Annotated in this window: 44 protein-coding genes, 4 tRNA genes, 2 pseudogenes and 1 riboswitch; of the genes and pseudogenes, 13 read left to right on the forward strand and 37 right to left on the reverse strand. The window is 59.3% G+C overall.

Annotated elements, in window-relative coordinates:
- From FW764_RS26420 to uvrB, 11 genes are all read right to left on the reverse strand, one after another.
- A partial coding sequence (locus tag FW764_RS26420; protein WP_446436457.1) for a hypothetical protein occupies positions 1 to 847 on the reverse strand: 847 nt, incomplete at its 3' end.
- 358 nt (positions 848 to 1,205) lie between these two features.
- On the reverse strand, positions 1,206 to 2,165 hold the full coding sequence (locus tag FW764_RS26425; RefSeq protein ID WP_446436458.1) for a tRNA dihydrouridine synthase: 960 nt from the start codon (positions 2,163 to 2,165) through the stop codon (positions 1,206 to 1,208).
- A gap of 55 nt (positions 2,166 to 2,220) precedes the next feature.
- Positions 2,221 to 2,655 carry an acyl-CoA thioesterase gene (locus FW764_RS26430; RefSeq protein ID WP_446436459.1) on the reverse strand — a complete coding sequence of 145 codons (435 nt, stop codon included), beginning with the start codon at positions 2,653 to 2,655 and terminating at the stop codon, positions 2,221 to 2,223.
- Between the two features lie 37 nt (positions 2,656 to 2,692).
- A complete protein-coding gene (locus FW764_RS26435; protein WP_446436460.1) occupies positions 2,693 to 3,526 on the reverse strand; it encodes an alpha/beta hydrolase in 834 nt (277 codons plus the stop codon).
- 15 nt (positions 3,527 to 3,541) lie between these two features.
- Positions 3,542 to 4,081, reverse strand: a complete 540-nt coding sequence (locus FW764_RS26440) for a TetR/AcrR family transcriptional regulator (RefSeq protein ID WP_083357717.1) — start codon at positions 4,079 to 4,081, stop codon at positions 3,542 to 3,544.
- A 183-nt stretch (positions 4,082 to 4,264) separates the two neighbouring features.
- Positions 4,265 to 4,340, reverse strand: a tRNA-Glu gene (locus FW764_RS26445).
- A gap of 78 nt (positions 4,341 to 4,418) precedes the next feature.
- A tRNA-Ala gene (locus FW764_RS26450) sits at positions 4,419 to 4,494 on the reverse strand.
- Between the two features lie 50 nt (positions 4,495 to 4,544).
- Positions 4,545 to 4,620 (reverse strand) — tRNA-Glu (locus FW764_RS26455).
- A 78-nt stretch (positions 4,621 to 4,698) separates the two neighbouring features.
- A tRNA-Ala gene (locus tag FW764_RS26460) sits at positions 4,699 to 4,774 on the reverse strand.
- 147 nt (positions 4,775 to 4,921) lie between these two features.
- Positions 4,922 to 6,403: a glutamate--tRNA ligase gene (gene gltX, locus FW764_RS26465; protein ID WP_446436461.1), complete on the reverse strand. Its 1,482-nt coding sequence runs from the start codon at positions 6,401 to 6,403 to the stop codon at positions 4,922 to 4,924.
- Positions 6,404 to 6,541: 138 nt separating this feature from the next.
- Complete coding sequence (gene uvrB / locus FW764_RS26470) at positions 6,542 to 8,557, reverse strand: excinuclease ABC subunit UvrB (protein ID WP_446436462.1); 2,016 nt, start codon at positions 8,555 to 8,557, stop codon at positions 6,542 to 6,544.
- 343 nt (positions 8,558 to 8,900) lie between these two features.
- Here uvrB and FW764_RS26475 point away from each other — a divergent pair, with 343 nt between their 5' ends.
- Positions 8,901 to 10,097: an amino acid aminotransferase gene (locus tag FW764_RS26475; RefSeq protein ID WP_446436463.1), complete on the forward strand. Its 1,197-nt coding sequence runs from the start codon at positions 8,901 to 8,903 to the stop codon at positions 10,095 to 10,097.
- Between the two features lie 99 nt (positions 10,098 to 10,196).
- Positions 10,197 to 10,406 (forward strand): hypothetical protein, encoded by a 210-nt coding sequence (locus tag FW764_RS26480; RefSeq protein ID WP_446436464.1) that lies wholly within the window; start codon positions 10,197 to 10,199, stop codon positions 10,404 to 10,406.
- Positions 10,407 to 10,445: 39 nt separating this feature from the next.
- On the opposite strand, the gene ptrR is transcribed toward FW764_RS26480, so the two are convergent.
- Entirely contained in the window at positions 10,446 to 11,324 is an 879-nt protein-coding gene (ptrR, locus tag FW764_RS26485) for a putrescine utilization regulator PtrR (protein WP_446436465.1), read from the reverse strand.
- Positions 11,325 to 11,427: 103 nt separating this feature from the next.
- Between ptrR and FW764_RS26490 the strand changes: the two genes are divergently transcribed.
- Positions 11,428 to 12,819, forward strand: coding sequence for an aldehyde dehydrogenase family protein (locus tag FW764_RS26490; RefSeq protein ID WP_446436466.1), 1,392 nt, complete (start codon positions 11,428 to 11,430; stop codon positions 12,817 to 12,819).
- A 65-nt stretch (positions 12,820 to 12,884) separates the two neighbouring features.
- Here FW764_RS26490 and FW764_RS26495 read toward each other — a convergent pair whose 3' ends face one another.
- From FW764_RS26495 to FW764_RS26505, 3 genes are read right to left on the reverse strand one after another with little or no spacing between them, the layout of a single operon-like run.
- Entirely contained in the window at positions 12,885 to 13,904 is a 1,020-nt protein-coding gene (locus tag FW764_RS26495; protein ID WP_446436467.1) for an ATP-binding protein, read from the reverse strand.
- Positions 13,905 to 13,913: 9 nt separating this feature from the next.
- Positions 13,914 to 15,380: an RAD55 family ATPase gene (locus FW764_RS26500; RefSeq protein ID WP_446436468.1), complete on the reverse strand. Its 1,467-nt coding sequence runs from the start codon at positions 15,378 to 15,380 to the stop codon at positions 13,914 to 13,916.
- Entirely contained in the window at positions 15,377 to 15,811 is a 435-nt protein-coding gene (locus FW764_RS26505; protein ID WP_446436469.1) for a hypothetical protein, read from the reverse strand. Before FW764_RS26505 ends, FW764_RS26500 begins: the two co-directional genes overlap by 4 nt.
- 117 nt (positions 15,812 to 15,928) lie before the next feature.
- Positions 15,929 to 16,122, forward strand: a riboswitch (cobalamin riboswitch).
- 117 nt (positions 16,123 to 16,239) lie between these two features.
- On the opposite strand from FW764_RS26505, the gene FW764_RS26510 reads away from it, so the two are divergent.
- Genes FW764_RS26510 through FW764_RS26520 form a run of 3 tightly spaced genes read left to right on the forward strand, consistent with a single transcriptional unit; the run spans position 16,240 to position 19,012 of the window.
- Entirely contained in the window at positions 16,240 to 17,250 is a 1,011-nt protein-coding gene (locus FW764_RS26510) for an ABC transporter substrate-binding protein (RefSeq protein WP_446436470.1), read from the forward strand.
- Complete coding sequence (locus tag FW764_RS26515) at positions 17,247 to 18,251, forward strand: FecCD family ABC transporter permease (RefSeq protein ID WP_446436471.1); 1,005 nt, start codon at positions 17,247 to 17,249, stop codon at positions 18,249 to 18,251. Before FW764_RS26510 ends, FW764_RS26515 begins: the two co-directional genes overlap by 4 nt.
- The gene (locus tag FW764_RS26520; protein WP_446436472.1) at positions 18,248 to 19,012 is read left to right on the forward strand and encodes an ABC transporter ATP-binding protein; all 765 of its coding nucleotides are present in this window, start codon (positions 18,248 to 18,250) and stop codon (positions 19,010 to 19,012) included. The genes FW764_RS26515 and FW764_RS26520 overlap by 4 nt, the downstream gene beginning before the upstream one ends.
- A 69-nt stretch (positions 19,013 to 19,081) precedes the next feature.
- Here FW764_RS26520 and FW764_RS26525 read toward each other — a convergent pair whose 3' ends face one another.
- The 3 genes from FW764_RS26525 to tspO are packed head-to-tail and all read right to left on the reverse strand — an operon-like array spanning position 19,082 to position 20,939.
- A complete protein-coding gene (locus FW764_RS26525) occupies positions 19,082 to 19,579 on the reverse strand; it encodes a GNAT family N-acetyltransferase (protein ID WP_446436473.1) in 498 nt (165 codons plus the stop codon).
- A complete protein-coding gene (locus FW764_RS26530) occupies positions 19,576 to 20,499 on the reverse strand; it encodes an alpha/beta hydrolase (protein ID WP_446436474.1) in 924 nt (307 codons plus the stop codon). The genes FW764_RS26525 and FW764_RS26530 overlap by 4 nt, the downstream gene beginning before the upstream one ends.
- Positions 20,499 to 20,939 (reverse strand): tryptophan-rich sensory protein TspO, encoded by a 441-nt coding sequence (gene tspO / locus FW764_RS26535; protein WP_446436475.1) that lies wholly within the window; start codon positions 20,937 to 20,939, stop codon positions 20,499 to 20,501. The genes FW764_RS26530 and tspO overlap by 1 nt, the downstream gene beginning before the upstream one ends.
- Positions 20,940 to 21,136: 197 nt before the next feature.
- On the opposite strand from tspO, the gene chrA reads away from it, so the two are divergent.
- A complete protein-coding gene (chrA, locus tag FW764_RS26540; RefSeq protein ID WP_446436476.1) occupies positions 21,137 to 22,348 on the forward strand; it encodes a chromate efflux transporter in 1,212 nt (403 codons plus the stop codon).
- Here chrA and FW764_RS26545 read toward each other — a convergent pair.
- From FW764_RS26545 to FW764_RS26570, 6 genes are all read right to left on the reverse strand, one after another.
- Positions 22,335 to 22,910, reverse strand: coding sequence for a nucleotidyltransferase family protein (locus FW764_RS26545; RefSeq protein WP_446436477.1), 576 nt, complete (start codon positions 22,908 to 22,910; stop codon positions 22,335 to 22,337). The two genes, chrA and FW764_RS26545, sit on opposite strands and share 14 nt — an antisense overlap.
- A gap of 178 nt (positions 22,911 to 23,088) precedes the next feature.
- Entirely contained in the window at positions 23,089 to 23,322 is a 234-nt protein-coding gene (locus FW764_RS26550) for a hypothetical protein (protein ID WP_017136893.1), read from the reverse strand.
- Between the two features lie 133 nt (positions 23,323 to 23,455).
- Entirely contained in the window at positions 23,456 to 23,971 is a 516-nt protein-coding gene (locus FW764_RS26555) for a hypothetical protein (protein ID WP_446436478.1), read from the reverse strand.
- Between the two features lie 114 nt (positions 23,972 to 24,085).
- Positions 24,086 to 24,565 carry a YbaK/prolyl-tRNA synthetase associated domain-containing protein gene (locus FW764_RS26560; RefSeq protein ID WP_446436479.1) on the reverse strand — a complete coding sequence of 160 codons (480 nt, stop codon included), beginning with the start codon at positions 24,563 to 24,565 and terminating at the stop codon, positions 24,086 to 24,088.
- Positions 24,566 to 24,581: 16 nt separating this feature from the next.
- Positions 24,582 to 25,340, reverse strand: a complete 759-nt coding sequence (locus FW764_RS26565; protein WP_446436480.1) for a sulfite exporter TauE/SafE family protein — start codon at positions 25,338 to 25,340, stop codon at positions 24,582 to 24,584.
- Positions 25,341 to 25,344: 4 nt separating this feature from the next.
- Positions 25,345 to 26,430: a TauD/TfdA family dioxygenase gene (locus tag FW764_RS26570; protein ID WP_446436481.1), complete on the reverse strand. Its 1,086-nt coding sequence runs from the start codon at positions 26,428 to 26,430 to the stop codon at positions 25,345 to 25,347.
- 110 nt (positions 26,431 to 26,540) lie between these two features.
- Here FW764_RS26570 and FW764_RS26575 point away from each other — a divergent pair, with 110 nt between their 5' ends.
- Positions 26,541 to 27,473 (forward strand): LysR substrate-binding domain-containing protein, encoded by a 933-nt coding sequence (locus tag FW764_RS26575; protein WP_446436482.1) that lies wholly within the window; start codon positions 26,541 to 26,543, stop codon positions 27,471 to 27,473.
- 100 nt (positions 27,474 to 27,573) lie between these two features.
- Positions 27,574 to 27,675: pseudogene (locus FW764_RS26580) on the forward strand (VOC family protein); the annotation flags it as partial.
- Between the two features lie 61 nt (positions 27,676 to 27,736).
- Here the strand turns inward: FW764_RS26580 and FW764_RS26585 are convergent.
- Positions 27,737 to 33,697, reverse strand: a complete 5,961-nt coding sequence (locus tag FW764_RS26585) for a membrane-targeted effector domain-containing toxin (RefSeq protein ID WP_446436483.1) — start codon at positions 33,695 to 33,697, stop codon at positions 27,737 to 27,739.
- A 276-nt stretch (positions 33,698 to 33,973) separates the two neighbouring features.
- Here FW764_RS26585 and FW764_RS26590 point away from each other — a divergent pair, with 276 nt between their 5' ends.
- Positions 33,974 to 35,224 (forward strand): hypothetical protein, encoded by a 1,251-nt coding sequence (locus FW764_RS26590; RefSeq protein ID WP_446436484.1) that lies wholly within the window; start codon positions 33,974 to 33,976, stop codon positions 35,222 to 35,224.
- 59 nt (positions 35,225 to 35,283) lie between these two features.
- Here FW764_RS26590 and FW764_RS26595 read toward each other — a convergent pair whose 3' ends face one another.
- From FW764_RS26595 to FW764_RS26635, 9 genes are all read right to left on the reverse strand, one after another.
- A complete protein-coding gene (locus tag FW764_RS26595; protein ID WP_446436485.1) occupies positions 35,284 to 35,910 on the reverse strand; it encodes a glutathione S-transferase family protein in 627 nt (208 codons plus the stop codon).
- A 68-nt stretch (positions 35,911 to 35,978) separates the two neighbouring features.
- Positions 35,979 to 37,718, reverse strand: coding sequence for an OPT family oligopeptide transporter (locus FW764_RS26600; RefSeq protein WP_446436486.1), 1,740 nt, complete (start codon positions 37,716 to 37,718; stop codon positions 35,979 to 35,981).
- A 210-nt stretch (positions 37,719 to 37,928) separates the two neighbouring features.
- A complete protein-coding gene (locus FW764_RS26605) occupies positions 37,929 to 39,986 on the reverse strand; it encodes a methyl-accepting chemotaxis protein (protein ID WP_446436487.1) in 2,058 nt (685 codons plus the stop codon).
- Positions 39,987 to 40,272: 286 nt separating this feature from the next.
- Positions 40,273 to 41,268: a hypothetical protein gene (locus FW764_RS26610; protein WP_446436488.1), complete on the reverse strand. Its 996-nt coding sequence runs from the start codon at positions 41,266 to 41,268 to the stop codon at positions 40,273 to 40,275.
- Between the two features lie 212 nt (positions 41,269 to 41,480).
- Entirely contained in the window at positions 41,481 to 41,780 is a 300-nt protein-coding gene (locus FW764_RS26615; RefSeq protein ID WP_446436489.1) for a DUF3144 domain-containing protein, read from the reverse strand.
- Between the two features lie 92 nt (positions 41,781 to 41,872).
- Entirely contained in the window at positions 41,873 to 42,418 is a 546-nt protein-coding gene (locus FW764_RS26620) for an ATP phosphoribosyltransferase regulatory subunit (protein ID WP_446436498.1), read from the reverse strand.
- Positions 42,419 to 42,712: 294 nt separating this feature from the next.
- On the reverse strand, positions 42,713 to 43,936 hold the full coding sequence (locus FW764_RS26625) for a DUF1444 family protein (protein WP_446436490.1): 1,224 nt from the start codon (positions 43,934 to 43,936) through the stop codon (positions 42,713 to 42,715).
- Positions 43,937 to 44,037: 101 nt separating this feature from the next.
- A complete protein-coding gene (locus tag FW764_RS26630) occupies positions 44,038 to 44,733 on the reverse strand; it encodes a tRNA (adenine(22)-N(1))-methyltransferase (RefSeq protein WP_446436491.1) in 696 nt (231 codons plus the stop codon).
- Positions 44,734 to 44,757: 24 nt separating this feature from the next.
- The gene (locus FW764_RS26635; RefSeq protein ID WP_446436492.1) at positions 44,758 to 45,468 is read right to left on the reverse strand and encodes a FadR/GntR family transcriptional regulator; all 711 of its coding nucleotides are present in this window, start codon (positions 45,466 to 45,468) and stop codon (positions 44,758 to 44,760) included.
- Between the two features lie 349 nt (positions 45,469 to 45,817).
- Here FW764_RS26635 and FW764_RS26640 point away from each other — a divergent pair, with 349 nt between their 5' ends.
- Both FW764_RS26640 and gudD read left to right on the forward strand, forming a co-directional pair.
- Positions 45,818 to 47,179 (forward strand): MFS transporter, encoded by a 1,362-nt coding sequence (locus FW764_RS26640; RefSeq protein ID WP_446436493.1) that lies wholly within the window; start codon positions 45,818 to 45,820, stop codon positions 47,177 to 47,179.
- Between the two features lie 19 nt (positions 47,180 to 47,198).
- Complete coding sequence (gudD, locus tag FW764_RS26645) at positions 47,199 to 48,524, forward strand: glucarate dehydratase (RefSeq protein ID WP_446436494.1); 1,326 nt, start codon at positions 47,199 to 47,201, stop codon at positions 48,522 to 48,524.
- A gap of 49 nt (positions 48,525 to 48,573) precedes the next feature.
- On the opposite strand, the gene FW764_RS26650 is transcribed toward gudD, so the two are convergent.
- Positions 48,574 to 48,954, reverse strand: coding sequence for an addiction module antidote protein (locus FW764_RS26650; RefSeq protein ID WP_446436495.1), 381 nt, complete (start codon positions 48,952 to 48,954; stop codon positions 48,574 to 48,576).
- 1 nt (position 48,955) lies between these two features.
- Positions 48,956 to 49,258, reverse strand: a complete 303-nt coding sequence (locus FW764_RS26655; protein ID WP_446436496.1) for a type II toxin-antitoxin system RelE/ParE family toxin — start codon at positions 49,256 to 49,258, stop codon at positions 48,956 to 48,958.
- 327 nt (positions 49,259 to 49,585) lie between these two features.
- Here FW764_RS26655 and FW764_RS26660 point away from each other — a divergent pair.
- Positions 49,586 to 49,903 (forward strand): annotated as a pseudogene (locus tag FW764_RS26660) (acyl-CoA dehydrogenase family protein); the annotation flags it as partial.
- A 238-nt stretch (positions 49,904 to 50,141) separates the two neighbouring features.
- On the opposite strand, the gene FW764_RS26665 reads toward FW764_RS26660, so the two are convergent.
- Positions 50,142 to 50,555 carry a hypothetical protein gene (locus FW764_RS26665; protein WP_446436497.1) on the reverse strand — a complete coding sequence of 138 codons (414 nt, stop codon included), beginning with the start codon at positions 50,553 to 50,555 and terminating at the stop codon, positions 50,142 to 50,144.
- Positions 50,556 to 51,410: the final 855 nt, after the last annotated feature.

Raw genomic sequence — 51,410 nt, forward strand, 5'->3', positions numbered from 1 at the left:
CCACCTCATGCTGATGATCTGCCTTGGCCTCATCTTTGACTTTGGGGGTGACGTCAATCTTGGCATCTGGCTGTGGAAGCGCATCGGGAATGGACACAAAGTCCGTCGCCAGCCTCGGCCTTAACCCGCTCTGCGCAGAAACCCTCGAATCCGGACAGTGACAATTGACGCTAACGTGCACATTGATGTTTGCCTTGGCGTCGCTGATCACGGTGCCATCAGCTTTAGTCGTTGTGGGGTATGACACCGTCAAGCTCTGCTGACGGGCATCATGGCTCACTACCGGAAGATCACTTGGTTGCGGTTTCACCGGCGGCTGAGGCACATCCCGTACTGCCGGCAGTTTGCCTGAATCTGGAAAATCCAACTGTTCGCCTGCGTCAGTTTTAACCTGCAAACCTTCTGTGCCCGGCGAATTCACGGGGTGACCTGCGTCAGGTTTCCCCAGCAACTTACTACCCAGATCCCGCAGTTGCGTACCGGCGTCAGCGTCCGCGGGCAAATTGCGCACCTGCGGTACACCTTCCGGTGATTTGCCTAAGTCAGGTAATGCCGCTGGCATTAAATCTTTGCCGGCAACCATTTCACGTATGGTTTTGAAGATTTGCTCAAGCATGTCAAATAACTTAGCGAGCGCAGCACCAGGAATCATGACCTCATTAGGCGAGAACCGGGCGTTGTCAATGCGCAGTGGCGTATTGCTGACACTTGTACCTGGGGCATGCGCATTCGTGCTTTCACTGGAGTTAGATGACGAACCCGCATTTCGATCAAAGGCGGACGCATCAGCTTTCACGAATGATGGGTGATTAACCGATAGAGACATTAGCAGTTCCTTATTCAACATAGCCTGAACCCGTTAATAGGTGAGGGCATTGATAGTTTTATTCGCTGGAAACAACAGCGCTGCTTCACAGTCCCTACTTTCGTGGAAAGTTAAGCTAATGAGTTCCGAAATTCGGCCTTCATATAAGGAAACCAATGGGCGTTATCAGACTTTGCCGCCTAGACTTTTCCGACGAGGCCTTAAATCAAGCCGCTGTGGACTCCAAACAATCGTCACACCCGTTAATACACTGCGCAAAGGCAATTAACCGACAATATAAAAACACCTATTGGCCGTTTTTTTGTGCTAACCCGCGAGCGCAAAAAAGGGCGCCCATGGCGCCCTTTTCAGGTGAACTGTAAAAACCGACTTAAACGTCTCAGGCGGCGATGGGGTGTGACATGCCCAGCAGACGGCTGACTTGATGCAGATCGGTCTCGCGGCGCAAGGCTGTAAACAGCACCACCGCCTCGGGGTAGTTGCGGGTCAGCATCGCCAGCCACTGCTTCAAACGGCCCGGTGCCTGCTTTTCAGTCAGTTGTGCCACCGACTGAGTCCAGAACGCCTGAAGCATCGGCTGCATTTGCGCCCAGGTCATTTCAACCACGTCTTCTCCTGCCTTCGCGGCCACAATCTGCCGCGCCAGGTCGGGACGCGCCACCAAGCCACGGCCAAGCATGATGTCTTCAGCGCCGCTGATTTCGCGGCAACGTCTCCAGTCTTCGACACTCCAGATATCGCCATTGGCGAACACCGGCACCTTGACCACATCCTGCACCCGTGGGATCCACTCCCAGTGGGCCGGCGGCTTGTAGCCATCGGTTTTGGTGCGCGCATGCACGACGATGTGCGCAGCGCCACCCTCGGCCAACGCTGTAGCGCACACCAGCGCACCATCCGGGCTATCGAAGCCCAGGCGCATCTTGGCGGTGACCGGGATATGTGCCGGGACAGCACGTCGCACATGCTCGACGATCTGATTAAGCAGCTCCGGCTCCTTGAGCAATACCGCGCCACCTCGGGACTTGTTGACCGTCTTGGCCGGGCAGCCGAAGTTGAGGTCAATCACTTGCGAGCCCAATTCGCAGGCCAGCGCGGCATTTTCCGCCAGGCACACCGGGTCGGAGCCCAGCAATTGCACGCGCAGCGGCACGCCCGCGGCGGTGTGGGCGCCGTGCAGCAGCTCCGGGGCGAGCTTGTGGAAATAGGCAGGGGTGAGCAGGCGGTCGTTGACGCGGATGAACTCGGTCACGCACCAGTCAATACCGCCCACGCGGGTCAGCACATCGCGCAGGATGTTATCGACCAACCCCTCCATGGGCGCCAAAGCAATTTGCATGGAAAACACTCAACAAAAATCGTGGCGCAGTTTACTGGGTTTCCCACCCTAAACGTTAACCCCCTGTCAGCGCAGGACCATAACCATCAAGAAATTCGGCCGGCATGCGCTTGGGCTTGCCGCTGGACAGCTCGATACACACAAAGGTGGTCTGCGCACGCAGCAATATCGCGCCGTCACAGGGGCGTACCAGTTGGAAGCGACGCGTCATCTTCAAGCGCTGGTCCCAGTCGATGATCCAAGTGGCCAGTTGCAGCTCATCGCCCTCATAACCTGCCGTCAGGTAGTCGATCTCATGGCGCACCACCGCCATGGCGCGGTCAAGACGGCGGTACTCAGTGAGGTCCAGCCCCAGGCGCTGGGAATGGCGCCAGGCGCAACGCTCCAGCCAGGACACGTACACCGCGTTATTGGCGTGCCCCAGGCCGTCGATGTCTTCAGCGCCGACCTGCAGATCGATGATAAACGGCGATGCCAAATCCCAGTCCATGCCTTACTCCCGTCGCTTAATGTCGACGGGAAGTGTATCAGGCGGTCTGCCGCGCCTGTAAAGGGCGGCCTGCCAGCAGCGCCAACACGGCATCGATCACCCGAGGGTCAGCCAGGACCTTTTGGTGGCCGCCCTGCTCCAAGCGCAGCAGGCGGCTGTCGAACCAGGCGTCATGGATGGCTTGCGAGGCCTTGACCGGAACGAAGGGATCGTCTTCGGCATGCACAATCAGGCCGGGAATATTCATCTGGTAGTGCGCCACATCCAAGTGCCTAAGCGGCATACCAAGGGTCAACTCGACCTCCTGGATGAACGCCGAGCGCGCCCGTGGCGGCAAACCGACCATACCAGCAAAACCGCGCAGCACATCGAGCAAGCGCGACGGCGCAGCAATACTCACCAAGGCCTCGGTACGCAGCCCCAACTGCACCGCCAGCATCGCACTGGCGCCGCCCATGGAATGCCCCACCACCGCGTGCAACGGCGGCAGCTCAGCGGCGGCGTCAAGCATAGCGCGTGCGAACAGCAGCACATGCGCTTCACGCCCCGGCGAGCGACCATGAGCCGGGCCATCTAAGGCAATCACCGAATAACCGTTATCCACCAACGCTATAATCAGGCTGGCGAACTGCGTGGGGCGCCCTTCCCAACCGTGCATCAGCAGCACCGCCGGCCCTTGCCCCCAACACAATGCCGACAACCCAAAGCGCAGGGTGATGCGCTCCGATTGCGCCAGCGACGACAGCTCCCACTCACGCGGCGGCAGGTTACGAGGCGTCATGAAGGTACGGCGCAACTTGCTGGCCACCGTGCGCGGTGCCAAGCGGCCGACGGTGCCATTAAAGCCACGGATCCAGGTTAGTGCGCCCATCATGCGACTCCTTTTTCAGCGCACCGCCGACTTGGCTGCACGCAATACACGGTCGGACAACTCACCGGGACCAAGGGCGCGGGCCAATGCCAGGCCACCGATCATCAACGCCATGTCGGCCAGAGCCTTGTCGGTGTCTTCGGGGCTGGCGGCCAGTTGGGCGGCCATTAACTCCGTATGTTCGTTGAGCGCCTGGCGAAACTCATCCGGCAGGCGGCTCATCTCACCCACAGTGGCCGGTATCGGGCAGGCTTGGTCGGTTGAGTCACGATGCTTGCGCGACAGGTAAAACGCCGCCACCAAGCCTCTGCGCTCCTCACCGGTGAGTTGCGCGTCCATGTCGTCGATCGACGCGCGACGCCGGGCCAGCAGTTGCGTGAAGGCCTCCAGCATCAACGCATCCTTGCTTTCAAAGTGCGCGTAGAAACCACCGACCGTAAGCCCCGCCGCGCCCATGACTTCGCCAACACTCGGCTCTGCCGGGCCACGCTGGATCAACGCCGCGCTGGCGGCCTGCAAAATGCGTTCGCGGGTTTGCGCTTTTTTATCGCTCATCGTTGCCTCCGTCTCTCGTGAGTCTAATATTATTACCATAATAATATTTAGCAAGCGACAAGCATCACCGCTGATCAGGACATAAAGATGGGAATTGATGAGAGGATTGGCCAAACGCCAGACAAACAAAAGGGCCATTCAATAATTGAATGACCCTTAAAAATCCCGCAGAGCGGGTAATCGTGGCGTCCCCTAGGGGACTCGAACCCCTGTTACCGCCGTGAAAGGGCGGTGTCCTAGGCCACTAGACGAAGGGGACACAAACCTTCTATACACTGACCAGGCTGAGACTGGTCGACCCAAGGACGGTGTGGCCGGAACCTTGAACCTGTAAAATTGGTGGAGCTAAACGGGATCGAACCGTTGACCTCTTGCATGCCATGCAAGCGCTCTCCCAGCTGAGCTATAGCCCCGGATTTTTCGTCTCGCGACGCAGCAGACCTTTCGAGCTGCTTGTTGAAACTGGCGTCCCCTAGGGGACTCGAACCCCTGTTACCGCCGTGAAAGGGCGGTGTCCTAGGCCACTAGACGAAGGGGACAAAACCTTCTGTACATCTGATCAGGGCTGAGACCTGATCAATTCAAGGCCGGTGTGGCCAGACCTTGAACCTGTAAATTGGTGGAGCTAAACGGGATCGAACCGTTGACCTCTTGCATGCCATGCAAGCGCTCTCCCAGCTGAGCTATAGCCCCTCATCGGTGAGGACGGGGCGAATCTTAATGGCGGTTTGATAGGCTGTCAAATTTATTTTCAACAATTTTCAAAATTTTTTGCCGGGATAACAATCACTTACCGTTAAAACCCCGGAAAGCCGGGGTTTTATCGTTACCGCAGGTTGCTTAGGCGATAGCGCCCAGCAGCTTTTCCCACTCTTTGTTTTCTTTCTTCGACACACCACCAAGCAAATCAAGGGCTTGGCGCAGACGGAAACGCGTCAGGTCCGGGCCGAGAATTTCCATCGCATCGAGTACCGACACGGAACTGGCCTGCCCGGTGATCGCAGCAAACATCAGCGGCATGGCATCGCGCAATTTCAGCTCCAGGGACTCGACCACCGCCTGAATCGTCGCGGTGATGGCGTCCTTCTCCCACTGACGCAGGCTTTCGAGCTTCCACAGGATCAACTGCATCAACTGGCGAACCTGATCGCCCGAGAGCTTCTTGGATTCAAACAGCTTGACGTCCGGGTTCACGCCACCGGCAAAAAAGAAGCTGGCCAACGGTGCGACCTGGCTGAATGTCTCCACCCTGCCCTGCACCAGCGGCGCGATCTTCATCATGTACTCGGGGTTCAATGCCCACTGCTGCACGCGGCTGGCGAATTCTTCAACCGGCAGGTCACGCAACCATTGGCCGTTGAGCCACGACAGCTTCTCTATATCAAAGATCGGCCCGCCAAGGGACACGCGGGACAGGTCAAAGTTATCGACCATTTCCTGCAACGAGAACTTCTCGCGCTCGTCCGGCATCGACCAGCCCATGCGGCCCAGATAGTTGAGCATCGCTTCGGGCATGAAGCCCATGCGCTCGTAGAACGTCACCGAAGTCGGGTTCTTGCGCTTGGACAGCTTGCTCTTGTCCGGGTTACGCAGCAGCGGCATGTAGCACAGCTGCGGTTGCTCCCAGCCGAAGTATTCGTAGAGCAGGATCAATTTAGGCGCTGACGGCAGCCACTCTTCGCCGCGCAGCACGTGAGTGATGCCCATCAGGTGGTCGTCGACCACGTTGGCCAGGAAGTACGTCGGCAGGCCGTCGGTCTTCATCAGCACCTGCATGTCCATGCGGTCCCACGGGATCTCGACGTCACCGCGCAGCATATCCGGCACCACACACACGCCTTCGCTCGGCACTTTCATGCGGATAACGTGAGGCTCGCCAGCCGCCAGACGCTGGGCCACTTCTTCTTTGGACAGCAGCAGCGCGCGTCCATCGTAGCGCGGAGTTTCGCCACGCGCCTGTTGCTCGGCGCGCATCTGGTCGAGTTCTTCTGCGGTGCAAAAGCACGGGAAGGCATGGCCCATGTCGACCAGTTGCTGGGTGTACTGCTTATAGATGTCGCTGCGCTCGCTCTGGCGATACGGGCCATGCGGGCCACCGACGTCCGGGCCTTCCGCCCAAGTAATGCCTAACCAGCGCAACGCATCGAAAATCTGCTGTTCCGACTCACGGGTCGAACGCAGTTGATCGGTGTCTTCGATCCGCAGGATGAATTCACCGCCATGCTGCTTGGCAAAGCAGTAGTTGAACAAGGCGATGTAGGCAGTGCCGACGTGGGGATCGCCAGTAGGCGATGGCGCAATGCGCGTGCGGACGGTGGTCATGGCAGGTCTCGAATGGGCGATATAGCTGAAAATTGAAACAAGGGGCGAATGGTAACAGCCTGGGGCGGTTGGGCTCCAGCGTGGGTGATTCTGGTAGACCGCGGTGCCTGCGATGAGGCCACCACCGTCAGCGCAAAATCAAACAGCCAGCAGCCGCTCCCGCAGCTTGCCGATCTCATCGCGCGTCTGCGCGGCTGCTTCAAACTCAAGATCCCGAGCCAGCTGGTACATCTTCTCTTCCAGCTGCCGAATACGCTTGGTGATCTCACTCGGCGAGCGCAATTCGTTCTCGTACTTGGCGCTTTCTTCGGCCGCCTTGGCCATGCCCTTGCGTTTCTTGCTGCGCGAACCGGGCACGGTGGCGCCTTCCATGATGTCGGCGACGTCCTTAAACACGCCTTTGGGGATGATGCCGTTCTCCAGATTAAAGGCAATCTGCTTGTCACGGCGGCGCTCAGTCTCGCCAATCGCCCGTTCCATGGAGCCGGTGATGCGGTCCGCGTAGAGAATCGCACGGCCATTGAGGTTACGCGCCGCTCGGCCGATGGTCTGGATCAGCGAGCGCTCGGAACGCAAGAAGCCTTCCTTGTCGGCATCGAGGATCGCCACCAGCGAGACTTCCGGCATGTCCAGGCCTTCGCGCAGCAGGTTGATGCCCACCAGCACGTCAAAGGTGCCCAGGCGCAGGTCGCGAATAATCTCGACGCGCTCCACGGTGTCGATGTCCGAGTGCAAATAGCGCACGCGCACACCGTGGTCGGCCAGGTAGTCAGTCAAGTCTTCGGACATGCGCTTGGTCAGCGTGGTCACCAGCACCCGCTCTTCCAGGGCCACGCGCTTGGTGATTTCCGAGAGCAGGTCATCCACCTGAGTCAGCGCCGGGCGGATCTCGATTTGCGGATCCACCAGGCCGGTCGGGCGCACCAGTTGCTCAATCACGCGCCCCGCATGTTCAGCCTCGTAGTTACCCGGCGTGGCCGAGACAAAGATCGTCTGCGGGCTGATGCTTTCAAACTCGTCGAAGCGCATCGGTCGGTTATCCAGCGCCGAAGGCAGGCGGAAGCCATACTCCACCAAGGTTTCTTTACGCGAACGGTCACCTTTGTACATCGCGCCCACCTGCGGCACGCTGACGTGGGACTCGTCGATCACCAGCAAGGCGTCGTCCGGCAGGTAATCAAACAGGGTCGGCGGCGCCTGCCCGGAGTCGCGCCCCGAGAGGTAGCGCGAGTAGTTTTCGATACCGTTGCAGTAACCCAGCTCCAGGATCATCTCCAGGTCGAAGCGAGTACGCTGCTCCAGGCGCTGAGCTTCCACCAGCTTGTTGTTGGCGCGCAGGTATTCCAGGCGCTCGGCCAACTCGACCTTGATGCCCTCGATGGCGCCCATCAGGGTTTCGCGCGGGGTCACGTAGTGGCTTTTCGGGTAGAAGGTGAAGCGCGGCAACTTGCGGATCACCTCGCCGGTCAACGGGTCGAAGGCCGACAGACTCTCGACTTCATCGTCAAACAGCTCGATGCGGATCGCTTCCAAGTCGGATTCCGCTGGGTAGATGTCGATTACATCGCCGCGCACACGGAAGGTGGCGCGGGCGAAGTCCATGTCGTTGCGGGTGTACTGCAAACTCGTCAGGCGACGCAGCAGCTCGCGCTGGTCGAGTTTGTCGCCGCGATCAACGTGCAACACCATCTTCAAATAGGCTTCGGGGCTACCCAGGCCGTAGATGCACGACACCGTAGTGACGATGATCGCGTCCTTACGCTCCAGCAGCGCTTTGGTCGCTGACAGCCGCATCTGCTCGATATGGTCGTTGATCGACGCATCCTTCTCGATGAAGGTATCGGACGACGGCACGTAGGCTTCGGGCTGGTAGTAGTCGTAGTAAGAAACGAAGTATTCCACCGCGTTGTTCGGGAAGAACGCCTTGAACTCGCCGTACAGCTGCGCGGCCAGGGTCTTGTTCGGCGCCAGCACCAAGGTCGGGCGATTGATCTGCGCAATCACGTTGGCGATGCTGAAGGTCTTGCCTGAACCGGTCACCCCGAGCAGCGTCTGGTGCGCCAGCCCGGCTTCGATGCCCTCGACCATCTGGCGAATGGCTTCGGGTTGATCGCCGGCGGGTTCAAAGCGGGTGACGAGCTGGAAATCCGACATAACGTACCTCGTGAAGTCACCCCAGACTGCAAACCGCCAGGGACGAAATAGCTCAGCAACCCGCGAATAATCATCGCAGGTTGCAGGAAAAAACCATGATAGCTGTAGAAGTGGTGCCGAATGTGACGGGTTTCAAGGCAATCGTCCTACTTGCCGTCGTGGCCCCATGCTGCAATAAGACTGACGGTCAGTAAATAAACCGAAAAACTTGGCTTAAAAGCCGTTTCGGCTGTCGCCCTCAGCCGGGATGGGCTCTATACTAGCTCCCCGTTTGTGCACCGCTCTAGTGCATTCGGCTGGAGCGCGACACGTCCCTCCATTCCCCCATAGAGCTGCCGCAAAAATGAGCCTGTTCTCCGCTGTCGAAATGGCACCACGCGATCCAATCCTGGGCCTCAACGAAGCATTCAACGCCGACACCCGAACCACCAAGGTCAACCTTGGCGTGGGCGTTTATTGCAACGAGGAGGGGAAGATTCCACTCTTGCGTGCCGTTGCCGAAGCGGAAGCCATTCGCGTGGCGCAACACGCCGCCCGTGGCTACTTGCCGATCGACGGCATCGTCGCTTACGACCAGGCCGTGCAAAAACTGCTGTTCGGCGCTGACTCGCCGCTGCTGAGCGCCGGCCGTGTCATCACCGCACAAGCGGTCGGCGGCACCGGCGCGCTGAAAATCGGCGCGGACTTCCTCAAGCAACTGCTGCCCAACGCCGTCGTCGCCATCAGCGACCCGAGCTGGGAAAACCACCAGGCGCTGTTCGAAAAAGCCGGCTTCCCGGTGCAGACCTACCGCTACTACGACGCCGCCACCCACGACGTGAACCGTGCCGGTCTGCTCGAAGACCTCAACGCCCTGCCGCCACAGTCCATCGTGGTGCTGCACGCTTGCTGCCATAACCCGACCGGCGTCGACCTGAGCCCGGCTGACTGGCAACAAGTACTGGACGTGGTCAAGGCGAAAAACCTCGTACCGTTTCTCGACATGGCCTACCAGGGCTTTGGCGACGGCATCCACGAAGACGCCGCCGCGGTACGCCTGTTCGCTGAGTCGGGCTTGACCTTCTTTGTGTCCAGCTCGTTCTCCAAGTCGTTCTCACTGTACGGCGAACGTGTGGGCGCGCTGTCGATCGTCAGCGAGTCCAAGGAAGAAAGCGCGCGCATCCTGTCCCAGGTCAAACGCGTGATCCGCACCAACTACTCCAACCCGCCAACCCACGGCGCGGCGATCGTGGCTGCCGTGCTGAACAACCCTGAGCTGCGCGCCCAGTGGGAAGCCGAACTGGCCGAAATGCGCCTGCGCATCCGTGGCATGCGTGAGCAGATGGTCGCCGAACTGGCCAAGGCAGCGCCAGGCCAGGACTTCAGCTTCGTCGGCCGCCAGCGTGGGATGTTCTCCTACTCCGGCCTGACCGTTGAGCAAGTCACCCGTTTGCGCACCGAGTTTGGCATCTACGCGCTCGACACTGGCCGCATCTGTGTGGCGGCGCTGAACCAGTCGAACATAGGTGCGGTGACAAAGGCGATTGTTCAGGTTCTATAAACCTGCCAGCGTCCTGTGAAGGGGAAGCCAGTGGCTTCCCCTTTTTATTGGCGAACACACTAGACTGAACCCCGACTGCCCCTTTGCTGTGAGAGCCTTATGAGAAACGACGACCTGGACCTGCGCGCCGACCGCGACGAATTGCATGACTACACCCCGCGCGCGCCGCAAGCCAAGCGCCAGAAAAGCCTAGTATTGCAAGTGGCGCTCGGTGTGTTCCTTGGAGGCTTGGCGCTCTGGTTGGTGCAGTTAGGCGCAACAGCGATCATAGCCAAATTGGCCATGGGCACCTTCCAATTCGGCGGTTGATAAAGATCAACACGTGGGAGGGCTTTGCTCCCTCCCACATTAGACCCGAGGTGCTTCCAGGACGTGCTCTTCCAACAGTTTCACAAAACTGTTCAAACTCTGCGACACCGTGCCCCGGCGCCAGATCAGCCAGGTGTTCAGAATGCGGAATGCGTCGCTCAACGGCCACACACTCACCGCCGTAAACCCTGGCATGCTCTCCAGCATGCTGCGCGGCATCAATGCCAGGCCGGCCCCGGCGCTGACGCAGGCGAGCATGCCGTGGTAGGACTCCATCTCGAAGATCTTGCCCGGCACCGCGCCATCCTGTGAGAACCAGCGTTCGAAGTGATGGCGATACGAGCAGTTTGAGCGAAACGTATAGATGCTCTCCCCTGCCACATCCTGCCCGCGCGTGATCGGCGCATGGTGCAGCGGCGCGATCACCACCATCTCCTCTTCAAACACCGCCACGCCTTCGAGCGTGGCATGCAACACCGGCCCATCGACAAACGCCGCCGCCAGCCGCCCCGACAACACGCCCTCGATCATCGTGCCCGACGGCCCAGTGCTCAGGTCCAATTCGACCTTGGTGTGCTTCTGGTTGTACGTCGCAAGCAACGCCGGGATACGTACCGCCGCCGTGCTCTCAAGCGACCCCAGAGCAAACGCGCCCTGGGGCTCCTCGCCCGCCACCGTCGCACGGGCCTCTTGCACCAGGTCGAGAATGCGCCGCGTATAACCGAGGAAATTCCACCCGGCCGGTGACAGACGCAGTCGACTTTTCTCGCGGATAAACAGCTCCACGCCCAAGTCCTGCTCCAGTTGCTTGATACGCGTGGTCAGGTTGGACGGTACGCGATGAATCAACTGCGCGGCGGCGCTGATGCTGCCTTGCTCGGCAACGGCCTTGAAGATTTCCAGCTGCACCAGGTCCAAATCATTCTCCAATCGTGAATATATTGCTCAATATTATTCAGTTTCCAGAAAACATACATCCCCGTAGGCTCAATCCATTCCACTCATTCAGCCGGACGGTGCCATGAACACTATCACTCACCAGACTCACGCCTTGTCGATCAACCCCGCCAACGGCGAAACAGTCGCCAGCTACCCCTACGAAACCGAGTCGCAGCTAAACGCCGCGCTTGAGCGTTCCAGCGCGGCCTTCCGCACCTGGCGCCGCCAGCCTGCCAGCCAGCGCGCCGAATGGCTGCTGGCGCTGGCCAATGCCCTGCGTGAACAAGCCGAAGACATGGCGCAGATGATTACCCTGGAAATGGGCAAACCCATCGCCCAGGCCCGCGCCGAGATCGAAAAATGCGCGCAACTCTGCGAATGGTACGCCGCCCACGGCCCGGCCATGCTGGCGCCAGAGCCAACGCGGGTGGACAACGGCAGCGCCCAGATAGAGTACCGCCCGTTAGGCCCGATCTTCGCCGTAATGCCGTGGAACTTCCCTGTGTGGCAAGTGTTGCGCGGCGCGGTGCCGACCCTGCTGGCGGGTAACACTTACGTGCTCAAACACGCACCGAACGTAATGGGCAGCGCCTACCTGATCCAGCAAGCGTTCCAGAAAGCCGGTTTCGCCGAAGGTATTTTTGAAGTGGTCAACGTGACGAACGACGGCGTTTCCAACGCCATCGCCGACCCACGTATCGCCGCCGTCACCCTCACTGGCAGCGTACGCGCCGGCATCGCCATCGGCTCCCAGGCCGGTGCGGCGCTGAAGAAATGCGTGCTGGAATTAGGCGGCTCCGACCCGTTTATCGTGCTCAACGACGCCGACCTCGACGCGGCTGTGCAGGCCGCCGTGATCGGCCGCTTCCAGAACAGCGGCCAAGTCTGCGCCGCCGCCAAGCGCCTGATCATCGAAGCTGGCGTGGTAGACGCCTTCACCGCCAAATTCCTCGACGCCAGCCGCGCGTTGGTGATGGGCGACCCGACTGCGACCAGCACCTACGTCGGCCCAATGGCCCGCTTTGACCTGCGCGACGAGCTGCACGGCCAAGTCCAGGCCACTTTGGAAGAAGGCGCGACCCTGCTGCTGGGTGGCCACAAAATACCCGGCGCTGGCAACTACTATGCGCCCACCGTGCTGGCCAATGTCACCGAGCAAATGACCTCATTCAAACAGGAACTGTTCGGGCCGGTAGCCTCGATCATTACTGCCCGCGATACCGACCACGCCGTGGCCCTAGCCAACAACAGCGAGTTCGGCCTGACTGCCAGCATCTTCACCACCGACCCGGCCAAGGCACGGGATATCTCCAACCAGCTGGAAACCGGCGGGATCTTCGTCAACGCCTTCAGCGTGTCCGACCCTCGAGTGGCATTTGGCGGTGTGAAAAAGAGTGGCTTTGGGCGGGAGTTATCGCACTTTGGCGTGCGCGAATTCTGCAACGCGCAGACGGTGTGGTGGGATCGCAAGTAAGCCAAATCCTTCTGTGGCGAGCGGGCTCGCCACAACCGGCTCGCTCACCACAAGGATGGCGCTAATCAGGCATTCAACAACGGCAACGTCACCACAAACTCACTGCCACGGCCCTTGCCTTCGCTGATGGCGGTGACCTTACCGCCATGCGCCTCAACCAACGCTCGAACCACCGTCAAGCCAATCCCCAACCCTGAACCGTTAAAGCCGACGGCGTGCTCGTCCTGCACGTAAGGCTCAAAGATCAACGGCAACGCCTTGGCCGACACGCCAATGCCGTTGTCCGCAATGCTGATCCTCAGCTCATCCGCCACGCTGACTGACAACACAATGGCGCCCCCCACCTGCGTGTATTTGGCAGCGTTGGCCAGCAGGTTATGCAGAACTTGCGCAAGGCGCCCCGGGTCTCCACTGAGCATCAAGCTGCCATCGGGCAGGTGGGCATAGAACCGCTGGTTTTTTGTACGCATCACCGGGCCGCACGCATCAATGGCGCGCCTCAGAATTTGCAGCATATCGACCTCCCGGCGTTCGACACGCAGCTTGCCGGTGCTGACGCGTGACACGTCCAGCAAGTCGTCTACCAGTTGTGAAATATGCTGCACCTGGCCTTCGATCAGCTCACGCATGCGCGGCAACTGGTCGCTCGGCAGGCGCACCATGCGCTCGGCGATCATGCTGATCGGCGTTAACGGGTTGCGCAGCTCATGCGCGACCATCGCCAGAATGCTTTTCTGCTGGCCCAGCGCACGCTCAGCGGTTGCCTGCAAGTCTTGAGCGCTAAGCGCCGCGATCACCAACTGGGCATTTGCCTCGCGAAGCTCCTGGTACAAGCGCTGCTCTTCTAGCCGCGGCGGGGTTACCGCATCGGATTGCGCAAGGAGGATCGCCAGCACCAGTTGCTGATTGGCCTCGATCACCTGCTCAACCTGCTGGGTATCCACCAGACGGCTACTGGCTTCACTCAATTGCTGCTGCAGAGCAGCAAGCACGGCACGCGCCTCAACGGTTTTTTGGCCAAGCAGGAAGAGTTCGTGAGCGGCAGAGGTCAACTCACTTTCATTCTTGCCGCCGGTTTCGCTCATGAGCCAGGCTCACACATGTTTGTCTCCCACCAAAACCTGCTTGGTCGGTCGGCCGCCCAGCAACCCTTCCTGCTCGGGCAACATGTCGCGAATCTGCAGGCCGTTATCGTCGATGTGGTACTGGCGCAGCTGATCAGAGTGCGCACTGGCGCGCACCTTGACCACAGCCATGATGCGCAACAAACGGCTCTCTACTTCGATATAACGCTGCACGATGATCGCGTCGGTCAAAAACGCAGTGCCATAGGGGCTAAAACGCAGGTCGGTGTAACGGTCTTCAAGCTCCGAGGTCATCAATACACTAACCCCGGCAGCGGTCAGCGCGGTCACCATACGCGACAGCGACTCGCGAAAATCTGCACGAAACGTTGGCGCCAACGCCAGTTCAAAGCCCGACAACGAATCAATCACCACGCGGGTGGCGTTCAAGCGGCTGATCTCGCCAAGCAGCAAGTGCACGATTTCATCAATGGACAGGTCCGGCGCACGACTGTCCACCAGGCCCACCTGTCCGTTCTTGATCAGCTCGGCCAACTGGCGGTTTTGCGAGTGGTTGGGCCGCTGCTCAAAGACCGCAATCACCCCGGTTTCACCGTTGCGTGCGCCTTCGGCCAGAAAGGTTGCCGCCAGGATGCTCTTGCCCGAACCCGAAGGCCCGGCCACCAGCAGCGAATAGCCACGAGGCAAGCCGCCGCCTAGCATCTCATCGAGTGCCGGCACGCCCATTTTCAGGCGCGTGATCGGGAACGTCGACGGCGCCTCAACTAAACGATTGATAGCGGCCGGCGAGAACACCTTGATCCCCGAGGTGGCAATACGGAAAGTGTGCAGTCCCGGCAATGTCGGTTGGCCGCGCATCTTCATGATTTCCATCTTGCGCACCATCGAATTGCGCTCGACGCTCTGGCGCAGCCAAATCAGGCCGTCGGCCACGGTGAAGATCGGGTTGGTGTCGGTCTCAGTGAAATACTCGCCGATCAGGAAGGTCGTCGCCTGCCACGTGGTCATCAACATGCCCAGTTGCTGGATAAACTGCGGCAGGTTGTTATTCGGGTTGTGCTGGGTCTGGCTGGCCAGCACCACGGAGCGGAAGGAATCGACAAACACCAATGACGGCGAATGCGCTTCGACCTCGCTGACAATGCGCCGTAATACCTCGTCCAAGTCCCCAGCCAGAGTGTCGTCGGCGAGGTTGATATAGCGAATCGACCGGTTGATCGCTTCCTCGTCGAAAAAATCGAATTGCTGCTGGTAACGCAGCATTTTCAGCGGCGGCTCACCCAGCACCGTAAAGAACAGCGCGGGTCGCTCCGGCGTGGCCAGGGCGAACATCATCTGGTGCGCAAGGGTGGTTTTGCCACAGCCTGGCGGGCCTGCGATCAGGTTGAACGAAAACTCCGGCAGGCCTCCGCCCAGGACCTCGTCCAGTCCTGGCACACCGGTGGCCAGACGGTTGATAGTCACTTTGGTGCTCATGGCGAAATTTCCTGCGAAGAGGTGTCGCTCGAAGAAGGCTGCCACACGTCAACCAGCAGACGTGCGGTGAGTGAAGGCCCGATCAGCGTGGTCAGAAGCTCGTAGAGGGTTGTCAGCAACACCTCACCGAAAAACAGCGCATCGGTTTCGTTCTGCTCGACGAGTACGGATTTTAGGGCAATCAGGTCCGTCGCGGCCGGCACACTGCCATAGGTGCCGGCCAAGCGTGGATGGGTCGCGACGCACAGATGAAAGCTGCGGCGGTACAGCGCGATAACACCTTGCTGGCCGATAATGGGCGTAAGTGCTGCGCCCATGTCCTGCAAAATCGAAACAATCGCCGCGGCGATGCTTGCAGTGTCAGCGTGCGGGCCAACACGGTGCGCCAGAGAAGCTACGATCCGGCGGCTCTCTTCGCTAAGCGTGGGCATGTTGACTAATATCTGATGAACAGAGATTGATGGTACACCCTCTGCCGCAAGATAGAGCCCCCACAGACCGTGGCAGATCAAATGGGCGCGGATGAGGCTCCCCCTGCCTGCCACGATCGTCTAACATACCGCGCCGGTTCCCGAACGGGACTAATAGGGAATCCGAAGCGCAGACCCTCGCGCCAATCGGAACTGCCCCCGCAACTGTAGGTGCTGAGCCTGCTCCACATCGCCACTGGGCATTGCCCGGGAAGGCCGGAGCGTGGCGATGACGCATCAGTCAGGAGACCTGCCGGCCCAGCAACCATCACTAACCGGCGGGGTGTCCGGGAAGGACATCCGTGCCCTGCCCTATCGGCAGCATCCGTGGTGTATTTCCACGCCGTACCGCCCCTGTTTTCACGTACGGTTCACACGGAGATTGCCCCATGCTGCCACGCGTTACCGTCTTGCTCACCGGCCTGGGCTTCTGTGCCCTGGCCCACGCAGCGCCTACTCACTACCCGCTGACACTGCAGAACTGCACCAGCACCCTGACCTTCCAGCAGGCGCCCGCGCGCAGTGTGACCATCGGCCAGGCTGCCACCGAGATGCTTTACGCCTTGGGCGTTGGCGACACGGTGGTTGGCACGTCACTGTGGTTCAACCGCGTATTGCCGCAGTTCAAGGCGCAGAACGACAGCGTCGAGCGCCTGGCCGACAACGAGCCGAGTTTCGAAGCGGTCATCGCCAAACGCCCGCAACTGGTGGCCGCCGAGCTGGAATGGGTGGTTGGCCCACAAGGCGTGGTGGGCACCCGCGAGCAATTCCACGAATTGAAAATCCCCACCTACGTGCTGCCCTCCGACTGCGAAGGCAAAGACAACCTGGTGGGCGCCGACGGCACGCGGCTTGAGCCGTTTCGCATCGACACGCTCTATAAAAGCATCCGCCAGTTGGCCGAGATTTTCGACGTACAGGCTCGCGGCCAGCAACTGAACGCAGAGCTCAAGGCACGCTTGGCCAAATCCGTCGCCACCGCGCAGGGCAAAGGCCTCAAGCAGGCGAGCGCGCTGGTGTGGTTCTCCAGTTCCGAGATGGCCAGTGACCCGTATGTGGCCGGCCACAAGGGCATCCCCGAATTCATGCTCCAAACCCTGGGCCTGCAAAACGTAGTGCAGTCCGATGAAGAGTGGCCCGCCGTTGGCTGGGAAACTCTCGCCAAGGCCAACCCGACCTTCCTGGTGATCGCCCGCATGGACCGCCGCCGATACCCGGCCGACGACCATGAACACAAACTCGCCTTCCTGCGCAGCGACCCAGTCACGCGCAACATGGACGCGGTGAAAAACAACCGCATCATCATTATTGACGCCCTGGCGCTGCAAGCCAGCATTCGCATGTTCGACGGTCTGGAACAACTGGCCGGCGCCATCGACAGCTACGACCTGCCTAAATGATGCGCGCCCTACTCGCCCTCTCGCTGCTGGTGCTCGCCATACTCGCTGGAGTGGCCATCGGCGAAACCGCCATCGAGCCACAGGTGGTGCTGCACGTACTCGCCAACAAACTGTGGGCGGCCGGCTACCTGCTGGACCCGATCGACGAAGGTGTGGTGTGGAACTACCGCCTGACCCGTGCCCTGGTCGCCGCCGCGTGTGGGGCCGGGCTGGCCACCTGCGGGGTGATTTTGCAGTCGTTGCTGCGTAACCCGTTGGCCGACCCTTACCTGCTGGGCATCAGCGCCGGCGCCTCGACCGGCGCGGTGCTGGTCGCACTGCTCGGCGTGGGCGGCGGGTTGATTTCGCTGTCGGCAGGCGCGTTTGTCGGCGCCATGGCGGCCTTTGCACTGGTGATTTTGCTGGCGCGCGCCAGCGGTTCATCCAGTGGCACCGGGCAGATCATCCTGGCAGGCATCGCCGGCTCGCAACTGTTCAATGCCCTCACCGCGTTCCTGATTACCAAGTCGGCCAGTTCCGAACAGGCGCGCGGCATCCTGTTCTGGCTGCTGGGCAACCTCAGCGGTGTGCGCTGGCCGTCGGTGTGGCTGGCGGTGCCGGTAGCGGTTGCAGGGTTGGCGGTGTGCCTGTGGCACCGTCGCGCGCTGGATGCGTTTACCTTCGGCACCGATTCAGCAGCATCGCTGGGCATTGCGGTGCGCCGCGTGCAGTTTGTGCTGGTGGGCTGCGCGGCGCTGGTGACAGCGGTGATGGTGTCGATTGTCGGCTCAATCGGCTTTGTCGGGCTGGTGATCCCCCACGCTGTGCGCCTGCTGGTCGGCACCGGGCATTCACGGTTGCTACCGGCCAGCGCCTTGGGCGGCGCGCTGTTTTTGATTGCCGCCGATGTGTTATCGCGCACCTTGATCAAGGGCCAGGTGATCCCGGTCGGTGTGGTGACGGCATTGGTGGGCGCCCCGGTGTTTGCGCTGATTTTGATTGGCCGGAGGAATGCTCGATGACGGTGCTCAGTTGCACGGGCCTGGGCTTCAAAGTACGTGAGGCCGAGTTGCTGCGCGATATTCACCTTGAGGTTCAAGTGGGCGAAACCTTAGGCATCGTCGGCCCGAACGGTTCCGGCAAATCCACCCTGCTCAAACTGCTCGCCGGCTTGCGTACACCCGGCAGCGGCGAAGTGCGCTTGGGCGGCCAACGCCTGGGCGACCTGTCGCGACGCGCCATTGCCCAACAGCTGGCGGTGGTGGAACAACAGGCGGACACCGACGACGCCATCCGCGTGTTCGACGCTGTGGCGTTGGGCCGCACACCGTGGCTGTCGGCGCTGAGCCCGTGGGCCGCCGAGGACGACGCCATCGTCAACCAGGCGCTGCATGACGTGGACGCCGCACACCTGAACAAACGCGCATGGCGCAGCCTCTCCGGCGGCGAACGCCAGCGCGTGCACATCGCCCGCGCCCTGGCCCAACGGCCACAGATTTTGTTGCTGGATGAACCGACCAATCACTTGGATATCCAGCATCAACTGGCAATTTTGAAGGGCGTGCAGGCGCTGCCGGTGACCACGCTGATTGCGCTGCACGACCTCAACCAGGCGCTGACCTGTGACCGCTTGGCCGTGCTGGATCACGGGCGCTTGGTGGCGTTGGGCGCGCCGCTGGAGGTGCTGACACCTCAGCGTTTGCAAGACACGTTTGGCGTGCAGGCGCATTACCTGACGGACCCGTTTGATGGGGCGCAAATATTGCGATTGCGCTCAAACTGAGGAGCCCCAGCCAGCCTCTATCCTATGAAGATCGGGCTTCTTGTGGCGAGCGGGCTTGCCACAACAGCGTTATAGGTGCCGCTGCATATGCGTCGTCCGCCACACCGGATCGGCTTCAACATCGACAATCTCAAACCCCTGCCGAAGCCAGAAATCAATCGCCCCCGCGAGAAAAGGATGAGTATGCAGGTAAACCACTTCGACCCCATCCGCCCGTGCCTGCGCCTCCAGCGCGCGGTACAACTCACCCGCCAAACCAAAACGGCGGAACGTTGGAAGAACAAACAGGCGCACCACCTCCACCGTTTTAAGGCCCAGGTAATTCAACTGAGGGAAGCGACCGTCATAGGGCAAATAGCCGATGGCGGCGACGATTCGGCCTTCGGCCCTGGCGATCAGGAACTGGCCGTCGCCGTGAAGGTAGACCGCCTCGAACCGCGCCAGATCGTCCGGCATGCCGGTGGCGCTGAGTGTGGGAAAAAGCTCAGCCCGCGCCAGCAAGACAAAGCTCAGTACCCCGTGGATATCGCTAGGGCTGACCCTCTCAATGATGGGTCTCTGGCTCATAGTCGCTGGCCTATCCAGGCCCGACTGTAAGCCAGCACGCTGTGCGCGATCGCCACCGGAAAATGAATAAACCCATGGGCAGATTCCGCCAACAGGTGCGCTTCAACCTGCGCTTGCGCGCCCCACCGCTCGGCGATCAACAACGTGTCATCCCTGAGCGGGTCCAATTCCCCGACAAACATCAATGCTGGCGGCAACCCGGTAAAATCGCCATACAACGGCGACAACGGTGGCTGCCGACGCTGTTCATCACTCAGCCCCGGCGTCAGCATACGCAAGGCCTCGACCATCCCCGGACCCTCCAGCAGCAATGTGTCCGGCCCCGCTGCGCGCACGCTCGGCGTGCCGGCCAAGTCATAAACCCCGTAATACAACACCGCCCCGCTCACGCGCTTGAGCAGATCCGGCCATTGCTTGAGCGCCAGCAACATCGCCACTGCCAGGTGCCCACCGGCGGATTCACCCACAACAAACACCGGCAAGTTGGCAAACTCAGGGCAGTCGCCCAATAGCCAGCGCGCGGCGGCCAGACAGTCCTCCATCAGCCCCTCAACCGGCGTATCGACCGCCAGCCGGTAATCCACCGACACCACCGCCACTTCGCAGGCCCGCAGCATGCCCAGGTTCAAGTCATCGTCCATCTGCGCATTGCCGATCACCCAGCCGCCACCGTGGATATCCAGCACTACGCCCTTGGCCTTGCCCGCAGGGCGCAGGATGCGCACGGGCACACCGCTCACCTGCCGGGTCTCAGCGGCAGGCGCGTTCTTGAGCGATTGACTGACGCGCAGCAGCGCCTGGATCACACGCGGTGTGACGCGATTGCGGACTTTAAAGCGCGGCAGCCAAGCGAGTTTCTTATTGAAACGCCGCATCTCGGCCAGCTCGGGCTCGCTGGCAGGCCAACGTTTGTAGGCCATCAGCGGTTATTGCGCAAAATCGAGAAATTCAACGCCGCCGCCACACACAGCCACGCCAGATAAGGGAACAGGATCAACCCAGTGATCAGATCCAGGCGCACGGCCAGCACCACCATCGCGGCGACGGTGATCCACAGCAGCACAATAATCACCATCCCCGCGAATAGCCGGTGCGCCCCGAAGAACACCGGTGTCCACAGCGTGTTCAAGGCGATTTGCGCAGCCCATAGGGCCAGCACCTCTTGGCTGCCGGGGATCAGGGCCAAGCGGTAACCCGCCCAGGCCAGCAGCCCGTAAATGAGCGTCCAGGCCACCGGAAACAGCCAGTTCGGCGGGGTGAAGCTGGGTTTGACCAGCGCGTCGTACCACGCACCCGGTTTGAAAATAATGCCCGTGCTGGCAGCGGCGGCGCAGGCCAGCAGGAAGATAAAGAAGGTCATCGTCTGTCCTTAGCTGAAGTCAGCTGTGTGTGAGGGGCAGGCTTTTTCCCTGCCCTCTTCAATGACTCAAACACCCCCGGATAAATTCCATCCAGCGTGGCAATTGGCACACAACGCTGGCTCTTCTTCACGTCATCAAAATCCGCTAGGGTGCCTGCACACTTTAGCCCGTTTTGACTTTATCGAGACTGCCCGCATTGACCACCTCCTCCACTGATCACACCGCCAGCCCCTGGCCGGTGTTCCTGATCTTCCTGCGTCTGGGGCTCACCTCCTTCGGCGGCCCGGTGGCGCACCTGGGGTACTTTCGCGACGAGTTCGTCACCCGGCGGCGCTGGCTGAGCGAGCGCAGTTATGCCGATTTGGTGGCGCTGTGCCAATTTCTCCCGGGCCCGGCCAGTAGCCAGGTGGGCATTGCGTTGGGCCTGTCGCGGGCGGGCTACGGCGGCGCGCTGGCGGCGTGGCTGGGGTTTACCTTACCGTCGGCCCTGCTACTGATCCTCTTTGCACTCGGCGTTGCGCAACACAGCAGTGTCGTCCCGCCCGGCGTACTGCATGGCCTTAAAGTGGTGGCAGTCGCCGTGGTCGCCCAGGCCGTGTGGGGCATGGCGCGCCACCTGTGCACCGACGCGCCGCGCATCACCCTGATGCTGATCGCCGCCTGTGTGGCGCTGTTGCAAACATCGGCCTGGGGCCAAGTCGGCATCATCGGCGCGGCGGCGGTGGCCGGCCTGCTGTGGCTTCATACCGCGCCGCCCGCTACCCACGACGCCCTGCCCATCACCCTCAGCCGTCGCGCAGGGGCGCTGTGGCTGGCGCTGTTTTTGCTGTTGCTGGCTGGCCTGCCGCTGCTGGCCGAACTGACGCCCGGCCAAGGCCTTGCAAGGGTCGACGCGTTCTACCGCACCGGCGCGTTGGTGTTCGGCGGCGGCCACGTGGTCTTGCCGTTATTGCAAGCCGAAGTCGTGCCGACCGAGTGGGTGAGCAACGAAGTGTTCCTCGCCGGTTACGGCGCCGCCCAAGCCATGCCGGGCCCGCTGTTCACCTTCGCCGCGTTCCTCGGCGCGGCCATGCAGCAGCCCCCGAACGGCTGGCTCGGCGGCCTGCTCAGCCTGCTGGCGATCTTCGCACCCTCGTTTTTACTGGTGGTGGGCGCATTGCCCTTCTGGGAAACCCTGCGCCGCAGCCTCCGCACCCAAGCCGCCCTGGCGGGCGTGAACGCCGCGGTGGTCGGCCTGTTGTTGGCTGCGCTATACCAACCGGTGTGGACCAATGCAATCTTCAGTGCGTGGGATTTCGGCCTGGCTCTGATTGCCCTGGTGGCGTTAATGGTGTGGAAATTGCCGCCGTGGCTGGTCGTGCTTGGCAGTGGCGGGCTGGGGGGGTTATCAAGCCTTATTCTGGGATAGGGTCAGGCGCTACGATCTTGAGCCACGGCCAGCGCGCCTGATAACTCTTGGCCTTGGCCGCAAATAACTCGGGCTCGCGATGAAGAGGGTTGATCCGCAGCACACCCTGCTCTACATCCGCCAAGCCGTAAGGCGCGTACACCTCGCCCGTATCGATCTGGAGCGCGATGCACGTGCCCGCCACCAGGTAGCGATCAACGCCTTGTTTGGCCGTGTGCAACTGCGGATAAGGTCGGCCAAACCGCTCGCCATACCACAGATGAACCCGTGCCTGGTTCCTGACCTCGACGTTGACGCCTAAGTCCTGAAACAACAGCCCAGCTGCGCGAATGACTCTGTCCTCTGCCTCGTAGGACAGGTCGCTGTCGAAGTAAAAAACGTCGTAGTCCTTCACACCTTGTGCGACGGGAAGACTCGATTGATGGTTCCACACCGCCTGGAACAGACAGCCGGCCGTGAGCATGCACTGGTCCACACCGAGGTCAGGCAAGCGCGCGGTGATTTCGGCGTTGATGGGGTTAGCCATGGCCAGTTCAAGCAGGGTTTCAACGGTCAATGTCATGTTTAATCCTGGGTCATCGAGCCTTTTGTAAAAGCCGACTGTACGACAGCGCCGAGTCAGAAGTGTGAACGGCAGCGTAGGCAAATGCGCTGAAGTGCGCAATGAAACGTCGCCGCCTCACTCCGTTGCCTACGCTTACGTCAGAATCCGCCGGCTTGCGCACTGGGGTGGCTGATGATCAGCCCTTCAACTCACCCGCCCGATTACTCGCCGCGTCGTCGTAAGCCACATACAACGACTCGGCGATTTGGCTTTTGATGGCTTTGGTGGACTCCAGTCCAAGCACAAAACCCTCGGCTTTACCGCCAGCGCGGTTGAGCTCTTCGTGAGTGGCGGCGCCGGTGATAGCGTCAAGGAGCTTGGCGGCGTGAGGGCCTACGCCTTTAGGGAGGGAGATTTGGTCAATGGACATGGCGATACCTTTAAGAAAAGTGGTCGGTAGCGCGTGGAATCACTGCCGGGGCTGGCATGGTAGACCGGTTAGCAAAGAAAGGGGCTGCTTTCGGCGGCAAGCAGTGAGAGGTGACAGCCTGTACAGCAATGAGTTAACTCAAAACAACAACGCCATTCTTGGGGATGTTCACGTATGGCAATGATCCGTTCTGCTGATGATAAGTGTCTAGAGCGAGCGCTTCATACCAATGCAAATAGCCATTGAGCATATGCTTTGGAATATCCGGCGTGGGCAGTGGAAAAAATGCGACGGACATTTGATCGTTCTTATTTTTGACCCAACGCCAACCCGCTGAATGCCCCGGCGCTTGCTCACCCCAAAATCCAGCCGACCAACCAAACTGGCCCATGCGCGCTTTGAACGAGCTGGTCTGGCCTATGTACTGAATAGTGGGATTACTGGGGAACGCCTTTCCGGCAGCTTTCCAAGCAATACAATAAATCCCTTTCGATGTAACCATTTGGCCGAGAGTGGGATCCACGTTTACGGACTTTTTGCCAGCACCAGGCCAGAAACATTTGCTGATATCCTCCCAGGAATACCAGCCTGCGCCATGCGCATCTAGATCAAACGTTTTTGGGGCTCTCATAGCGACTTCCTTAGTCATGGCTGTGGGCTCATGCACTGGACACGTGCAGAGGAAAACGGCCGCTGATTTATTTTTTAAGAAACAGGAAAATAAATCCGTCCCGTTTTTTTGCGGCGCATCTGAAACGTCTGCTCAGGCCTGGCTGATATCCAGCAATCGAGGCATGGCAATCGCCAGGTAATCCTGCGTATCGAGCACCATCGACGCATCCAGCCGCCCCGCGTTGAAGGCTATCTCAGCGTAGCCCGTGGTCAAGGACGGATCGACGATCAATTCAATCCGCTCATCGAAAACAAAAGGCGGGATGGCGCCGATCCGGCACCCGGTCAGTTCTATGGCGGTTTCGGCCTTCACCAGCTCGGCTTTTTTCCCACCCAGGGCCGCTCCGACTTTCTTCATGTCCAGCTTCTGGTCGCCCGGCAGTATCACCAGTGCATAGGGTCCGGCCTGCCCCTTGAGGGAGCAAAGCATGGCCTTCGCGCCTTGGCCTGGTTCGGTGCCACGGATTTCGGCGACGCGCGCCGACTGGCCCTCGGCATCGTGCATCAACACCCGGTAGGAGGCTGAGCGGGCATCGAGTAGTGCCACGAGGCGATCAAACATGGGATGCATGTAGTTTTCCTCTGGTTTACAGGAACAGGTCGTAGGACAGTTTGCTGATCAGAATCACCAGTAACACCAGGAATAGAGCCCGGACAAAGGGCACGCCTTTATGAACCGCCAGCCAGGTGCCAGTGAGCGCGCCCAGGATATTGAATGCCGCCATGGGGATTGCGATCAGGTAGAGCACGTTACCCGTCGGAATGAAGAACATCAGTGCCGCGACGTTGGTCGCGATGTTCACTAGCTTGGCCGATGCCGAGGCATGCAGAAAGTCGAAGGCGAAGCAGCGGATAAACAGGAAGATCAGGAAGCTGCCAGTGCCGGGACCGAACAGACCATCGTAGAAACCGATGGCGCCGCCAATGACAATCGCCAGCAGTTTTTCCTTGGTACCGATGTGCATGGGTTTGTGCAGGGCGCCGAAATCTTTTTTCCAGAACGTGTAGATCGCCATTAGTACAATCAACACCAGCACCGCCGGCCGGATCATCGACTGGGGTACGAACGACACCGTGGCGGCGCCGAAGAAGGCCATGACAAAGGCCGCGCAGGCGGCGGGGATCACAAGTCCCCAGTTGATCACCACTTTGCGCACGAAGGACCGGGCCGCGAATGCGGTGCCGCAGGCGGCCGCGACTTTATTGGTACCCAGCAGCGCCGCCGGTTGAGCGGTGGGTAGCACGTTGAACAGTGCGGGAATCTGGATCAGTCCGCCGCCGCCCACCGCCGCATCGATCAGGCCGGCAGCGAAGGCGAACACGCAAAGGATGACAATATCGACCATGAAATCAGGCTCTGACTATGTAGGGTTGATGAGGGTCAAGCGGCACCACGCGTGCCGGATCATTGACCCCGAAGACACGCAACATCCAGCGATCACGGCCGTCGTAGCGGGGTGTAAAACCATCCCGGGCATGCAGGGTTTGCTGGTTCTTGAAGATCAGCATGTCCCCTGGTTGCAGCAGTATGTGGTGCACGACATCGGGATGATTGGCGGCGGCGGAGAACAGTTGGAGGGCAAACCGCGCATTGGCGCAGGTCGCTTCGACACTCGCTTTGTTGTAGCGGCAATACAGGCCATCGGTTGCGCTTCTGTACAGCAAGGGGACGTTTTCCAGCACATTCCCCTGTTTGCCGAAGGAGGCCGGTCGGCGAACGGTGAAGTTCGGTCGTGACAATTCTTCTTCGACGTAGGCCGGCAGAATGGCCAACACCTCGTCAATGGCGACGATGCGCGTCGGCACGTCGAGCTCGCAGCGCAGGCCGGTCAGGGACAGGTACTCCGGACAGGCCGACAACTGCGAGACAGGTTCGCAGGTCAAAGGCAGGTGAGGGTTGTCGACATGCATGTCCAAATCCGCGCGCGAACCATAGGAGCTTTTTTCTGCCTCTCGTTTGTGCTTGGGCGATACGTGACGGAACACTGTGTCGTTGCTTTCACCCTCGAACGCCAGCGGACGGGTTTGCAGCGTTTGCAGCACGGACAAAATAGCCCCGGCCAGAGTCGACAAGTTCTCGATGCCTGGCTCCAGGTCATAGGGCGTGGCGGGCAGGTGCGGGTCCAGCGGCAGCCCCCTGACGATCATCGCCACTTCACGGGCCTGTGGAAAATTGCGTAGCTGCTGGATTTTCTCGGTGCACAGGACACTTTCCAGCAACTGCCCCAGGACCGGCATATGGCGGATACCCGAGGCGCTGTCGGTCACGTCCAGCGATGCCAGACCGGCCTGAAGTGTGCGTTGTTCTTCGAGCGACAGATGAATTTGCGGTATCTCCCGTCGGGTCGCAGTCACTGATTTTTTTTCCAGCCATTCATGAATGGCTTCATCAACACAAGCTGCTGCGTTCCCAATTACTTCGTCCAGCTTCGACACGTCCCTGCGCTCCTGTTTGCCCCATCCTTGTGGGGTGAACGGGAAGGTTAACGGAAGGGCCCTTTTTTGTGTTGCAATGCCGCGTTGTGAAAAATGCAATGAGGTGGAGAGTGGCATTGAATATGTTGGGGGAACTTGAAGCCTTCGCAACCGTGGCTCGCAAGCGCAGCTTCGTCGCCGCGGCACGGACTCTGGGGCGCTCCCCCAGCGCACTGACCCGTGCCGTTCAAGCCCTGGAGGAAAGTGTCGGGCTCAAGTTGTTCAATCGCTCGTCCAATGCCGTGAGTTTGACCGAAGCGGGTGAATGCTTATTGCCCCACGCGTACAAAATGCTCGACCTGCAACGTGAGGTGGATGAAGACCTGGCCGGGCTGAGCGGCCTGGCCTCCGGCTGGATCCGTTTTTCCGCTCCCGAGGTTCTCGGACACGGGGTATTGCCCCGGTTGATCGCGCAATACTGCGAGCGTTATCCAGACGTTAACATCGATGTGATTTTCACCGATGAGATCATCGACCCTGCCAAGAGCAAGCTGGACTTCTCGATTCGCGGCGCGTTTCCGCAATCCAGCGACTTGATCGGCTTCGCGCTCTGGAGTTACTCACGTTATCTGTATGCCAGCCAAGGCTACCGGGAACGAAACGGCATGCCCGACTCCATCGAGGCGCTGGAGTCGCATTCGCTGATCCTGCATACGGCACCACGGATCCTCAAGGAGTGGAATTTTCGCAGTGAGGAGCAGGCTGTCAGCTTTCGGGTTCACCCGAAATTTCGTTTCAGCTCCGGTCTGGCGGTATTCCAGGCAGCCCTGGCGGGCGTAGGGATCGCCCGCTTGGCGGATTGGATGGCGGAGCCCGAAGTGAAGGCGGGGCGCCTGCTGCGGGTTTGTCCTGAGTACAAGCTCACCTCCAGCAGCGGTGAGAGCCCACAGATGCACGCGGTGTACCCGGCCGGAAATTTGCCGCTACGGGTGAAGGCATTGATGGAGATGATCCGTGGCTTAGGTGAAAGCCTCGAATGTAAAAGCGGCTCAGCACTAATATGAGGTTACGGGTCGTTCAGCCCTGTCCGCTGACTCTGCAGTTGATCAGGCGCTGACACGCTCAAAACCAGCCTCGGCTACCGCAGACGAGCATCGGCAAGCCGGTAAACGCATTGTCTGGTTGCCCAAACGCTTCGGGCATTTCTCTATCGAGATCCTGGAGGAGAAGGCGTTGGAGACGTTTATCGAGTCCGCGTTTGCCTGAGCCGCAAACGCGAACATACTCGCCTCACCCTGACCCTGCAGGGCCAGAACGCATTAAGCATTTACAACACCAGCGACAACTTTATTTCAGTTTTGAGTGCACTAATCAAACCGTCCAACGTTGAGTAACGTTTACCGCTCAACTGCGGCCAACGCTCGATAAAAAACTGCCCCATCGCATCAGTTTGAATAGGGGTGGATATAATTTCCCTGCTATTGGAATGATGAACCAGATTGATCTGCGTCGCTGAAGGCCGCTCGATCAGGAAGTCGCCGATCTTTTTCAACCGCGCGCTTGGCAGAGTGCTAGCGGATGCAGCCGTCAAAAGCACTTGCGCTTCGAGTGCCTCGGTCAAGTGCTCCAACCTCAAGAAACGTTGATCTTTTAACTTCGCCCAACGCTCAATAAAAAACTGCCCTCTATCGTCAATCTGAATAGGCGTGGAAATGATTTCGCCACTATTGGAACGGTGCAGCACATTGGCCTGGGTAGTTGAAGGCTGCTCGATGAAAAAGTCGCCGACCCTTCTCAGCCAGGCGCGATCCTTCTGGGCCTTGGGGAGCGTTAGTGGCGTGCCGACAATACCAACGTCCACCTTGAAGTCAGTGCGCACGGCATAGTTGCCGGGGCGGCCTATCCCACCGTGGAGAATTTCCCATCCGCTCGGGTGCAGGGGGCGTGCGTGGCTGGGGGGGACATCGCGTACCGTCAAGCTGACCGCGCCCTGCAATTGCGCGATACCCGGCACACCATGGACCATATCAGCATGGCCGCTGCCCATGAGCGCTACCCACTTATGCGGCCCCAATGCCGCCTGGTCCGCCTTGATCACCTCATGGGCGAAATAGCTGAAAAGGGTATAGCGGCTGTTCAACTCGCTCATACCTTTGACGTGATAGCTGACCGTGCAATCGAGCGCCCGAACTCGTATTCCCGCCTTATTCGCAGCCTTGACGACATTGGTGTAAGTGTTGTCGCCCAAATGAGCGCGCATATGGCCGAGATCCTGCGACCTCAGATAGCGTTGCAGGTTTTCCGGCATTTTCGCCGTTTTATAAAATGTCTCCAACTCGGCTTGATGCAGGTCGGTGAGCAGGTGCTCCACGTACAGCGTTTTGACGCCCTGCTCCTTCAATAGCTTCATGTACTTGATCAGGAACTGCTTGCTCGATACGTCACCATGGGCTTCGGCGATAATGAGCCCCAACCTCTGCTTATACAGTTGCTTGATAAATGCCTCTTCACGGGTTGCCGTACCCAGGTCGGTGAAGCTGGAGCGTACGGGTGGCGTATAAGCGGCAATACCCTCTTGGGCGGCTTTATACAGGCGATCGCGGCTACTGTTGAAGGCTCTGAACGCCTCTGCGTAGGGGCCTTCAACATGTTGCGCGTAGCGAGAATCAAGATCGCGGTGCGAATGCACCATTTCGTCCAGGTGTTTTTTATGCGCCGCGGGCAAATCAAACGCACTGTAGTGCGACGGTGAAACGGGCACTTGTACCTCCCTTGGGGGGCCAGCCGTCGGCAATGCTTGTGAAGCGGGAGCCATGCTCAGCTTGTAGTCGCCCCGGGACAGCGCGGCGAGGGAGGTGTCGGGCGCAATGCCCACAGCTTGGCCGGGAATCACGTCCTCAACCCGCAGGGCAATGACTTTCTGCAAATCGGCCAGGCCCGGCACCTCGTCCACACTGCCCAGGCGATTGTGATCAACCAAGGCGATCCAACCGTCATCGGGATTCTTTGCCGCTAGGGCTTTGTGGGAGTAGAAGTTTCTGAGTTTACTGCTGCGAGGGATAAACCGCTCTGCGTCAGAAAGCGCCAGTACGTGCTCCATATGGTAGGAACTCGACGCGTCAACGCCCTCGATCGCGACCTTGTGCTTATGGGCTTCGAGCATCAGTTTACGGTAGGTAAACGGCGCGTCCGGCCCCCAACCCAGGGATCGGTCGACCCGTGCCAGGTGTTCCTCGACGCGTTTCAGGGCGTTAGCAATATTGCCTTTGTCTTCGCCGTTGATAATTCTGAGTTTGCGGCGAAAAACATCCGCCGGCAGGTTTTCGATGTGCACGCGCTTGAGCCCTTGCGCAGCCAATGCCTGCATACTTTCGATCAGTAACTGCTTGCTGGCAATACTGGTGTTGGGTGCGCCAATGATCAATGCTTTCTTGAGTGGGAACAGAGTGGCAAGCACGGTGCTGGGGCTGGAATCCGGCGCCAGTACCGGCAAACCGGTGCGGCCCGGGCGCACTGGAGGGGATCTGTAGAATGCCTCTGCATCCTCGGTCAGCTGTTTCACCTGATTGAGATAGCTATCGCGCAGTGGCTCCAAGTTGAGGTAGGCCCCGTCTTGTGCAGACTGCGCTATGACTTCGTCCGAGTGGCTGGCAAGACTTCGCCCGAAATCGGGGTCAAGTACCGTTCTAAAATACTTGCCGTGCTCGGGTGATGCCTCATATTTGGCCAGTGGCTGTTCAATGTCCTCCTGGAGTAGCTGATACTTCTTGCGCCCGCCCCCCGCAGTCCAGGAACGCACCCAGCGGCCCTTGGTATCTTTATTGACCAGACGCGCCGTTGCATGCATTTTTCCGGTGACCGGGTCATAGCGATACAGCGCATGACGGCCAAAGGCATCCGGCGTGTTCTTGACCCAGAATGTCTTGGCGTCGAAAAACACCGACGTCATCTCGGCAGGAATGCGAGGGTCGATCTTTTTCAGCAGCAGGGCCTGCTTCATCGCTTTGATCAGCGGCCTGATTGAGATTGCATTGAACGGGCCTTTAAAGGCCGGGCGGACGTCGAACAACAGGGCACCGCCCAGGTTGGCCATATAGCCGAGGAAGTGGTTCAGCGCGCCGTCCTTGTCGCCCTGATGGAACGCATCAATGGCGAGCATGGCGTCCTTGAATGCCAGCAGGCCACCCAGGCTCAGGCTCAACACAGGAAAAGGAATAGTGGCGATGGCGGTGACCAGCTCTACACAGGTCCACAGAATGCCCATGATCATTTCAGTGCGGTTGACCGTGGTCGCCACCACGTCGTCTATTTTGCGCTGCAACACCATGTTGTAAAACTCATGTCGCAGGTCTGTCAGCGGTACGACATGGGCGATGGGGTCATGGCGCGCCGGACTTGGGGTTGTACGATCGATCGTCTCGGGCAACCCCTTGCGGGCAGCCTCCAGAAAACTGCCGATCCGGGTCTTGGATTTGACCGCCACCCGGCCATGGAGATAGTCCGACACGCCGTCGACTTTTTTAAGCCAATAGTTGAACAGCTTCGCCTCGCGGAAGGCGATTCCATCGGGCATGTTGGGGGTGTACAGCAGAACCGGGTTGTCCGCGTGGCTGAACAGGTAATTGCCGATGACCCATTCGCCATCAATCATCAGCCGATGAACCTTGTAAGTGCCGCGGGTCGCGACCGTCGTATCGCCAAGGCTATCGATGGCACGTTCCAGCCAGGCCAGGTCGACCCGCGCGATATGGCCGCGCAGGCAGCAGTCCAGCGCCGCGTATTTCATCTGCAGTTGGTTGATCATCAGCGTGGCGTTGCGTCGTTCGCTGTAACCCGGGCTACTCGCGCTTTGTAGTTTGGCGCGTACTTCGTCGATGTAACGCTGACCGATCCATACACCGGTCACTGAGCGTGCAACGTTCTGCGGGGTCAGGCGGCTCAGGTCGATGCCGTCAGGCCCACTGAAGGTGGCTGAAGAGGAAAATTTGGGGTCGATGAAACCGACATTATCCTGGTAGCCGTCTCTGTATAAGCGGGTATAGGTGATGGGCTTCGGCATGCCACCCAGCAGCGGCCAAGGTGCCGAAACATAGACGGTGTCCGGGTCGATATCATTCTGGCTACGGCCCAGCAGCGTGTTCAGGCTGAGCTTGGCTTTTTGGTGTAAAAAGGCGTCGAAGGTGATGAAGTTCGCTTCTGAATCGGGCCGGGCGTTGTAGACGCGCAAGGCGCCAGCGGCATCCTCGCCAAAGCTGGTCAACCGGGTCCGGTCTGCCACCTGGGCGGAGCGATACCACAGTGGGGTCGTGTATTCATAGTCGTCCACCGCGACGCTTTGGGAATGAGCAACCATGGCATCCAGGCAGACCGTATAGTTGCATAAGGGGCCAAATGTCACCTCCTCGTGCTCCTGTGCATCAGGCCTGAACCCCAGCCCGGCGAGAAACGTAGCCATCTTTGGCCGAAAACGCAGGGGGCATTGTTCGAGCAGATAGTCGCTCATGGTTCGGCCCTGGAGCCGGCGGGTGTCGTCAGCCCAAGCGATGATATGCGTCTGGCATTCACGCTCGGTGGTGAAGGTTAGGAACTGTCGCTCGCGTGGGGAACCTGGTGTGTTCAGCAACAAGCGTCGGGGTTGACCACTGCCATCGTCCTCACGCAATAGCCACACATCCTTGAGTTGCGAGCCATGCAGCAGCACGGTCTGCGCGCGCAGGCGTGGGTGTGTGCCAGCGCGCAGGTCTTCGAACAATTGATAGTCCGCCTGGCTCAAGTCGCCCCGCAACCGGGCGACATAGGCAAGTAACACCAGGCGTTGATCGAACAGGTCGCGGGTGGCCTGTTTGATTTCGGGCTTGACCTGCATTTTGTTTTGCAACACGGCAAAGTCCAGGCGCGGTTGCATATCGGGCTCACGGAGTAAGTCCAGCAAGCTTTGCGCATTCAACTCAGCGTGCCCGCCTTGCAGGGCCGCACCCGCGTAGGTCAGGGTGGTGTTGGTCAAAAAGTCCGAACCGGGTAGCTCGTCGCCGGTATGCAGCCCCGAATAGCTCAACTGCGCAAGCGTGCGCTGCTGCTCGTAGATGCCGACGTGGGCGACACTACGTTGGGTGGTGATCTGCAGGTGCTGCAGATCCAGGTCATGTATTTCCAGCTCTTCGTCCAGGTACTCGGTCAACTGGTAGCGCGCCAAGTCCTGGGGAGACGCGACATGTCCGAGCAGATCAATGAAGGTGTTCCGAGCCTGATTGTAAGCATGGATAAAACCACTCAGGGTCTGCTGGCCCGTCTGGTCTGCGCTGCGATACCAATCCGGCAGGCTGTTATAGAGGCTTCGCTCCAACAGCTGTTGCTGCCTGAAGGCCAGGCGTAATGACAAGTCCGGGAGCGCGGCCTGTACGGCACGCTCCAATGCCGACGTCAGCAGCGTTGCATCGTGCAGCGGGTTGTCGACCAGGCTCAGGGCCAGGTCGATATCCTGGCGACGCTTTTCAAGCATCGCGTTGTAGGTATGTTCGAAGAGTGGCTCGCCTTCAATTGGCAGCAATTGCAGGGGCCAGATATCGGCGGCGTCCAGCGCTTGGTAACGCACCGGCAAGTGGCGGCTGATCTCTTCGCGACCCGCCGTCAATGCCAGGATCGACTTGAGGCCCACGTCGAGCTCCGCCAGGGAGTCGAAGCTCTCCAGCCCTCGATTTGGACTAAATAGCAGCACCTGACCGAGGTCCTGTCCCGACGTCAGGCTATCGACGCGGGGGCTGGATTTGCGCGTTAGCACGAAGGCCCCGGCAAACTCGACGGTCTTGTCCTGGTAACTGAAATTGAGCGAGTACATGCCCGGCCGAAAGGTCGGGCCCAGGGAGCAGTCTTCAATCATGCGCTGTTCGGCCGGGGACAGCAGGTAATCACGCACATCCAGCCTGGCCTGTTGCTCCAGTGCACCAAGACCGGCCGTCTGAGTGATAAAACTTTTGCGTCCTTGGCCATCCACCGTGCTGGTTTCGTCGAGACGTTGCAGCTTATTGTTCAGGTCGGCTTTGAGCTGAGCCAGCAGCCTCTTGCCCGCATCCTGGGTGAGGTCGGCCTGAGCCAGAGCCTGAAACAGGCTACGTGACTGCTTAAATAGCTGTTGGTTCGCGGCGATCAGAGTGGTGTTGAGCGTCTCCAACGCCAGCAGCTCGGCGGGTAGTACGACAGGAAGCTTGGTTTGAGTGCGCAGGTCTGGGTCGATTTCAAGCAGGTGAGTGCGTATTTCCTGAAACGATGGTACGGCGGGTGTCGTGCTCATGGGCACTGTCCTCTTGCTGATGGAATGAACCCTCAGCTTGAGGCGACGCTTGGGCGCATCGGCGGTAATTATTCAAGGTGTCCAATGACGCTGCATTCAAACCAAACATGAGGGTTACTGTATGCCGAATGGCGGCTCTTGGCGTCGGCGCCTGGCGTGATGCCACTCGGTTAAAGCAAACCGGCGTCCACCGGTCAATTGCGATGTTTGCCTAGAAGCCGCTCGCCATCTACTGGATAATGCCGCCTCGCCTTTTCCGATAAGGACATCCCCGCAATGAAGTTGCCCGCCCTCCTCCTGGCTGCCACCGTACTGCCGGCCCTCGCTCACGCCGACGACGCTGCGCTGGTCGACACACTCAAGGCCTTCACCCGTTGCGACGCAAACTTCTTCAGCAGCCTGAACACTCACCGTGACGCCTGGCAGGCCTACGCGCCGCTTCAGCAGGAAAAGAACTTTTCGTGGATCGCGGTCAGAAATCGCGCGGACCGCAAGGCCAGCCAGGTGCCCGTCAGCGCGCCCCCTATCGCGGGTTTGAAGCTGTTGTCGTACGCCGACGAGGTCACCGACCTCGGCCCGTTGGGGCTCTACTATTATTGGGGCTTCGTCGTGGACGGCGGTGTCGACGCGGTTGCCCAGCGCCTCGCACCGCTGCTGGAACAACCCGGATCACTGCAAAAAGGCGACAAGGAATACACGCGCAGCGAGCTCAAGGTCGGCAACGGCTGGCAGTCGATCAACCCGCAACCAGGCAAAGCGCCGGGGACCCACCAGGTTGAGCGCGTGTTGATTGTGGAGCCGGAGGGCAAGCAAGGCACGCAATCACGTGTCAGCTGTTCGGTACAGGGCGGCGTGAATGCCGGGCTGCTGGCACAGTTGCGTCCGGACATCGCGCCGGTCGACTACCCACGCACCCGGATCGAAACCAGCTTCAGTCAAGTCGACGTACCGGCTAACGTGCGCCAGCGCCTGGATTCACCCCTGTTGCAACCGAAGTTCAAAACGTTGAAGTACAGCTACCTGTCCAAGAAAGGCGACGGCAGCAAGGACCTCGCCACCTTGGTCACTTTCAAGACCGAGGGTGGTTTGCTGGTGAAGAACGAGGTCTACGGTAACACCTTCAACGTTGATCGCCTGACGCAAGCCGACCTGATTCAATTGAAGTCGAAGATGAATGGCGTGGGCGATGGGCGTGTGCTGCAAACCCGCGAAGTCGAGTTGAAGGTGCCAACCCGTTGGGCCCCAGGTCAGACGCTGAGCGCCCGTCTGCAGATGGTGAGCGTGCCCGCCCGATCGACCGACAAACCCTACGAAACCGCGTTGACCTGTAAGGTCGGCGAGCGCATCCCCGCACGGCAAGTATTTGCATCGTTGACCGGAGATGCCATCAAGCTGGCGTGCGACCAGGGCGACTATAAGACCTCGCGCGTGTTTATCGAGGACCTGGGTGTGGCCCTGACCCTGGAGTCGACATCGAGTGAAACGCATTATGTGAATGAGATAACGGCGTTAGAAGTGGTGCGCTAGTCGGTTAGACAGCACTGGCGCCCACCTTGCCCGCTCGTCATAAGGATGACTCCGATTTTTTATTTCGCGAACGCGTACTCGCCGCCCTGCTCCACCGCTTTGCTATACGCCGGGCGGGCCTGAAAGCGTTGCACCCACGCGGCCAGGTTCGGGTAGGCCTGCAACTTGCCCTGGGCCTTGGCGATTTCGCCGATGAAGCTCATCTGAATGTCCGCACCGCTCAGTTCGTCACCCACCAGGTACGGCGTATCCGCCAGCACATCGTTCAAGTAGCCCAAGTAGTTTGCCAGTTCCGATTCAATACGTGGATGCAACGGCGCACCCGCCTCGCCCAAGCGGCCGACGTAGAGATTGAGCATCAGCGGCAGCATGGCCGAACCTTCGGCAAAGTGCAGCCATTGCACGTATTTGTCGTAGGTGGCGGTGGCCGGGTCGGGTTGCAGGCGCCCTTGGCCGTGGCGGCGGATCAGGTAGTCGATGATCGCGGCGGATTCGATCAGCACAAGGTCGCCGTCTTCGATCACCGGGGATTTGCCCAGTGGGTTGATGGCCTTGAGTTCGGGTGGTGCCAGGTTGGTGTTCGGGTCGCGCTGATAGCGCTTGATCTCGTAAGGCAGGTCGAGCTCTTCGAGCAGCCACAGGATGCGTTGCGAACGCGAGTTGTTGAGGTGGTGGACGGTGATCATAAGGGCTCCGCTGTACACGAGTGGGTATTAAGGTAAGAGACTACGCTGTCGCGCGGGAGTGCCATGGATTAATTCGCAACCATCGCCCACAGCGACGCGCCGACACCGGTGATGCTCTCCCCGGCAATCAACCCGGCGGCGGCGGTAATCGCAAAGCGTTCGGTGACACTCGGCCAACGGCAGCTCACTAGCCACGTCAGCACTGCGCCGAGAGCCATCATCAGCGACACCGAGGCCGGCAGCACGAAAGCCAACCCCAAGGCGGCGGCACTGGGTAGATAGCGGGTGCGCGCGGCAGGCAAGGTGCTGTCGAGAATCCCCAGCAGCACGCCGACCGCGCCTGCCAGACCAATCGCCCAACGAGTGCTCTGCGATAATGAATCCAGCCCATACGTCAGCGTCTGCGCCACGGCTTTCCAGGTGGCGACCGCAGGCGCCGGCCATTCTTCGGTGAGCAGCATGCTTTGCGGGTCGGGAATCAACGCCAAGTAGGCGAACACGCCGACAATGCTGCCGACGAAAACCCCCAGGATCTGCGCGACCACTTGTTTGCGCGGCGTGGCGCCAATCGCCTTGCCGACCTTAAAGTCATTCATCAAATCCGTGCATTGCCCGGCCGAGCCGCCGGCCGTGTTGGCGCTCATCAGGTTGATCGGCACCTGCCCCGGCGCGACGATGCCGAAGCTCAGTTGTGACAGTTGCCCGATGGCGCCGATGGGCGGAATGCCGGTGGCACCTACCACGCGGGCGGCCACGGCGGCCAGGCAGATCGCCAGGGGAATGGTCAGCAAGGCCATCCACAGGTTGATGCCGAACAACAGCGACTGCAGACTCACCACCAAGATAATCGCCAAGGCAAAACCGGCGGCAGGCCCAGCCTTGGGGAGCGCCCAGGGCGTGCCGCCGCCGTGTTCGCTGGACGAATGCAAGGTCCATAGGCGAATTGCCAGTGAGGCCAGCGTCGAGCACACCATCAAGCTCACGCCGGGCCACAACAGCCATTGCACCAACGCAGCGAATTGCGGGCCGCTGCTGCCTGCCGGCAACATCACCAGGCCTTGCACCAACAGCCATGGCCCCAGCCCGCCCCAGGCGAGTATGGCGCCGAGCAGCAGAGTCAGGCCCACGCGAATACCGATGATGGCGCCGAAACCGAGTAACAGCAGCGAAGGGTCAGCGGTAAAAGTCAGGCGCTCCAATTGCGCGCTGGGTGACCAGCGCGCAAAGGCCCACAGGAACGTATCCACCCACTTGACCAGCCCGGACAGCAACGCGGCGCTGAGCAGCACCTTCAAACGCGTGGCGGCTTCGCGGCCATGGTTGTAGATGTGCAGCAGGGTTTCCAGGGTGGCCATGCCTTCGGGAAACTTCAGCGCCTTTTCGTTGAGCAGCGAAGGCCGCAGGTACCAGGCGATCCAGATCCCGAGAAAGCTCACCGAGAACACCCAAGCAATCATCGGCAGAGCGTCCAGCGTGTTGCCGGTCAATAGGGTGTAGGCCGGGATCGGCGCCACCAGCCCGCCCGAAATAATCGAGGCGGCGGCTGAGGCGACGGTCTGGTTGATGTTGCTTTCGTGCAGTGTCCACGGCAGTTGCCCGGGGTTGCGCTTGGCCAGGCCCTGCCAGATGACGTAGCCGACCAGCAAGGCAATGATCGACATGTTGAACGACCAACCGATTTTGAGCCCCGCGTACACATTGGAAGGTGTCAGCAGGATGCCCAGCAGCACCCCGGTGATCATCGCGCGCAGGCTCAGTTCGCGTTCCACGGGGGCGGTAAGATCGTGCGATGGCGGGCTTGAAGGCATGCAGATTCCTTTCGGCAACGAAACAGGGCGACTTGATAAGTGAGCCCTGTTGAGGCTGAAGGTTCACTCCCTGTGGGAGCGGGCTTGCCCGCGAAAGCGGTGGGTCAGTCAACATCAATGTTTGCTGGGCCGACGTCTTCGCGGGCAAGCCCACACATTTGAATGCCCGCTCGCCCCTAGCAAGATGAGCAGTTCAATCGAGAAAATGGCTCAGCCCAAGCGAAACCGCGCGGTGTTTTCACTCAACGCCCGGCTGCCTTTGCTCAAGGTATCCGCTGCCTGATTCACCGCCCGCGCGCCATCCAGTAGGCGTCCTGCCGCCTGATCGACCTGCTGGATATTGCCGCTGACCTCATCCGCCGTTGTTGCCTGTTCCTCCACCGCCGCCGCAATCTGCGCCAGGGTGTCGGTAACGTTCTGGACCGCGCTGGCAATCTCGCCCAAGCGTGTGCCCAGGCCGGTGACGGATTCAGCATCGGTCAGCGCCTGGTCGCACGCGGCGCCCATCAAGGTGACCGCCTGGCTGACCGTAGCGCGCAGGCTGTCGACCGTGCCGGCGATCTGTGCGGTAGAGGCTTGCGTGCGTTGCGACAGGCTGCGCACTTCATCCGCGACCACCGCAAAGCCACGACCCTGCTCGCCTGCGCGGGCGGCTTCGATGGCGGCGTTGAGCGCCAGCAAGTTAGTCTGCTCGGCAATGCCACGGATGGTGTCGACCACCGACTGAATCTGCTGCCCCTGCTGGCTCACTTGCTCCAGCGCATTCGCCGTGTCGGTCAGACGCTGGTTGAGTTGCTGGATGCTCGCCGTGGTGCGCTGGCTGTCACGACTGCTGTCCTCGGCGATGCGTCGTGTCTGCTGTGCACTGCCCGACGCCTGTTCGCAGCTTCTGGCGACGCCTACCGAGGTGGCAGCCAGTTGCGTGGCAGCCGCCGCAATCTGGCTGATCTGATGTTGCTGGTCTTCGACTTCGGTGAGGGTGCTGCCCGATTGTGCGTTGAGGGTGAGCACCGCCGAGCCGAGCTGCTGGGTTTCGTGGTTGACACCCAACAGGCTGGTGCGCAACTGCACCACCGCGACGTTGAGCGCCGTGCTGATCGCCGCCAGTTCATCGCGCCCTTCCACCGCCACTTCGACGCACAGGTTGCCGTCGCGCAGAGACTCGGCGAGCGTGGTGATGCCGCTGGCACTGCGATGGATCGAAGCTTGCAGACAAATGAACAGGTACAACGCAGCGAGCGCCAGCAGGCTGAACGTCGCCGCCACCGGAACAAACTGATTGAGCGAACGGTCGCGGTAATAACTCAAGCGTTCATCCAGCGAGTGCAGCGACTGGCTGCGCAGCGCGCCCAACGCGCCGAGTATGCTGTCGACACTGCGATCAAAGCCTGCGGTGTCAAGCTTGATGGTGCCGCCAAACACACCGTCGTCGAGGGCTTTGAGTTCGCTGTCGAGCAATTGCAGGCTGGTGTCGTATTGCGCCGTCCACGGTTCAATGCCTTGGTAATGCTTGGCTTTGAGCGACGCGGCGGCCTTGACCAACTGGTCCCGCGCATCGCCGATACGGCCGCGCAGATCGCGCATCTGCAAGCGGCTTTGCAAGGTGAACTGCCCCGACGCAATCGACGACTGCCCGACGCTGGCCGTACGGCCGATGCGCTCGATCAGGTCCGGCGTGTACTGAGTGGAAATCTGCATCAGCAGGTAAGTTTCCAGCCAAGGGTCGAGGATCAGGCCGGTATCCTGGGTGATCTGCTCGCGCAGGGTTTGCATCGCGGTCAAGGCGGCGGTGAAGCGGTCATAGCCATCCGGCCACCACCCCACGGTGCGCAAGGACTGGGTGTCCATGCCCTTGACCGTCGCCTGCAAGGCTTCAAAGCGCGCTAGCGTATCGGCGCTGGCGCTCTGGGCTTTGAGCGAATCACCCAGCGCTTGCAAGCTTTGTAGAATGACCGGGCTGCCAGCATCGACCTTGTCCATCGCCGCTTGGGCCGCAGCAGTTGGAGTGTGCAGGATATCCAGCGCTTTCCAGCGTGCCGCCTGGTTGCGCTGCGCCGTCAATTGGTCGTCCAGCGTGTCCAGGGCCAACAGTTGATGAACGCCAGACTGCTCGCTGGAAATTACCGCTAATTTGTCGCGAAAGTCCTGGCCAATCAGCCACAGGCTCCCGGCCAGGGGCAGCATGAACAGGAAAAACAGGATTTGAAACTTGCGCGCGAAACCGAAACGGCCAAGCAGGCGGATACCCGGTGATAAAAGACTGTGCATGGCCGACCGCTCCCAAAACAACCTAGAAATGACTACAAGCAAAATGCCATGTCATTGATAGGGAAGGCTCAAGCAAGATACGGGCCGTTGGTAGCGGGCCGCAAAATAGGCGGCTTGGCGACGTGAAAGCACAGTGGCATGCGCGAAAATGGGGCAAAAGCACTCAATGCGTAGAGTTGAATGGTAACTCGGTCAGGGGCGCGGGCTCGCGGCGATCAAGAACCGTGATCAGATACTGACGGTTCTTGTTCCATCAGCCCGCGCGCTCCCTAACAATGTTATTAGCTTAGGAAAAGGCGACTGCTCGCTGTAGAAAAAACACAGCGGTGCAAAACACTGCCCACGCGCCACCGATGATCCAGCAATTCCGGCGATTCATAATCTCCATGCGCATGAGCCTAGTTTCCAACGCATCAAGCAGGGATGCACTTTTAACTTCACCGACAGCATTATTAATCTTACCGGCAGAAGCGCTCAACTCATGCGCTGAGCGTTTAAGTTCGTTGGCAGATACTTTTAGTTCGCGTGCGGCCTCATCCCAATTCGCCATCCCCCCTTCACTTTCGCTCTTTTTTTTAACCGAATCATTCTTCAATTTGATCTCAGCGGTCACTTTGGCCATTCTCAAGGCAACCGCAAACCCCAAAAGACCTAAAGAAATGAATTTCATGAATACAACAACACTCTTATAAGCTTCAGCCTCTGCATAGGCGGTCCCCACTCTGGCGTCCTGCTGCCGGTAGGTTGCCCATGCCTGCTGCAATGCAACGATACGTTCGGTCACCACTGGGCTTTTATAAGCGGCTTCGGGCAGCCTCTTATACACCATGTAAATATTGACCTTATTGTCCAGTTCGATGCTGGTAGGATTAGCGGGCCTGATACGCTGAAACTCATCGCAGGCTTTCTTTAACTCTTCTGCCAACGCAGCGGTGACACTCGCATTAATGTAGCCCGAAGGGGGTAGGCAAATGGAGGAGTCACTGAGTCTTGCGGCTGCCACATTTACGTTTTGACTCGTGGATTTTTTTATACTTTCCTGCATATTAAGATCGCCCACTTTCAAATCAACCGGCGTTTGTACCAGCTGAACGAGCAACCCTAATGACCCGATAGCGATCCAAAAATAATCAACTTTTTTCCAATAGATCTCACCATAACGGTCGGCCGGTGACTGTTTCTTCCACACCCTTAACCAACAGATCAAGAGATAGACGATAAGCACCGCAAATACTGTCGGCACCGCAACACAGAGGACCGCGAAAATCGCCTCCAGCGTCATACAAAGCTCCCTATCCAGCAGCATACCCAGCTCCATTTGTCGATAAATTCAGATGAGCCCTGTATCGGCCAAGCGGGGAATATCTGCAGACCTCATTAACACCAAGGTCAATGAATGGTCGGCGACGTCAGCCTCACCCTTTTTAAAATACACACTGCATATTCGGGCAGAAAGGTAAGGATAAACGAGGACAGGTTAGTTTCCGAAGGCACTCAGTCAGCCGCCTTTCCAAGCATGTACTGACTGAAATTATTAATGTGATCATCCAGATTATCCTCAAGCATCATCCGGTACTGGTCACAGAAATACTTCAGCATCGCTTCCCGCGCATCGGCCATTTCGGCGCCGGACTTGAAGTTGCGTGCACTGGCCCAGGCGTTGAAACGCGTGGTGCCGAACATCATCGAGGCGCTGACCTCGCCGAGGTTTTCACAGATCTTGAGCTGCTCGTTCGACAGTTCAATGTGTGCGTCTGCACGGTCGTAGAAGGCTTGGTCGGTGGCGTCGGCCATGGTGGGGGTCCTGGGTGATCGAATAATGGCGGCTATTGGAGCATATCCGGCAGCCGTAGAGGAGACGCCTGCGGGTACAGGCGTCTTGAACATCAGGCCAGTGCGAGCACCAACCGCTCGAGCCCGATGCCGAACCCGGCGCCTTCTCGGTAAGCGCCGCCGCCAACCACTTGCTGCTGCGCACCTAACGCGGGGCAACGCACCTCGAAGCCGTTGCCTTCCAGGTAGTAACTCAGCCCGCGTTTTACCGCCAGGTTAAGTTCGTAGTCGAGCCCCAGCGCGTCCAGAAAGCCGCTGCACAGCACCTGACTGCGCTGCAACGCCAACGCGGGCTCAGGGCTTAGAATCTCCAGCCCCAACTGGGTGAATTCACGATAGCGACCGGCTTGCGGCCGCTCATACCGGTAACACCGCGCCACATAGAAAAACATCGCCGACTCCTGCCCGCCCAGTAACTGCGCGTTGCGCTCCTGGAACAGCGCAGTGGCTTCCGGGATCAGGCAGCAGGGTCGGCCCGCCTTGTCATCGAAGGCCCACATCTGCCCGATGATTTCACTGCCGCCAGCTTTTTCGATAAACGTATCCTGGCCCCACAGGGCAGGCACGATGGCTTCTTCAGCGCCCGCTTCGATGAAGATAGCTCCGAAAACGGCCCTCTATCTCACGCATCGCTGCGGCTTCTTTACCCGTCACTATTCGGGTTCCACGTAGCATAGTCATGTGTTGTATCTCCATTATTTACAAGCAATAAAAAAGGCGCCGTGGGCGCCTTGGGTGGTGGTTCGTTGAGTGATCAGAGGTTCTGGTCAATCAGTGAGCGCAAGCAACCGCGGCACCTGGGGCAAGGTCCGTGGTGGTGGTGGCGGTTGCTTTGCGAAAATTGAGTCATGGGCGATCCTTGCACGGTTTCGGCACGCGTTACAAGCGGACTTTTACACCAACGGCGTCAACTGATTTAACTGCACAGCCGTCGGAAAACCCAACGTGCGATAGCGCGGCGGATACAGGCTGGCCGGCGTCAACAACTCACCCAGCTTAGCCTCCAGTTCATCCCACTCGACAACCTGGGTTTGGGCGGTCCCATCGGGCTGGATCTGCACCAACGCCACGCGGTCGGTCTTGGGCAGCAAGGTGTCGACCGTCTCTGTCCAGCTGCACATCGAGAAGGTCTTGCCGTTGCTGTCCTTCAACTCAAACAGCGTGTAGGTCGCTACAAACACGTCGATCTTCTGCTCTTCATGGATCGTGTCGAGCTGCTCTTTCTGCACATGGTAATTGCCTTGCAGCAGCCTGTGCTCAAGGCTTGCCATGCGCGCTTTGAGCGTTTCATCCTGACTGATGAAGGGCACGATCCGTTTATCGTCGTAGGTATAGACCTGGCTGGAAACCGCACGCCCGGCTTCCATAGCCTTGAAGCTGACCTCGACCATATGCCGAATGCCCTCTTCGTCCTTGTCTCCCGTCACCATCAGGATGTCGCGGGTCGGGATCATGAACACCGGGCGGCCTTTAATGGCCGCACGCTGCAGGACATCCGGCAGCAGTACACGGCTGGTGTCGTAGCCGTCATTCCAACGGCCAACGTAGAGGCCGGGCACAATTTCATCAAACGCATCCCAGGTTGCTTCACGCAGGTTGCTTACCGCCACCGCAAGCGCCTCGCCCAGGCTCACACCCCAATTTTCCTTCGGCCCCTCAGTGAGCGTGGACGTGGTTTCGGGGTAGTCGACTGCCAGCAAGGTCACGCAATCTTTGCCTAACGTTTGGTGGACCGTGGCGAAAGGCGCGTCCCAGCCTTCGCTGCGCACGTGATGCAGGCGAACTTCTTCGAGCATCGCCAGGTTACGAATCACCGGCCGTAACAGCAGCTTGACGTCTTCGAAGCTTTGCGGCGCTTCCTTTCTGTAGCTGAGCAGTGTCGATACGTAACCTTTCAACACATCAGATTTGTGCGCCTTGTCGGCACTCTGATAGTCACTGAATGCGTTGTGCAGGTTGAAGTAGCCGCCGTCGCCATGTTTGAGGCGGAACTCTTTGGGCACGTATTCGAGAGGCTCACTGAACCCGGCTTCGCGAGCAGCCTTGATGACTTTTTCAGCGAATGCGTCTTCGGTCAGGGGGCGAGTGAACAGTTTGTCGAGCAGGGAGCCGAACATGCGCAGGGTCCTCCATGGGTGCGGGCCGTCCATCATGGGCGGTGCAAGAGACCGGGTAAAGCACCGGCCTGAGTTGTGTGACCCTGCTCACTGTTGCCAGTTCAAGCCAGCAACTGCGTAATCCAGCGCGCCTGTTGCTCAATCTCCTGCACCTTCTGTTTCGGCACCGCCTGCCGCGCCTGCTCGAAGCTGGCCAGGGTCTTGTGCTTCTGGTGCAACATACGCTGCCACTTGGCCAGGAACACCGGGCTGCGCGCCTGCATTTGCAGCGGGCCGAAGTACAGCTGTTCGGCGCTGTAGGCCACCGGCTCAGCGCGCTCGGCAATGATGATCTCGTAGTAAAAGCGATTTTCCTGCAGCAACTCTTCAAGCAGGATGCGGTAGCCATTGTCCATCAACCATTGACGCAAAGGTTGCTCGCCGCCGTTGGGTTGCAGGATCAGGCGTTCCTGGCCGCTCAGGTGCGCCTTGCCGTTGTCGAGGATGTCACGAATGGTCTCGCCGCCCATGCCGCAGAGGCTGATCGCGGTGATCCCATCCCGCGGTTTGATCGCCGCCAGCCCATCCGCCAGGCGCACGCTAATGTGCTGCGCCAGGCCGTTGTCACGCACGGTGCGTTCGGCCGCGTGAAAGGGCGTGGTCGCCACCTCCCCCGCCACCGCCGCCGCGATCACGCCACGGCGCATCAAAGCAACCGGAAGGTAGCCGTGGTCCGAGCCGATATCGGCCAGGCGCGCACCCGCCGGCACGTTTGCCGCCACACGCTCCAGGCGCATGGACAATGTGTGTTCGTTCAACGTTTGTTCCTTATCAGTACAACATTACTCACCCGAAAAACGATCCCGGCTGTTGGTCAGGTGCAACACCATGGCGGCCCGTGCGGCGTCAGGGTCCTGGCGCTTGATCGCATTGAAGATCGCCTCATGCTCCAGGTTCGCTAATTGCCCCAGCTTGGCGAAGTCCGCGCCGCCGCGTTCGGCGCCTTTGACCTGGGTGCGCGGGATCATCGCACTGCCCAGGTGCTGCATGATTTCCGTGAAGAAGGTATTGCCGGTGGCCTCGGCGATCAGTTGGTGAAAGCGCTGGTCTTCTTCCACGCAGCTGTCGTTGTTGGCCAGCGAAGCTTGGTAGTCGTCCAGCGATTCGCGCATGCGCACCAGTTGCCCATCAGACCTGCGCAAGGCGGCCAGCGCCACGGCTTGTACTTCCAGGCCCAAGCGCAGCTCCAGCATGTTGCGCACGCTGGCGACCGTGTCCACATGCAAGCGCAAGCCTTGCTGGGCGTGTTGCGCCAGCACAAAGGTGCCGATGCCGTGGCGTGTCTCGACCAAACCTGACGCCTGCAACTTGGAGAGGGCTTCGCGCACCACCGTCCGGCTCACGCCGTGCTCAAGCACGATGGTGGACTCGGACGGCAGTTTTTCACCGGGTTTGAGCTGGCCGAGCAGGATGCGCTGGGTCAGCGCATCGACCACGCCTTGGGCCAGATTGTTGGAACGTCGGCGGACAAGGGTTCCGTTTTCAATGGGCATCGCGAGGGTCCACGGGGTTGGGCTGGAGGGAGCTTAACACCGCGCTTGGCGGCGACGTTGGGTTGATTGAAAAAACGCTCTACTTGTATGACAACCAATCTGAACACCCCATCACCCACTGCATGCCGTGATCGCTCTGGCGGGGATATTCAGATTCCCTCAACATGCCTTTAACACCAACAAACCCAAGCAAACACTGAGTAAATAACCAAAATAGCTATTCAACCATCGTGCTTATAAGAACAAATACACGCCGCTCCGCATTGCACAGCACAAAAAACAACTTGTATGATGTCTATCAACAAAACACGCAAACCCGCATAAAAATAATCAGGGGGAGTTTTGAATTGTGAACAATTCAAGCCATGCATCTGTCGCTCCACAAAGTGATTCAGTCCTCGCGCGTGCCGTGAGCAAAGTGAAGGGCCATGTGCTCCCACTGTTCGTGATCATGTTCATCCTCAACTACATCGACCGGGTCAATATCGGTTTCGTGCGCACGCACATGGAGCATGACCTGGGCATCGGCGCGGCGGCCTACGGCCTGGGTGCCGGGCTGTTCTTCATTGGCTACGCGCTGTTCGAAGTGCCCTCCAACATGCTGCTGCAAAAGGTCGGCGCGCGTATCTGGCTGACCCGCATCATGTTCACCTGGGGCATCGTCGCGACCTTGATGGCGTTCATCCAGAACGAAACCCAGTTCTACGTCCTGCGCTTCCTGCTCGGCGTAGCCGAAGCCGGGTTCTTCCCAGGCGTGATCTATTACTTCACCCGCTGGTTGCCTGGCGTGGAGCGCGGTAAAGCCATTGCGATCTTCCTGAGTGGTTCGGCGGTCGCGTCACTGATTTGCGGCCCATTGTCGGGCGTGCTGTTGCAGATCGAAGGCTTCGGCTTCCACGGCTGGCAATGGATGTTCGCCATCGAGGGCCTGGCATCCGTGGCGCTGGGGTTCTTTGTGTGGTTCTGGCTCGACTCCAAACCCCACGACGCCAAATGGCTGACCCGCGAAGAACAGGACACCTTGGTCGGCGCCATCGACCAGGAACAGCGCGAGCGAGAAGCGCTGACCACGGTCAAACCGACCCTCGGCAAGCTACTCAAAGACCGCCAGATCCTGCTGTTCTGCGCCCTGTACTTCTGCATCCAGCTGACGATTTACGCCGCGACATTCTGGCTGCCGAGCATCATCAAAAAGATGGGCGACCTGAGTGACGTGCAGGTCGGGTTCTTCAACTCGATCCCATGGCTGATCTCGATCATCGCCATGTACGCCTTCGCATCACTGTCGGGCAAGTTCAAGTTCCAACAGGCCTGGGTCGCCGCCGCGCTGTTGATTGCCGCCGCAGGCATGTTCATGTCCACCACCGGCGGGCCGATTTTCGCCTTTGTGGCGATCTGCTTTGCAGCCATCGGTTTCAAGTCCGCCTCGTCACTGTTTTGGCCAATCCCCCAGGGCTACCTGGATGTGCGCATCGCCGCCGCCGTGATCGCGTTGATCAACTCCATCGGCAACCTGGGCGGCTTCGTCGCGCCGACCACCTTTGGCTTCCTGGAACAGACCACCGGTTCGATCCAGGGCGGCCTCTACGGCCTGGCCGGCACCTCGGTGCTGGCGGCGATCCTGGTGTTCTTTGCCAAGACCTCGCCTTCTGCCGTATTGACCTCTCCGAGCGCTGTGCCAAAGGGCGCCGCCATCAGCAAACCTCTTTGAGCCTATTTAGGAACTTGCCATGAACACTCCCGTAGTCACCCATTTCCACGTCATCCCGGTGGCGGGCCACGACAGCATGCTGCTCAACCTGAGCGGCGCCCATGGGCCATTCTTTACCCGCAATATCGTGATTCTCAAGGACAGCAGCGGCAATACCGGCGTGGGCGAAGTGCCCGGCGGTGAACGCATCCGCGAAACCCTGGAAGACGCGCGTAGCCTGGTGGTCGGCCAGCCTATCGGCCAGTACCAGCGCATCCTCAACCAGATGCGCAGCACCTTTGCCTCTCGCGACGCCGCCGGGCGAGGCCTGCAAACCTTTGACCTGCGCATCACCATTCATGCCGTCACCGCCATGGAAGCCGCCCTGCTCGACCTGCTGGGTCAGTTCCTCGACGTGCCAGTGGCGGCTCTGCTGGGCGAAGGGCAGCAGCGCGATGCGGTGAAAATGCTCGGTTACCTGTTCTACGTCGGCGACCGCACAGCCACTGACCTGGCCTATCGCAACGAGGTAGACGCCGATGACGACTGGTTCCGCTTGCGTCATGAGCAAGCCATGACCGCCAAATCCGTGGTGCGCCTGGCCGAAGCCGCCAAGGCCAAATATGGCTTCAACGACTTCAAGCTCAAAGGCGGCGTCTTGAGTGGCGATGAAGAAATCGAAGCGGTCACCGCCCTGGCCGAACGCTTCCCGGATGCGCGCATCACCCTCGACCCGAACGGCGCGTGGTCACTCAAAGAAGCCATCCGCCTGTGCCGCGACCAACACCACGTACTCGCCTATGCCGAAGACCCGTGTGGCGCAGAAAACGGCTACTCGGGCCGCGAAGTCATGGCTGAATTCCGCCGCGCCACGGGCCTGAAAACCGCGACCAACATGATCGCCACCGACTGGCGCGAAATGGGCCACGCGATCCAACTGCAATCGGTGGACATTCCGCTGGCCGACCCACACTTCTGGACGATGCAAGGCTCGGTGCGCGTTGCGCAGATGTGCAATGAATGGGGCCTGACCTGGGGCTCGCACTCCAATAACCACTTCGATATTTCCCTGGCGATGTTTACCCAGGTCGCGGCCGCCGCACCGGGGGAAATCACCGCCATCGACACCCACTGGATCTGGCAGGACGGCCAGCACCTGACCAAAGAGCCGCTGAAAATCGAAGGCGGCTACGTCAAGGTGCCCACCAAGCCTGGGCTGGGCGTTGAGATCGATATGGACGCCGTGGCGAAAGCCCATGAAGTCTACAAAGGCATGGGCCTTGGGGCGCGGGATGACAGCGTGGCGATGCAGTTCTTGGTTCCGGGGTGGCGCTTCAATAACAAGCAGCCGTGCCTGGTGCGCTAAGGCTTAAGGGCAACGGAGGTCAATGTGGGAGCTGCTTTGTTATCGCTGATCAGGGCTTACCGACGACTGCTGGCTTAGCCCTTGCCGCCTGATTAACAGCCAACGGCTGCACAGTGAGCTCAACCCCTAACGCCAGCATCAGCTTCTGGACCGTCTCATAGCGCGTTTTCGAGCCGCCTTTGAGCGTCTTGTACAGGCTCTCCCGATTAACCCCCGCCGCCTCGGCAACCTTGTTCACACCTTGGGCTTTGGCGACCTCGGCAAGCGCCTTCATCAGGATTTGCGGGTCTTGCGACTTCATGCTTTGCGCCAGGTAAGCGCTGATGGTTTCAGGGCTGTCGAGAAAGCGCGAGGCCTCATAGACGCGGGTGCCGGATGTATCAAGATCGAGGATCGGCATGTCCTCGGGTTTGAATTTTGATTCGCTCATTTCATTGACCTCTCAGGGCATCGAGGATCTCTTTTGCCCGATTGATTCCTCGCTTCTGGTCGGTTTTATCGCTGCCCCAAAGCATCAGGTAAGCGGTGATCCCAGTGCGCACAAAGTAGATCCTGTAGCCGGGCCCGACAAAAACACGCATTTCACTCAGGCCTTCGCCGACGGGCTCGCAATCACCAAAGTTGTTGTCTTCGGCGCGGTCCAAACGGGCCAGAACAGCTGTTTTCCCCCAAATATCCTTCATACCGTCGAGCCATGTATCAAACTCCGGCGTCCTGCCGATCAAGTTAGTCACAGATTCACATGTAGCCTACTGGCTACTCCTTGCCGATGCTAGTTAATTTTTTGTTCCGGCGCGATCCGGAACAAAAACCCTAGCCCAGCCCCCGCACAATCAAGCTGTCGATACTATTAGCGCTTGTTTCCTTCACGTTTAAAGCGCCCGATCAAACAACGGCGTCACGTCATACCGCGGCTTCAACATCTGCGCATCCACCAGGAAATCCGCCGTGGCCTGGGCCTCGCTGGCGATCGTCGGCGAGGCTGGTCTGGGTGCTGGCGACCACCTTCACAGGAGCGCCATTGGCGGCCAGGCTGATCACCGGCGTGTCGCCGACAATGCGAGCACATGGCGCAGTATGTGATCGCCCACGACCAGCCGCTGCATGACGACGACCCGCAGGTGGCATTGGCGGAGTTGGAAGTGTGCCTGGCGGTGAACCCGGTGGTGGATGCGACACTTGCGGCGACCACCGCGCTGTTTGATGCGCTGGGCGCGAGCGCCACGGCGAGCAACAAGACACTGGACCGGTTGTGGCGCAATGCGCGCACGTTGGCGAACCATAATCCACGGGTGTACACGTCACGGATCGTCGGCAATTACCTGGTGAATGGAGAGTTGCCGCCGGCGCAGTGGCGAGTGGGTGTGGCCAAAGCTTGATGAAACAACACTGGAGCAGTGTTGCCGAGTCGGGGATTGGGTTCCGAGCGGGCGCTTACGGCCTCCGCCGAGTGGCTGCCAACACAATGATCGAGACCACCAAGGCCAAATGTGGGAGCTGTCGAGCTTCAGCGAGGCTGCGAAGGGATCACCGCGGTGCACCTGCCAGACCACAACACCCGAGCTTGGAGTAGATTTGTGGGGATCCCTCAGAATCTGTCCCCTTTTTAGCTGAAAATCAAAGCGTACGACCTAAAATCTCTTGAAAATCATCGGCTAAGTCACCAATCTCTATATCAGGATTAAGTACACTTAGCTGGTCCGCGGTCACATCTAGCGATGCAAATACTTCCTCAAGTACGATTGCATCAATGCTTTTTTCGTAATAGTCCTCAGCTAAACTCTTATAAGCCGCAATACCTCCCGCCAAAAAACCTAGCAGCGGATACTCTTTCAGCCGATCCGGCGACGCACACCACGATGGCTGCTTGACACCTCGCCCAAAAAAAAGACTTGAATTACCCGTAGAGAACGCTGGCTCAATATTAAATTGCTGAAACGCCTCGGGCATAGTATTCAAACATTCAGAAACATTAGGTAGAGGACAGCCACATATAACTTTTCCTGCAACACCTGCATCGGTAAAGTGCAAAAAACACTCACCCCCCCGAACCGTCCCTCATTGAGCCCATCATTTCTTTCCCCGCTCCATCCCAATTACAGTTGAATGAGAAATATCTATACTCCCACTCGGGCATGATTATGGCGTCCAACAATGCGAGCCCCTGAGCCACATATTTAACACGCTCAACTGAAGGCAGTTCATTTATATTTAGAATCGAATTATTCATCTAGGGCCACCTATTTGTCAGATTTAGCTCTATTCTCTTGCCGAGATAGAATCTGAGGATTTGAACTGCAATTTGCACCACCACATTTTTTTGGCTTTATATGGTCAAATTGCCACTCGTTAGGATCTGGAGTGACACCTCGCTGGCTTTATTGTGGTTTGACTAACACAGTACCACTAGGCAGAAAGAGGGGACAGATCTATTTATGCGACAACACAGCACTTTGAAAAAGAAAATAAATCTAAAAAGTAAATAAATCTGTCCCATTTTTACTTTGATGCCTGACGATTTGGCGTCTACGATTCACGCGGGCTGTCCTTGTTCTCGTGGTGTGTGTTCGCAACTATCACCGTAGACCAAGGACGGCCTTTTTTCATTTTTTTGTAGTCATATCAGCTGGTTAGCTGTTAAGTAAGTGCCATTCAAATCTGTCCGCTTTTTACTGTTCAGATAATCTTGCTAATTCATTGGCGGCGGCAGCCTCTTTTTGACCCTATTCAACCTTTCAGCGCTGGCAAAGACAGCACGTCATCGTAATTTGGCCAGTCTTCTCTGGCACGGTTGAGTACACCTTGCATCAACTCGTCCAACTCAAGCACTGGCTGCTCGGGCGGCAATTGATCAAAGGGCGCGGCCAGCAGCGGATGATCAATCTT

The sequence above is a fragment of the Pseudomonas sp. 1152_12 genome (assembly GCF_052850675.1).

Excerpts from the sequence above, each read along its gene's own strand:
- FW764_RS26530 (WP_446436474.1), bottom strand. The coding sequence starts at position 20,499 with ATGGCCTACAAACGTTGGCCTGCCAGCGAGCCCGAGCTGGCCGAGATG.
- FW764_RS26625 (WP_446436490.1), bottom strand. The coding sequence starts at position 43,936 with ATGTTCGGCTCCCTGCTCGACAAACTGTTCACTCGCCCCCTGACCGAA.
- FW764_RS26545 (WP_446436477.1), bottom strand. The coding sequence starts at position 22,910 with ATGACATTGACCGTTGAAACCCTGCTTGAACTGGCCATGGCTAACCCC.
- FW764_RS26440 (WP_083357717.1), bottom strand. The coding sequence starts at position 4,081 with ATGAGCGATAAAAAAGCGCAAACCCGCGAACGCATTTTGCAGGCCGCC.
- FW764_RS26520 (WP_446436472.1), top strand. The coding sequence starts at position 18,248 with ATGACGGTGCTCAGTTGCACGGGCCTGGGCTTCAAAGTACGTGAGGCC.
- FW764_RS26500 (WP_446436468.1), bottom strand. The coding sequence starts at position 15,380 with ATGAGCACCAAAGTGACTATCAACCGTCTGGCCACCGGTGTGCCAGGA.
- FW764_RS26635 (WP_446436492.1), bottom strand. The coding sequence starts at position 45,468 with ATGCCCATTGAAAACGGAACCCTTGTCCGCCGACGTTCCAACAATCTG.
- FW764_RS26505 (WP_446436469.1), bottom strand. The coding sequence starts at position 15,811 with ATGCCCACGCTTAGCGAAGAGAGCCGCCGGATCGTAGCTTCTCTGGCG.
- FW764_RS26610 (WP_446436488.1), bottom strand. The coding sequence starts at position 41,268 with ATGACGCTGGAGGCGATTTTCGCGGTCCTCTGTGTTGCGGTGCCGACA.
- FW764_RS26435 (WP_446436460.1), bottom strand. The coding sequence starts at position 3,526 with ATGGGCGCACTAACCTGGATCCGTGGCTTTAATGGCACCGTCGGCCGC.
- FW764_RS26555 (WP_446436478.1), bottom strand. The coding sequence starts at position 23,971 with ATGACTAAGGAAGTCGCTATGAGAGCCCCAAAAACGTTTGATCTAGAT.
- FW764_RS26495 (WP_446436467.1), bottom strand. The coding sequence starts at position 13,904 with ATGAGCGAAACCGGCGGCAAGAATGAAAGTGAGTTGACCTCTGCCGCT.
- FW764_RS26650 (WP_446436495.1), bottom strand. The coding sequence starts at position 48,954 with ATGAGCGAATCAAAATTCAAACCCGAGGACATGCCGATCCTCGATCTT.
- FW764_RS26605 (WP_446436487.1), bottom strand. The coding sequence starts at position 39,986 with ATGCACAGTCTTTTATCACCGGGTATCCGCCTGCTTGGCCGTTTCGGT.
- FW764_RS26550 (WP_017136893.1), bottom strand. The coding sequence starts at position 23,322 with ATGTCCATTGACCAAATCTCCCTCCCTAAAGGCGTAGGCCCTCACGCC.
- gudD (WP_446436494.1), top strand. The coding sequence starts at position 47,199 with ATGAACACTCCCGTAGTCACCCATTTCCACGTCATCCCGGTGGCGGGC.
- tspO (WP_446436475.1), bottom strand. The coding sequence starts at position 20,939 with ATGACCTTCTTTATCTTCCTGCTGGCCTGCGCCGCCGCTGCCAGCACG.
- FW764_RS26425 (WP_446436458.1), bottom strand. The coding sequence starts at position 2,165 with ATGCAAATTGCTTTGGCGCCCATGGAGGGGTTGGTCGATAACATCCTG.
- FW764_RS26560 (WP_446436479.1), bottom strand. The coding sequence starts at position 24,565 with ATGCATCCCATGTTTGATCGCCTCGTGGCACTACTCGATGCCCGCTCA.
- uvrB (WP_446436462.1), bottom strand. The coding sequence starts at position 8,557 with ATGTCGGATTTCCAGCTCGTCACCCGCTTTGAACCCGCCGGCGATCAA.
- FW764_RS26525 (WP_446436473.1), bottom strand. The coding sequence starts at position 19,579 with ATGAGCCAGAGACCCATCATTGAGAGGGTCAGCCCTAGCGATATCCAC.
- FW764_RS26595 (WP_446436485.1), bottom strand. The coding sequence starts at position 35,910 with ATGATCACCGTCCACCACCTCAACAACTCGCGTTCGCAACGCATCCTG.
- gltX (WP_446436461.1), bottom strand. The coding sequence starts at position 6,403 with ATGACCACCGTCCGCACGCGCATTGCGCCATCGCCTACTGGCGATCCC.
- FW764_RS26510 (WP_446436470.1), top strand. The coding sequence starts at position 16,240 with ATGCTGCCACGCGTTACCGTCTTGCTCACCGGCCTGGGCTTCTGTGCC.
- FW764_RS26615 (WP_446436489.1), bottom strand. The coding sequence starts at position 41,780 with ATGGCCGACGCCACCGACCAAGCCTTCTACGACCGTGCAGACGCACAC.
- FW764_RS26565 (WP_446436480.1), bottom strand. The coding sequence starts at position 25,340 with ATGGTCGATATTGTCATCCTTTGCGTGTTCGCCTTCGCTGCCGGCCTG.
- FW764_RS26490 (WP_446436466.1), top strand. The coding sequence starts at position 11,428 with ATGAACACTATCACTCACCAGACTCACGCCTTGTCGATCAACCCCGCC.
- FW764_RS26480 (WP_446436464.1), top strand. The coding sequence starts at position 10,197 with ATGAGAAACGACGACCTGGACCTGCGCGCCGACCGCGACGAATTGCAT.
- FW764_RS26600 (WP_446436486.1), bottom strand. The coding sequence starts at position 37,718 with ATGCCTTCAAGCCCGCCATCGCACGATCTTACCGCCCCCGTGGAACGC.
- FW764_RS26590 (WP_446436484.1), top strand. The coding sequence starts at position 33,974 with ATGAAGTTGCCCGCCCTCCTCCTGGCTGCCACCGTACTGCCGGCCCTC.
- FW764_RS26475 (WP_446436463.1), top strand. The coding sequence starts at position 8,901 with ATGAGCCTGTTCTCCGCTGTCGAAATGGCACCACGCGATCCAATCCTG.
- FW764_RS26515 (WP_446436471.1), top strand. The coding sequence starts at position 17,247 with ATGATGCGCGCCCTACTCGCCCTCTCGCTGCTGGTGCTCGCCATACTC.
- FW764_RS26430 (WP_446436459.1), bottom strand. The coding sequence starts at position 2,655 with ATGGACTGGGATTTGGCATCGCCGTTTATCATCGATCTGCAGGTCGGC.
- FW764_RS26585 (WP_446436483.1), bottom strand. The coding sequence starts at position 33,697 with ATGAGCACGACACCCGCCGTACCATCGTTTCAGGAAATACGCACTCAC.